Genomic DNA, 55626 nt, shown 5'->3' with positions numbered 1-55626 from the left:
GCAGGCGGCCGTCTCGCACACCCCCGTCCCGGAGGAGCCACTTCCCTGCCTCGATCCGCCCCCGGTTCGGAACGCCCTCGTCCCCGCCGAACCCCCGGACGACCATGTGCGGCAACCGCGACCCGGCCACACTGGAGAAGCACGGGCCACTGCCCCCGACGAGCCGGTACCGCTCGTGGCGGTCTCGCGCGACGGGACCACCTGTTCCGGGCCCTGGCGGAGTACGGCCCCGGAGAACTACCCGGCGCTTGGCGCAGGGCCTGAGCAGCGGGGCCCGCGGCGACGATGTCTGCGCTCTCCGCGGTGCTCAGCCGGGGCGGTCGCTGTCGCGTGCCTTCGTATCGCGGTTCTCCTGTGCCGACCGTTCGCGGCGTCTGGCTTCGGCGGCCTCGGTGATCAGGTGGGCCGCGTCGGCGGGGAGGCCCAGGTTCTTCTCCAGCCAGACGGCGTCCGTGCCCTGGGTGTGCGTGGCGAGGACCCAGGCGGCGTAGAGGCGTTCGCGGGACGGGGCCGCCGGGGTCCTCAGGGTGGCGCGGACCGCCTCCTCGGGGAAGCCGTCCAGGGTGTGGGCGGTGAACCACGACGTGTCGACCGGCTCGGCGGGCCGGCGGGCCCGTGGGCTTCTGAACGGACGGGAACGGCCCCGCCGTACCCTCGTCCCCACGATGAGGACGACGAGCGCCGCGCCCATCACGGCCGCGGCCACGCCCATGCGGTCGGCGGCGGGGAGCCTCGTCCACACCGGCAGCAGGTATGCCACCACACGATCTCCGTGGTGCGGGTAGGGCGGGATCACATCAGGGCCTCCCCTCACCTCTCATGTCTCCATCCTCACCCCGCGTTCCGGTCCTCGGCCAGGTACCCGATCCCGGGTCAGCCGATCTGGATGGCCTTGACCACCAGCAGCAGCGCGGCGATCACCAGGTAGCCGCGCAGCAGCCCCATGCCGAGTCTGAGTCCGGGGGACCAGACGACCGGCTCCAGCAGGGCGAGGGGAGGCATGCGCCAGCTCTCGCGTTCCGCGCGGGGGATCCGCGGAGGCGGAGGCAGTGCCGGGCCTCGGCGGGCGCGGATGACACGCAGTCCCACGGCCGCGCCCAGCAGCCCCACGACCAGCACACCGGCGAGCCACAGCGCGATCCGGGTGGTGTCCAGCGACGGGAACAGGGTCGTCGCGACGAGGATTCCGGACAGCGTCAGGAGCACCGCGATGACGCTCGACGCCACCATGTTGAGCCAGCGCGGATTGACCCAGGGACCGAGGACCGCCCGGTCGTTGCACAGCAGCAGCAGGAACACCGACGCGGAGGGCAGGAGCAGTCCCGCCAGCGCCTGAACGGCGGTCGTGATCAGGCCGAGGGGCGCATCGGGGATCAGCACGACGGCGGCGGCGAGCAGGACCATCCCGGCGTAGGTCCCGTAGAACGCCTTGGCCTCGCGGAAGCTGCGGTGCAGGGAGTGGCGCAGGTTGAACACGTCACCGAAGGCGTAGCTGGTGGCCAGGGTGACCGCCGCGGCGCCGATGATCGACGCGTCCAGGAGCACCACCGCGAACATCACCCCCAGGACGTGGCTGTGCCCGCCCAGGGCCTCGGCGACTCCCAGCGCGTCGGTGAAGTTCCCGGCCGCGCCCGTACCGCTCACGGCGTAGTCGGCGACGACGACGATCGCGACGGCGCCGCCGATCACGACGAGGGAGCCCAGCACGGTGTCCGCGCGCTCATGGCCGACGAACCGCGGTGTGATGCGCTTGTCGATGATGTTGGACTGCTGGAAGAACAGCTGCCAGGGGGCGACGGTCGTACCGACGATCGCGATGATCAGCAGAACGGCCTCCGAGGTGACCCCGCCTCGCACACCCGGGACGACCAGGTGGTGCACGGCCGCTCCGTAGCGCGGGTGGGACATCAGCGCCAGTGGCACCAGCAGCAGGCTGACGGCGATGAAGGCGAACATCGCGCGTTCCCAGCGCCGGAAGCTGCCCGAGGCGGTGATCGCCACCAGGGCGACGGCGGCGACGGGCACGGCGATGTACTTGTCGACGCCGAGGTAGCTCAGCGCGAGCGAGACACCGATGAACTCGGTGACGATCGTCAGGAAGTTCAGCACGAACAGGTCGCCGACGCTGAACCAGCCCCAGAACCTGCCGAAGCGCTCGTTGATCAGCCGGGCGTGCCCGACACCGGTGACGGCGCCGAGGCGGACCACCATCTCCTGGTTGACGATGAGGACGGGGATGAGCAGCAGGAGCACCCACAGCAGGCTGTAGCCGTAGTTCTGGCCCGCCTGGGCGTACGTGGAGATCCCGCCGGCGTCGTTGTCGCCCACCATCACGATCAGGCCGGGGCCGACGATCGCCAGGAAGGTCAGCAGCCGCCGCTTGAGACTCCGGCTGGCGTCCGCCTCCTCCAGCCGGATACGTCCCAGCGCGCCCTCGATGTCACCGAGGTGGGCCTCGTCCAATACCGCCGTGGGGCGGGAGCAGGGGCCCGCTGGTGGCGTGGTGGGGGTGGTGTCGGCATCCGGGAGGGGGGATGGGGATGGGGATGGGGATGGGAGCGTTGGTGGGGGGCTCTTGTCAGTGGGGGTGCCGTCGTGTGCCGGCGTCGCGGCGCGCCCTCGGGCGTCGGGGGTGACCGGTGGGACCGGTGGGCTCGATGGGACCGATGAGCCTGATGGCCCGTCCGGGGCTGCGGGGTGCGCATCGGCGCCGTGCGCCTGTGGGCGCGGGGCGGGATCGGGCGTGGGCTCGAACCCGGCCGGGGGTGGGCCGGGCTCAGTGGGCGAGCCGGGGGACGGGGCGGGCCTAGCGGGCGGGCCACCGGCCGGGCCGGGCCTAGTGGGCGGGCCAAGGGGCGGGCCGGGCTCGGGGGACGCGTCCGAGAGCGGACTGCCGGACTTCCGCGCGTCCGGGGACGGACTGCCGGACTTCCGCGCGTCCGGGCGCGCGCCCGGCGTACGTGGAAGATCTTCCGGCCGCGCGCCGGGCCGGGGCGTACGGCCCTTCGGACGGGCGCCAGACCTGGGCGGACCGTCCTCCGGGCGAACCCCCGCCTCGGGCCGACCATCCTCCCGGCAAGTCCCCGACTCAGGCCCACCATCCCCCGGGCCGGTGCCGGGCGGCGGCTGCTGCGGCGGGCGCCGGGCGGGGTGCCGGTCGGGCCGGGACTGCCGGGGTCCCCTCATGGTGAGGACTCCTCATGCCCCTCCAGGCCCTCGGCGCCGCCGGCACCAGGGGCCCCAGGAATGCTTCCGGCCTCGACGGCCCGGTGGGCGTCGGGTGGCGGGGCCACTTCCCGGCGCCGCCAGTCCTCCGGCAGCGTCGCCTCCAGCACGTCGTCGACCGTGATCACGCCGAGCAGGACCCCTTCGTCGTCCACGACCGGCAGGGTGATGAGGTTGTAGTCCGTCATCAGCAGGGCGACGTCCACCAGGTCCGTGTCCGGGCCGACGCGCACGGGATCGGCCTCGCTCACCTCGGCCAGCCGGAGTCCGGGATCGCTCTGCAGGACGGTGACCAGCCGGGCCCAGCCGAGCAGCCGGCCCTCCTCGTCGGCGGTGTAGACGCTGGTCAGCGCCTCCGGTTGGAGCCGGTTCGCGCGCCTGACCGCCGCCTCGGCCTCGCTCACCGGCGTATCCGGGGGCAGGGCCAGGAAGTCCATCCCCATCAGCCCCCCGGCGCTGGCGGGGTTGAACCCCATCAGGGTCAGCACCTTCGCCCGCTGTCCGGCGGGCAGCAGCTCCAGCACGGTACGCCGACGGCCCTGGCGCAGATCGTCGATGGCGTCGGCCGCGTCGTCCGCCCGCATCCGCGCCAGGACGGCGGCGATCTCCTCGTCGGTGCGGGCGTTGAGCAGCCGGGAGGCCCGGTCCTCCTCCAGCTCCTCGAAGACGTCGGCCTCCAGCTCCGGATCCTGCCGGACGTCGCCGAGGATCTCGCGTTCCTCGTCCCGGGAGGCGTCCTCGAGCAGGTCGGCGATCTCCGCGGGCCGCAGGCGCCGGATCCGGGCCGAGGGACGGCGGACCAGCGCGCTGCGGCTGTGTCCGATCAGCGGCTCGAACGCCTTCCAGTCGCGGCAAGCGTGCCCCGTCGCACGGTCCCCGAAGACCCCGAGCAGCCGGTGCGGGCGGTGCGTGTCCACGCCCGACAGCAGCCACTGCCCGTCGCGGTCGGCCAGTTCCAGGTCCTGCGCGCGGACCAGGCGGGCCTCGCCCACGTCGATCAGCCGGTGACCCAGCACGTCCGCCCGCAGCAGCACCTCACCCTCGCGCCGCCCGAACGGCCGCAGATCGAGCCGTGCGCTCTCCAGCTCCACCAGGCCCTCGGCGTCCAGAGCGGCCACCTGCTCGACCGGGACGAACAGCTCACGGCCGCCGCCCACGCCGACCACGAGCCCGGTCACCACCGGATAGTCGGCGCCGCGCAGCCGGACGATCACGTCGGAGAGCCGGCCGAGCGACCGGTCCCCCGGGTCCACCACGGGGCGCTTCACCAGCGACGACAGATGCACAGGCGCTCGCTCGCGGTGTGCGGCCGGCCGCGGCGAAGACGGACTCACGGTCATCGCTCTGCCCTGCCCGAACGTCGGCTGCCCCCGCGACCAACGGTATGAATCACTACAGACAACCGCAAACGCCCCACCGGCGGTGAGGCGGTATCCCGACCGGCATCTCAACCGGTGCCTTGAACGGCGTCTCGAACGATGTCTCGAACGACGTCAGGAACCGTCGTCCAACTGCCCCAGTTGTTCGGCGAGTTGGAAGAGGGCCGGCAGGGCGGTGGCGATGGCGGAGCGGGTCGTGTCGTCCAGGGAGGCCAGGGCGGCGTCCATGCGGCGTTCGTGGGCGGTGGTCCACGCGGTGAGCTGGTCGCGGCCGGCGTCGGTGAGGGTGACGACGGAGGCGCGGCGGTCGGCGGGGTCGACCTCGCGCGCGACCAGGCCCGTGTTGATCATCTGGCCGATCAGTCCGCTGACGGTGCTCGGTGCGAGCCGCTGGCGGGCCGCGAGGTCGCTGATCCGGGCGGGCGAGTGCTCGCCGAGCACCTGGAGCAGTTCGACCTGGGCCATGGGCAGCTTCTCCCACGGATAGTCGGTGCGGATCGAGGCCCGCAGGGCGCGGCGCAGACGGGTGACAGCCTCGGTCAGCAGACGGGCGTCCGGCGCCTCGGCGGCGGAGCCGGGCAGGGGAAGCTCGGAACGGGGCTGCGCGGACATGCGGAAAGGGTAGCCGGGTCCGCGCAGGCGCCCTCCGGCTCGCGGCGGCACCGGATCGTTCGCCGTCTCACGCGGGTGATTCGCGGTCTCACGCGGGTGGTTCACCGATTTCACTCACTTCCTCACGCCCCCAGTCCCGGCTGGGTACGCCGGTGGTCGCCCCGCTCCGGTCCCAGCCGGGCCGAGACCACGGCGACGGCGGACACCGCCACCAGGATCGCCGCGGACCACCGGGCGCCGGCCTCGGTTCCGCCGCCGGCCGCCAGGTGCAGGGCGAGGGTCACCAGCGCCACCCCCAGGGCGGTGCCCAGACCGCGGGTCATGTTGACCAGGCCGCCGCCGGTGCCGGAGGAACGGGCCGGGATCGCGCCCATGATCAGCGCGTTGTTGGCCGGGGTGAAGGTCCCCAGCCCCACGCCGACCAGGGCCAGCAGCGGCACCAGCCAGGCGATGGTCAGCGGAACGGCCAGGAGCGCGGCCGTGGCGAGGAGGAACACGCCGGCTCCGGTCAGGCACCGGCCGCGGTCGCTGAGGGAGCGTGGCAGCAGCCGGTCACCGCCCGTGGCGCCGAGGGCGAACCCGGCGGGCAGCGCGGTCAGTACCAGCCCCGCGGTCAGCTCCGAGGCCCCCCGCGCGGTCAGCACGACCGGCACCAGCACCAGCGGGCCGAACAGCACCAGGTATCCGCTGAGCGCCCCGACCAGCCCGAACGTCACCGCGCGCACCCGCAGCAGCGCGAGATCGAGCAGGGGCGCGGCGATCCGCCGCTGTCGGCGGGCGAAGCCCCAGCCGGCCGGCGCCGCCACGCCGAACAGCAGGACCACGCTCCAGCCGGGCACCGGCAGACCGGAGGCCGCGGACACGCCGAGCAGAGCGCAGGTCGTCGCCACGGCCAGCAGCGCCAGCCCGGCCCAGTCGAAGCGGGTCACCCTCGTACGGGCCCTGGTGCGCGGCAGCAGATAGTGCCCGCTCACCAGCGCGACCACTCCGACCGGCACGTTCACCCAGAACACCCAGCGCCAGCCCAGGGTGGAGACCAGCGCGCCGCCCACCGTGGGCCCCAGGGCGAGCCCCAGCGCCTGTGCGGCGGCCTGCACGCCGAGGGCGCTGCGCATCCGCCCGCGGGGTGCGCTGGTGGTCACCAGGGCGACGCTGTTGGCCTGCATCAACGCCGCTCCGGCCGCCTGCACCACCCGGAAGGCCACCAGCGCCGGCAGGGAGGGCGCCAGTCCGCAGGCGGCGGACGCCAGGGTGAAGACGGCGAACCCGTACAGGTACAGCAGCTTGCGGCCATGGGCGTCCGCCAGCCGTCCGGCCGGCACCAGCAGCGCCACCAGGGCCAGCAGATACGCCAGCGACACCCATTCCACCGCGGCGAGCGAGGCGTGGAACTCGGTGCGCAGGCTGCCGTATGTCAGCGTCACGATGCTCGCGTCCAGCTGGCCCATGAACGCCCCGAAGCACACCGTGGCCACGGCCAGCTTCCAGGCGTTCGGCCGCGACCGGATCCCCTCCGGGCGGGCCCGCTCCGCGGTGAGCACGGAGGGCCAGCGCGGGCGGGGCGGGGTACGCGTCGTATCCGGAGCCATGACCTCAGATTACATCGGTCACCGAACTATTCGGGCTCCGTCCGATCGGGCCTCCCGCGACGGCACCCCCTTGGCCTCATGAGTCCTCTCGGCCTCATGAGTTCCTTCAGTCCTCCATCACCGCGACCGCGTCGAACCCCGCCTGGCGCAGGGTCCTGTGCACGGAGCGCCGGGCTCCGCGGATGGTGAGCGAGGTCGCCGGCCACCGTGTGGCGGGCCGCAGCAGGGCGTAGGCGCAGGCGAGGTCGAGGTGGGTGGCCCCGCTCATGTCCACGACCCACTCGTCGGTCTCGCTCAGCGGCGGTGCCGCGAGTCGTTCCTCCAGTGGCCGCAATATCTGGGCACCGATGTCCCCGGTGAGGGCCAGCTCGGCCCGCCGGCCGTCGGTCGCCCTGATCATCAAGGGCGACGCGGGGAGATGCGCTGCTGTCATGGCGGCCTCCTTCGCGTCCGCCACATCCCGTCCACCTCCATGGTGACCCCGGCGCCGGGTCCGTGGGGGGTCCGGCACGGGGGAACGTCCGGCTCAGAGCCCCTTGCGCGCCGCGCCTCCGGCCGGTCGCGCCGGTCGTGCCGTCGTCGTGGTGCGGCGAGTGTCGCGGGCGGCGGACGTGGACATGGGCGGGTTCTCGGTGTGCGGGGTGCGGGGCTGACGGTGGCGGGGCGTGGTCCGCCGGGGTGGGCGGGTCAGGGTGACCTGGCGTACGAGCTGCTGGAAGCAGGCCAGCGAGGCCAGGCCAGGCAAGGCCGCCGCCGAGATGTCGACGATCGTCCTGGGCGCCTGCAACACGCACAGGAGCATGGCGATGGACGAGAAGATCAGCACCACGCTCCAGGAGTGGACGGCGCGGCGCTGGTGCAGCGCGGCCCGCAGCACGGACAGCGAGGCGACCAGCCAGGGACCGTAGACGAGCAGGGGCCACCAGGAGGCGATGCCGCCCTCCACACGGGCCACGGCCACGACACGGAGGGGATCGTAGGCAACCATTCCGCCGAAGACGCTCACCGAGGAAGCGATCACCGCGGTCAGCGCGGCGATGACGTGACTGGCGGCCCGCAGGACGTCCGGGCGCTTGCGTTCCCGGACCTTTCGATGGCGTCGGGCGACCGCCTTCAGGGGAGGCAGTTCCTCCGTGATCGCCTGGAGGTTCTCCAGGGACGCGTTCGGGGCGGGCTCGGCGACCGGTGCCTCGTCGAGTGCGACGGGGATGTCGGGGGTGTCGGGGATGTCCGGCCGGCGCTCCTCCATGGCGTCCTGGAGCATGAAGGCCAGTTCCTCGGCCGGGTCCCAGGTCGCGTCCGGCGGCTCCAGGGGAGAGGTGAAGAACTCCGCCGGACCCCGGTGCCGGCCGGTGCCCGCCCCCTGATATCCGCCGGGGTAGCCGGGATAGTCCGGGTAGCCCGAATAATCTGTCGAATGGCCGGAACGGTGACCGATACGTTCGTCGTACATGACGCGGCCGGTTATTCCGCTCCCGGGAAACGGGACCGTCCCACCGGTCCGAGCCAGCGGCGGGCGAGGTCGGCTTCCAGCATGCTCATCGCGTCCAGGAAATCCCGCAGCAGGGGCTCCGTCACCTTCAGGGCGACGGGGAAACCGCCTCTGGTCAGGGTGCCGTTGACGGTGGCCGACGAGTGCACCGGGGCGGGAAGGTAGGTGTAGGGGCCCAACGCCACCGCGTGCGCGGCCACCGGGTCCTCTCGTTCCTGCCCCCCGAACAGACCCCAGTACCCTTCCCTGGTTGCCTTAGTCATATCTCGACTAACGCCGTCCGACTTTCCCCGGATGCGCGGCAAATGGGTGAAGGAATTCCCTGATTAGCTCTATATGTGCGATGGGATGTCTCATCCGCACAAATGAAGAGACGGGCGTGGGGCGGTGCGCCGCCGTTCGGCGTCCCCCGGCCGCTAGCTAGTGCCGCACCGGACGCCGCTCCTTCACGGGCAAACGTTGCCTGCCGCGGCACTAGCGCGGGATGTGGACCTTCCGCTCCTCGCTCGCCTGGTCGATCTCCGACACCCTTACGGTCGCCTTCATGGTCCAGGTGCCGGGGATGGGGAGGTTGAGGGAGTCGGTGCCCCAGTAGCCGCCCCTGTTGATCAGCGCGGCGTCGATGGGGCCGATGTTCCGTGCGGGCAGGGACAGGGACAGGCGCAGTTCGGGGACGATGGTCAGGCCGCCGTCCGGGCCGTAGACGACGGCCTCCACCGCGTTCTGGCCGACGCGGCCCGGTTCCAGGGTGATCTGCACCTTGCCGTGACCGCCGGGGGTGCCGACGTCGAACGGGATGAACGTGACGGAGGCGCCCGGGACCCCGGACTCGGGCGTGGCCCGGGCCGCCTCGGCGGCCGCGCGGCCCGGCAGGGTGCCGGCCAGCACCGTGGTGAAGACCAGGACCGCGATGCCCACGGCGACCTCGGCGAGCACCGAGCGGCGCAGGGCGCGGCGGCAGACGTCGGGGGCGGACGCGGACGTCTTCGTACCGGGGTCCTCCGCCGGTGCCTTCCCGTCGGACGCGGCCGGGTCCGACGCGGCCGGGTCCGTGTCCGGCGCGTCCGCCGTCACCAGCCGTGCCGTCCAGCGCCGGGAGCGCGCCGCCACGGCCAGCAGCAGTGCCACCGCCACGAGTTTGACCAGCAGCAGCCGGCCGTACTCCGTGCCGGTGAGCGCGGTCCAGGAACCGAGGCCGCGCCAGGACTGGTAGACACCGGTGACCACGAGGACGACGACGGCGCCGAAGGCGATCCGCGAGAAGCGCACCACCGCGGCGGTCAGCGCGGGACCGTCGACGGACGGCGCCGTGGCATCGGCTGCCGCGCTGTCCAGGACCCCCGTGGCGCCGTCCGAGGCCGCCGCAGCCGCAGTGCCCTCCAGGGCCGCGACCGTCGTACGGCCGCCGCTGCCCTCGGAAGCGACCGTGACCGCCGCCTTCGCCCTTGGCGGCGCGTCGCCGTGCGAAGAAGTCCGTCCTGTCTCCGGCTCGTCCGGTGTGGCGTGCTGAAGGGTGGTCAGGAGGGCCGTCAGGCCGCCCAGCCAGACCGCCATCGCCAGCAGGTGCAGCACCGACGACGTCATCGCCACCGGTACCTGGATACCGGCCGAGGCGTGCTCGGATCCCGCCCACGTCAGCGCCAGGGCGAGGGCCAGCGCGGCGCCCGCCGCCAGGATCGCGCGCGAGGGCTTCGCCTCCGGCCGGCGTCGGGACAGCCGTACGAGGAGAAGGGCCACCGGTGCGAGCAGGGCCAGGCGGGTCAGCAGCACCAGGCCGGGGCGGCCGGTCAGCGTGCGGGCGAAGGCCGCGGGGTCGACGGCCGACGCCGGACCGGTCCCGGTCTCGTAGGGCGCCCGCAGCACCAGCAGGGCGAGCGTGGAGGCCAGCAGCGCCCACCAGCCGGCCACCAGCGGCTTGCGCAGCGGGCCCGTGTGCGGCGGGCGGCACAGCAGCGCGAAGGCCGCCGTGCCGATGAGCAGGGCGGCGGCGCCGTAGGAGGTGTAGCGGGCGAGGTCGTAGAGGCCGCGGGTCGTGGGGTTCTCGGCCGGGCCGGTGTCGATCGCGGCCATCGTCGGGGACGGCTTTCCCACGGAGAAGGTGAAGGCGCCGGAGACGGGGTGGCTGTCCGCAGACACCACCCGCCACGCCACGGTGAACGTGCCTTCGCCGAGCCCTCCGGGGAACGCCACCCGGGCCGTGTCCGGACGCCCCGGCGCGTGCTGCGGCTCGCCCGTGCGTACCCGCCGCCCCTCGGGGTCGAAGAGACGGAAGGAGTCGTCGAGCAGGCTGACGGACTCGGTGAAGGACAGAGTGACCCTGCCGGGCGCCGACTTGAGGACGGTTCCGTCGGCGGGGTCCGTGCCCCGCAGGGCGGCGTGGGCCGAGGCGGGTCCGGCGCCGCCGAGGAGGAGCAGGACCAGTACCGCGCCGAGCAGGGTCAGCTTCCCGAGTCGCCGCCGTCGTACGCGTCCACGGCGCCCAGCACCGTCCCGACCCTCGCCCCGCCGTCCGGTCACGTCACTTCTCCGTCTTGGCACTCGCCGGCTTCTGGATGGGTACGGACGAAGGCGGCGTTCTGCTCACCGAGTCTTGCCCACCGGGGATCCCCCGCGTCCTCCGGGGTCCTCCGGCTGCGTCCCGCCGTCCGGCGGGCGACCATCGGGACATGGACGTCACCCTTCACCTCGCCCAGGACCCCGAGGCCGACGCGCTCCTCGGCCGCAGTCCGCTCGCCGCCCTAGTCGGCATGCTGCTGGACCAGCAGATCCCCATGGAGTGGGCGTTCACCGGGCCGGCGACGATCGCCAGGCGCATGGGCACCGACGACCTGGACGCCCACGAGATCGTGGCCTTCGAGCCGGAGACCTTCGCCCGGCTCCTGTCGGACAAACCGGCCGTGCACCGCTACCCGGCGTCGATGGCCTTGGGGGTCCCCCCTGCTCCTGAAGAGCTTGGGGGAGGATCCAGCAGTTGTGCCAGTACCTCGTCGAGCACTACGACAGCGACCCCGAGGCCATCTGGCGGGACGTCGACAGCGGACGGGAACTGCTGCGACGGCTGGAGGAGCTGCCCGGGTTCGGCAAGCAGAAGGCGTCGATCTTCCTGGCACTGCTCGGCAAGCAGCTCGGTGTGCGGCCCACGGGGTGGCGGGAGGCGGCGGGGGCGTACGGCGAGCCGGACTCCCACCGGTCCGTCGCCGACATCACCGGGCCCGAGTCCCTGGCCTGAGTGCGGGCGCACAAGCAGGAACTGAAGGCGGCGGCCAAAGCGGCCAAATCAGCCAAGACGGCCAAGACAGCCGGGGCCGGCAAGGCGGGCAGGACGGCCAAGGGGACGAAGTCCTCCGGGAAGTGACCGGGTGGCGGTGCCCCTGGGTGGGGCCACACCGGACGTCAGCCGACCGGCCGCTCCCAAGTGGCTCTGGACACAGGCCCGTTCGCAGCATGGACCATGACCGAGCCACCGAGCAGCGGCGCTTGGCGGCCTCGGATGGCGCCACGGCGCCGCCGAGGAGGAACCAGGCGAGCGATCTCCGACACCCCTTCATCGCCGGGATCGTGCTGATCGACTCCCCGCCGGCGTCGGCCGCGGTGCTCGGCTGGTGGTGGTCGGCGTCTTCGAGATCGTCACCGCCTTCCGCATCCGCGGGCACGCCGAGCGCGTTCCCCGTACCGCGTGAACTGTTGTCCACAGCCTGTGCACAACCTCCGAGCGGCGCGGGCTCCCGATCCGAGCGCTCCCGGCATGATCTCCGCCGTCGCTCATCTCCGGCATCTTCAGCAGCTCAGGCAACTCCGTCACCGGCTCCGCCCCCCGTTCCCGGTTCGCCCGGTTTTGCCGCGGCATTTCCAGCGCCGCACTCCGGTGGCCGGGCTGCGCCCGGAAGGTCTGGGCCGGTAGGCTCTCCGTGTGATCTTCAAGCGCATCGGAAACGGCCGGCCGTACCCCGACCACGGCCGGGAGAGCACCCGGCAGTGGGCGGACGTCGCGCCGCGCCCGGTCCGCCTCGATCAGCTCGTGACCACCAAGCAGCAGCTCGACCTGGAGACCCTCCTCGCGGAGGACTCGACGTTCTACGGCGACCTCTTCGCGCACGTCGTGAAGTGGCAGGGCGACCTGTATCTGGAGGACGGCCTCCACCGCGCGGTGCGGGCGGCGCTCCAGCAGCGGCAGGTGCTGCACGCGCGCGTACTGGAGCTGGACTGAGCCTTCGGGCTTCCGGGCTTCCGGGCCACCCTCCGGGCCGCCGTCCGACGACGGTTTGGACCTTTTGGGTTCTGCTGAGCGGTCACGAATGATCATCTAGTAGGAATCACCGCTCACGCGCACTACGCTGCGCCCATGAGCATGCTGACTCCCCCCGGCATGGGCGGGAAGTACCGGATCACGGGGAACAGATACCCGCGGATGCGCAAGCCCCGGCGGCGCGGCAGGCTCGTGTTCCTGGCCGCCGCCTCCGTCGCGGTGGTGGGCGTGATCGGCTGGGGCACGTGGCAGCTCATCGACGTCTTCACCGGCGGCAGCAAGGCCTCGGCGGCCGAAGCCGGCGGCGACTGCTCGACCAAGGCGTCGCCCGCGGCGAGCCCGTCGCCGACGAACGCGGCCCGGGCGCTGCCCAAGCCGGGCCAGATCACGGTCAACGTCCTGAACGCCACGCCCCGCAGCGGCCTGGCCAAGCAGACGGCGGACGAGCTGAAGAAGCGCGGCTTCCGCATCGGCCAGGTGGGCAACGCGAGCGAGGAGTTCGACAAGAAGGTCAAGGGCGCCGGACTGCTCCTCGGCCCGGCGTCCTCGCTGAACACCTCGCTGCCCGTCCTCGCCACCCAGCTCGCCGGGGCGGAGAGCCGCGCCGACACCCGCAAGGGCACCGACGTGGACCTGATCATCGGCACCGGTTTCAAGGCGCTGACGCAGCCGGCGGCCGCCGACGAGGCCCTGACCGCCCTGACCGCCCCGCGGCCGGAGCCGACCACGCCGAAGAGCGGCTGCTGAGTTCCGCGGCCTGCCGGTGGCGGGCGGCCGCCGGCAGGCCGACCGGACGTGCCCCGGCTGAGGGGCTTCGGACGGTGAGCCGGGGCTACTCGGCGGCGCCGTACATCCGGTCGCCCGCGTCTCCGAGGCCCGGGACGATGTAGCCGTGCTCGTTGAGGTGTTCGTCGACCGAGGCCGTCACCACGGTCACCGGGGTGCCCGCCAGGTCGCGCTCCATGACGGCGACGCCCTCGGGGGCGGCCAGCAGGACGACCGCGGTCACGTCGTCGGCGCCGCGCTTGATCAGTTCCTGGATGGCCGCGACCAGCGTGCCGCCGGTGGCGAGCATCGGGTCGAGGACGTAGACCTGACGGCCGGAGAGGTCCTCCGGCATGCGCGTGGCGTACGTCGAGGCCTGGAGCGTCTCCTCGTTGCGGATCATGCCCAGGAAGCCCACCTCGGCGGTCGGCAGCAGCCGCACCATGCCGTCCAGCATGCCGAGGCCGGCCCGCAGGATCGGAACCACCAGGGGCCGCGGGTGGGAGAGCTTGACGCCGGTGGTCGCGGCGACCGGCGTGTTGATGTCGACCTGTTCGGTGCGCACGTCGCGGGTCGCCTCGTAGGCGAGCAGGGTGACCAGTTCGTCGGCGAGCCGCCGGAAGGTCGGGGAGTCGGTGCGGCGGTCGCGCAGCGTGGTGAGCTTGTGAGCGACCAGCGGGTGGTCGACGACGTGGAGACGCATGGGCCAAGAGTAATCGGGCCCCGATCCGGCCCGCCCGCCCGCTTCCCCCTGGGCGGCGGCCCGGCCGCACCCCCCGCCACCGTGCGCCGGCGTGGCATCAAACCCGCCGTCGGGGGGAAAGTGGGAGGGACGGACTGGGGTGGTGAGCCGATGCCTGAACGGGAACGGGAACCTGGCAAGGACCCGTCGCGGCGCGCGCGGCGGGAGACGGCGGATCTCCCGGAGACGGCCGGCGCCGTGGACGCCGACGCCGAACGGCGCCGCCGCCGGGCCCGGTTCCTGCGCGACCTCGCCGAGGCGCGGGCCCTGCGCGACCGTGTCCAGCCCCGCCGCGCCAGGACCGCCCGGCTGCGGCACGCCATGCGCATGCGCACGTTCCGCTGGTAGGACGCCACCTGCACCCGCACGGACGCCTCCGACGGTGGGTGTGCGTGGCCGCCGGGGGAAAGCCGCGTACGATCCGCTGGTGGCGGCAACGAGTGCGCTGGTGAGTCCTTTACCGGTGTGCGGTCAAAACTGCTGGACACAGGGAGCCGAAGACGTCCCCTGAAGGCCTTGTTTCTGCCACGATTCCGAGTGGGTGGGGCTCGGAGCCCAGCTCCCCCGCCCACAACCTCCGCCGGGGGGACCCCCAACCGGCACGCCTATGACCAGTGGGAGAGTCACGGTGTACTTCGCCGCACTGCTCGCGCGCACCGAAGACGGGTGGGAAGCGAGCGACACAGAGCTCGACGATGTGGAGACGCTGGCCGACCTGGCCGAGCTGGCCCGGGAAGCCTCGACCGACGACGACACGGTGCTCGTCCTGATCGAGCAGGAGGACGCCTGGTTCGGCGTGGTCCGCGTGGACGGCGAGGACGACCCTCGTATCTACGTCTCGGACGCCGCCGCAGCAGCCCGCAGCTCGTACGGCGAGATCCTGCTCACCGACGAACTGCTCGGCCGGGAGCCGGGCGACGACGGCCCCGACCTGGACTCCCTCGACCTCGACGGCACGGAGGAGGGTGAACCGGCGTCCGCCGAGGACGAGGAGGAGGAGGAGTCCGGCGAGGCCATCACGCACAGCCCGCTGGGCGACGGCGCGATCCTCGACGATCTGGGAGTCGGCCCCAGGGAGCTGCGCACCCTGGACCCGGACGACGCCCTGAACTCCATCGCCGAGGCCCTGGGTGCCTCGGAGGTCCTGGAGACCGTCCGCTGACCGGGCCGGACGCGCTGCGCACGAACGGGACCCCGGACCCGGCCGAGGTCCCGGACCCCGTGCGGGACCCCTGGCGGGCCGCGATGCGGCTCGCGCTGGACGAGGCCGGGCGGGCCGTCCCCGGCGGGGACGTGCCCGTCGGCGCGGTCCTGCTGGCCGGCGACGACACGACCGTGCTCGGCGTCGGCCACAACGAGCGGGAGGCCACCGGCGACCCGACCGCCCACGCGGAGGTGCTCGCCATCCGGCGGGCCGCCGCGAGGACCGGGCAGTGGCGGCTGTCGGGCTGCACGCTGGTGGTCACGCTGGAGCCGTGCACGATGTGCGCCGGAGCCATCGTGCTGTCCCGGGTGGACCGGGTGGTCTACGGCGCCCGCGACGAGAAGGCCGGCGCCGCCGGCTCCCTGTGGGACGTCGTACGGGACCGGCGGCTCAACCACCGACCCGAGGTGATCGAGGGCGTGCTCGCCGAGGAGTGCGCCACGCTGCTGACCGACTTCTTCCGAGGCCGCTGAACCCCGGCCGCCGGACGGGACGGAAACGGATTTCGGACCACGGCCCGGTGTGCTGTAAGGTCTCCCTCGGTAGCGTGTCCGAGCGGCCGAAGGAGCTCGCCTCGAAAGCGAGTGTGGCGCAAGTCACCGAGGGTTCAAATCCCTCCGCTACCGCTTCAGAAGGGCCCCGTCCGACAGGACGGGGCCCTTTGTGCGATCATCTACAGCGCTCGGGCCGGACGGTACCGGTCTACAGGCAACTCAGCGACCGGGAAATCGCCGACAGGGGGAGGCCGCGATGGCGATGAACGCCAAGAGGATCGTCGTCTATGTGGTCGTGGTCTTCGTGCTGTACGTGATCATCACGGACCCGAAGGGGGCCGCGGGCTACGTCGAGATAGGGTTCGAGGGCATCTCGGACGCCGCCAAGGCCATAGGCGAATTCATGACGTGGGCCGCCAACGGAGGAAAATGATGATCCGCCACCTGGTCCTCTTCAAGCTGAACGAGGGCGTCGAGCGGGACGACCCGCGCGTCGTCGCCGGGGCCGAGGCCTTCCGTGCCCTCGGCGGGCAGATCGAGGACCTGCGCTTCTGGGAGTGCGGCTGGAACGTCAGCGACCGGCCCATCGCGTACGACTTCGCGATCAACTCGGCGGTCGAGGACGCGGACGCGCTGCGCCGGTATCTGGAGCATCCGGCCCATCAGGCGGGCGTGGCCCAGTGGCGCGAGTTCGCCACGTGGGTGATCGCCGACTACGAGTTCTGACGGCCCGTACCTTCTCAGCCTTACGGCCGTACGGCTGCACGCTCGGCCCCGCATCGGAACGGTGCGGGGCTTTTCGACGTCTTATGCCCTATTCCATCCCTCAACACGTGCATATGCGGTGCTTGAACACGATGCACCTGTCTTGTGATGCTATGACCGCTTTTGACGGATGAGTTGATCGACGAAGAGGTGGCGTTGACCGTGTCGGCCAGGACTGCGCCGCCCCAGGATCCCGTCTCGGCCCCGGCCCCGGCCGCCCCGACTCCGGCCACCCCGACCCCCGCCGCGGCCGCCACCACGGCCACGGACCCGACTGCGACCCCCGCCCCCACCCCCACTTCGACTCCGGATCCGGCCCCGGCTCCCGAGAAGCGGCGCGGTGCCGACACCCGCGCCCTCACGCAGGTGCTCTTCACCCAGTTGAAGGAGCTCGAACCCGGTACGTCCGAGCACTCCCGCGTGCGCGGGGCGCTCATCGAAGCGAACCTTCCGCTCGTGCGCTACGCGGCCGCCCGCTTCCGCTCCCGCAACGAGCCGATGGAGGACGTCGTCCAGGTCGGCACCATCGGGCTCATCAACGCCATCGACCGCTTCGACCCGGACCGGGGCGTGCAGTTCCCGACCTTCGCGATGCCGACGGTCGTCGGCGAGATCAAGCGCTACTTCCGCGACAACGTCCGCACGGTCCATGTCCCGCGCCGGCTGCACGAGTTGTGGGTGCAGGTGAACAGCGCCACCGAGGACCTGACGACCGCCTTCGGACGCTCCCCCACGACCGCCGAGATCGCCGAGCGGCTGCGCATCAGCGAGGAGGAGGTGCTGTCCTGCATCGAGGCCGGACGCTCGTACCACGCGACCTCCCTGGAGGCGGCCCAGGAGGGCGACGGGCTGCCCGGGCTGCTCGACCGGCTCGGCTACGAGGACCCGGCCCTGGACGGCGTCGAGCACCGCGACCTCGTCCGCCATCTCCTCGTCCAGCTCCCCGAACGGGAACAGCGGATCCTCCTGCTGCGCTACTACAGCAATCTGACCCAGTCACAGATCAGCGCGGAGCTCGGCGTCTCCCAGATGCACGTGTCCCGGCTACTCGCCCGTAGCTTCCAGCGATTGCGATCCGCAAACAGGATCGAGGCGTAACCGGCACGAGCGAATCGCCCATCAGGGCGGTTCCCGACATCTTCGGGCAGAAAAGCCGTCAGACCCCTTCTTTCCAGGGCTGATTCGGATCTGACTTGTCGACAAGTCCCTACAGCGCGTTGCCGACATGTGACATTCTGCGGGAAGCGCGTTTGCCGTGGCTTCGGCTCCGGTATTCAGGTGAGGGCTGCGTTCTCCTCGTCAGAGAGCGTGGCCGCGACCGTCCCGCGACCCAGAGGGGGTGGCATGTCCGCAGACCAGGGCAGCTCCAAGGTGCTGACGCTCACGAAGAGCGAGACGCCCTCCCCGGCGCTCGAGCCGCTCGACGCCCTCGACGACGTGGCGGCCCTGGAGGCCGCTCCCGCCCCGGCTGTTCCGGCCGCGTCGGCCCTGCCGGCCTCGGAGACCATCGACACCCGCACCCTGTCCCGCTCCCTGTTCCTGCGGCTCGCCGCACTCGACGAGGACAGCCCGGAGCGCGCCTACGTCCGGGACACCCTGATCGAGCTCAACCTCCCGCTGGTCCGTTACGCGGCGGCCCGCTTCCGCTCGCGCAACGAGCCGATGGAGGACATCGTCCAGGTCGGCACCATCGGCCTGATCAAGGCGATCGACCGCTTCGACTGCGAGCGGGGCGTGGAGTTCCCGACCTTCGCGATGCCGACGGTCGTGGGCGAGATCAAGCGCTTCTTCCGCGACACCTCGTGGTCGGTGCGCGTGCCCAGGCGCCTTCAGGAGCTGCGTCTGGCGCTCACCAAGGCCAGCGACGAGCTCTCCCAGAAGCTGGACCGCTCCCCGACCGTCACGGAACTGGCCACCGTGCTGGGCGTGTCGGAGGAGGACGTGGTCGACGGCCTCGCGGTCGGCAACGCGTACACCGCCTCCTCGCTGGACTCCCCGACCCCGGAGGACGACGGCGGCGAGGGCTCCCTGGCCGACCGCCTCGGCTACGAGGACACGGCGCTGGAGGGCGTGGAGTACCGCGAGTCGCTCAAGCCGCTGCTGGCCAAGCTGCCGCCCCGGGAGCGCCGGATCATCATGCTGCGCTTCTTCGCCAACATGACCCAGTCGCAGATCGGCGAGGAGGTCGGCATCTCGCAGATGCACGTCTCCCGGCTGCTGACCCGGACGCTGGCGCAGCTGCGGGAGGGGCTGATCAACGACTGATCCGCACGGTCCGGCGCGTCCCGCCCGGCGGGGCGCCGGACGTGCGTCGGGCAGCACGGCGCGAAGCCGTGGTGATGTCGACTCCTGGCCGCCGAGGCGCCCTTGCGGGCGTGTCGGCGGCCGCGGTCCGTCCGGGAGCCGTTTCCCGGCCGCGCACGGGGCGGCGGGGCCGGCGGAGTCGTACGGGAGGAGTGGTTCGCCCTACTTGAGTGCGAGCCAGGCGACGGCCGCGACGACCGCGACCAGGACGACGACACCGACGATCAGGCCGGTGCGCGGGCCGGAGGAGGCCTGCTGCTGGGTGCTCTGAGGGGGCGCATCGTCGACGAACGCGCGGAACATCTGGGTGCTGCCGGCGGGGTCGTAGTTGCCCTGCGGGCCCTGGGTGTTAGCCATGGCCCGAGACCCTAGCGAAGACGCTGCCGCCGCCCAAGCGCGGGGCCCCGCACCTGACTTGACGGGAGCCCCCGAGAAGGACGGCCGAAGGGCTCCCGGACGCCGCCGGGGACGCTTCGCGGTCACGGACCTGCGGACCGCACCTCACCTGCGGATTTACATTAGCCAATACTTGCCTTTGCCAACTTTTTGCGCCGCCAGGCCCTGATTTGTTTGCCTGCGGCAACCAACCACCTCTACGGTTGCCCAGAGCAACGAATTCGGGGAGGTGTGATGGCCGAGCAGGCGCAGTACGAAGAACTCGCGCGTCAGCTCAGTGCCGTCGGAGCCGTGAAACGGGACATGGGGCGGATACTGCCACCCCACTGCCCGGCCGGCTCGGCCGCCGTGCTGACCCTGCTCGGCCGCCACGGGGACATGCGCATGAGCAGGCTCGCCGAGCTGCTCGCCGTGGACATGTCGGTGACCAGCCGGCATGTCGCGCACGTCGCCGCGCGCGGCTGGATCGAGCGGATCCCGGACCCCGCGGACAAGCGTTCGCGCATCCTGCGCCTGACGCCCGCGGGGCTCGACCAGCTCGACGAGCTGACCCGGCGCAGCACCCGCCTGCTCAGCGAGCGGCTGAGCGACTGGACCGACGACGAGGTCGGCCAGCTGATCCGGCTGATGACGCGCCTGCGCGACAGCTTCGGCGACTGCCGTTCCGCTCCGGCCCGGCTCCCCGCGCCCGTTGCCCCCGACACCACCCGTACACCCGCAAGCACGTAAGAAAAAGGAAGCCCATGGCAACGACCACACCAGCCGGTGTGCGGGCTCACGCCAAGCACGGGGGAGGCTCCTCCGGCAGCGCTCCGATGACGCACCGGCAGATCATGGAGGCGCTCTCCGGGCTGCTGCTCGGCATGTTCGTGGCGATCCTGTCGTCCACGATCGTCTCCAACGCGCTGCCGCACATCATCGGTGACCTCGGCGGCGGCCAGTCCGCCTACACCTGGGTGGTCACGGCCGCCCTGCTGTCGATGACCGCGGCCACTCCCCTGTGGGGCAAGCTCGCCGACCTCTACAGCAAGAAGGCGCTCGTCCAGATAGCGCTCGTCATCTTCGTCCTGGCGTCGGCCTGCGCGGGCCTGTCGCAGAACCCGGCCATGCTGATCGCCTGCCGTGTGGTGCAGGGCATAGGCACCGGCGGTCTGTCCGCCCTCGCCCAGATCGTCATGGCCGCGATGATCTCGCCCCGCGAGCGCGGCCGTTACTCCGGCTACCTCGGCGCCACCTTCGCCGTGGCCACCGTCGGCGGCCCGCTGCTCGGCGGTGTCATCACCGACACCTCCTGGCTGGGCTGGCGCTGGTGCTTCTACGTCGGCGTGCCCTTCGCGGTGATCGCGCTGATCGTCCTGCAGAAGACCCTGCACCTGCCCGTGGTGAAGCGGGAGGTCAAGGTCGACTGGGGCGGCGCGTTCCTGATCTCCGCCGCCGTGTCGCTGCTGCTGATCTGGGTCACCTTCGCCGGTGACAAGTACGCCTGGCTGTCCTGGCAGACGTACGCGATGGTCGCCGGTTCGATCGCCCTCGGCCTGCTGTTCGTGCTGGTCGAGTCCAAGGCCAGCCAGCCGATCATCCCGCTGCGGCTGTTCCGCAACCGCACCATCACGCTGGCGTCGCTCGCCTCGCTGTTCGTCGGTATCGCGATGTTCAGCGGCACCGTCTTCTTCAGCCAGTACTTCCAGCTCGCCCGGGACAAGTCCCCGACGATGTCGGGCGTCATGACCATCCCGATGATCGGCGGTCTGTTCGTCTCCTCCACCGTCTCCGGGCAGTTCATCACCCGGACAGGCCGGTGGAAGGGCTGGCTGGTCAGCGGTGGCGTGCTGGTGACGGCGGGTCTCGGCCTGCTCGGCACCATCCGCTACGACACGGAGTACTGGAAGACGGCCGTCTTCATGGCCCTGCTGGGTCTCGGCATCGGCATGATGATGCAGAACCTGGTGCTGTGCACGCAGAACCAGGTCGCCCCGAGCGACCTCGGCTCGGCCAGCTCCACGGTCACCTTCTTCCGCTCCCTCGGCGGTGCGGTCGGCGTCTCCGCGCTCGGCGCGGTGATGGCCCACCGGATCACCGACTACGTCAAGGACGGCCTGGCCGATCTCAGCCCGAAGTACGCGGCCGCCCTGTCCGCCTCCGGTTCGAGCGACAGCATCCCGGACATGAACGCGCTGCCGAAGCCGCTGCGCACGGTCATGGAGAGCGCCTACGGGCACGGCATCGCCGACATCTTCCTGATCGCCGCGGCGCTGGCGGCGGTGGCCTTCCTGATCTCGCTGTTCATCAAGGAGGTCCCGCTGCGGACCAAGGGCGGGCTGGCGCAGAACGCCGAGGCCGAGTCGGCGCCGGTGGACCCGGCCGCCGCCCCCGTCGTCGCCGAGGCCCTGCCCTCCGAGGCCGCGGGCGGCTCCGCCGGGGAGCAGGTGCCGAGCTGGGCGACGGCCGCCTCCCCCGCCGGGGACGCCGGGACCGGTCCCGAGGGCACGCAGCAGCCGGCCGCCGTCGCCACGGCGACCCCCGGTGAGCCGGGTGCGGGTGCCGGCGGCGGGATCCCGGTGCACGGCTTCGTCCGAGGCGCGGAGAGCGCGCCGGTGCCGCGGGCCGCGGTCACGCTGATCTCGCTGGCGGGCCGCCAGCTCGGCCGGTCGGTCGCGCAGGCCGACGGCGCCTACACGGTGGACGCGCCGGGTGCGGGCTCCTACGTCCTGATCGCCTCCGCCGACGGCTTCCAGCCGCAGGCGTCCACGGTGGTCGTGGGCGGCGAGCCGGTGGCGTACGACATCCTGCTCAGCGGCACCAGCGGGCTGGGCGGCGTGGTCCGCGCCGCCGGGTCCGGGCTGCCGGTGAAGGACGCCATGGTGATCGTCACCGATGTCCGCGGCGACCTGCTGGCCACCGGGACCACCGGGGACAGCGGCGAGTTCTCCTTCGCCGAACTGGTGCCGGGCGCGGTGACCGTCGCGGTGAACGCCGCCGGGTACCGGCCGCGCGCGCTGCCGGTCGAGGTCGGCGGCACCGGGGTCACCCGGGTCGAGATCGACCTGGAGGCCGGGGCGCAGCTCCAGGGCGTGGTCCGCGCTCCGCACGGTCCCCTCGCGGACGCCAGGGTGACCCTGGTCGACGCGGCGGGCAACGTGGTCGGCACGTCCACCACCGGCGCGGACGGGGCGTACGCCTTCACCGACCTGAACGGCGGTGACTACACCGTCATCGCGACGGGCTACCCGCCCGTGGCGACCGCCCTGACCGTCACCGGACGCGGTGTCGACGACCACGACATCGAGCTCGCCCACCCCGGCGAGTAGCCCCGGGCCAGGGTGCCCATGAGGCCCGGGCGGGATCCCGGGTCACGGTCCGGCCCGTGGCGGGGCGCGCTCCGAGGGGAGTCGCGCCGCGCCGCGGGCCGGTCGCTTTCCGACCATTTGGCAAGGCTGTGCAGGGAGAAAACGGGATGGGACTGACCGCGAGGATCCGCACCCGCGACGGATGGGCCGTGTCGCACGCGGTCGTCACGATGACCGACATGACGGGCTCGCAGGTGCTGCGGGCCGAGGCCGACGCGGAGGGCGCCGTACGGGAGACGACGGCGCTGGCACCGGGCGCGTACACGGTGATCGTCACGGCGGTCGGGTACGCGCCCGCGGCCTCCAGCGCGATCGTCACCGCGAGCGGCCGGGCCGAGGTCGGCACGGTGACGCTGGCCCGGCAGGGCGGCACCGAACTGCCCCCGCCGGGACCGTGGACCATCGACCCGGCGCACTCCTCGGTCGCCGCGGTCGCCCAGCACCTGGGGATCTCCAGCGTGCACGGCCGGTTCACGGACTTCGCCGGCACCGTCGAGATCGCCCCCGACGACGTCACCAAGTCCCGGGTGGAGGCGGTCATCCGTGCCGGCTCCATCGACACCGGCAACGGCATGCGCGACAGCCACCTGAAGTCCGCGGACTTCCTGGACGTCGAGCGGCATCCGCAGATCACCTACCGCTCCACCGGTGTGACCGCCGCCGGCTCCGACCGCTGGACCGTCCACGGCGAGCTGGGCATGCGCGGCGTGGTCCGCCCGGTCGACCTCGACCTCGCCTACCTCGGCACCGGCGCCGACCCCTGGGGCGGCACCCGCGCGGCCTTCCGCGCGACGACCGAACTGCGCCGCGAGGACTTCGCCATGAACTACAACCAGGTCCTTCAGGCCGGCATCGCGGCCATCGGCACCACCCTGCGGGTCGAACTGGACATCCAGGCGGTCCAGGGCAGCGCACTCCCCGCGGCGTAGTCGGCGTGATCCACCGCACCCGCGTCCCGCCCTACCGGCCGCCCGCCGGGGGGCGGCCCTGGTCCGTGACGCGGGAGACCAGGTCGGCGGCCAGGTCGCGGAGCTTGGTGTTGCGGTGCTGGGAGACACGGCGCAGCCGCTCCAGGGCCCGGCCCGCGTCGACCCGTTCCCGTGCCATCAGGACGCCGATCGCCTGGTCGATGACGCCGCGGGACAGCAGCGCCGTGCGCACGTCGGGCACGGCGGCCCGGTCGCGTTCGAGGCGCAGGGAGAGGTCGACGGCGTCCGCGGCGCGGGCGGCGAAGGTACGGGCCTCGTGCCGCCCCGCCCCGAGCGCGTCGGGCTCGGCGCCGTAGAAGTTGATCGCGGCGCCCGTCTCGCCGGTCACGACGAGCGGGAGCGCCAGGACGCACCGCACCCCGACGGACAGCGCGTACGGCGTGTACGCGGGCCAGCGGGTCTCGGCGGCCAGGTCGGGCGCGTACTGCTCGACGGCGGTCTCGGCGGCGGTGACACAGGGGCCGTCGCCGTTCTCGTACTGGCGCAGGTCGAGGCCGCCGGGCAGGCCGCCGCTGCCCGCCAGGGTCAGCAGCCGGTCGTCGCGGCGGACGGTGATGCTGCACGCGGCGGCGCCGGGCACGTCCTCGACCGCACGGTCGGTCAGATCACGCAGCAGCGTGTCGAGACCGCCGCTGCGTACGATCGCCCGCTCCAGCGGGTCAGGGGTCGTCTCGGGGCTCATGGGGTTGCGTTTGTCCCCCTGCCGCCGATCAACTCATGGTCGCTCATGTGGCGTTGTTCGCATCGACGATCCGGCGGGCAAGGTCGCGCAGCTTGACGTTCTCCCGCTGCGAGGCGCGCACCAGGCTGTCGAAGGCCTCCGCCGCGTCGATGTTCAGGCGCTCCATGAGGATGCCGGTGGCCTGGCCGATCAGGTCCCTGGTGCGCATCGCCTCGGTGAGCTGCTCGCGCACGGTCACCGAGTCCAGGGCGAGGCTGACATGGGCGGTGAACAGCCGTCCGACGCGTGTGGCGGCGTCGTCGAAGACGCCCGGCTTGCGGGCGTAGACGGTGAGCACGGTCAGCCGCCGCTTGTCGGCGCGCAGCCGCAGCGCGAGCGCGGAGCGCAGGCCCAGGCCGGCCAGCGACGCGCCGCCGTCCTCGGCCTCACTGTCCGTCAGGTGCACGACGGGCGCATGCCACAGGTGATCCCAGTACGGCTCCGGACCACCCCCGTCGGCGTCACCGGACGCCTCGGCGGTGCGCACGACCTCGTCGGTCCAGGCGACCGCGCTGCGGCCGCTGCCGCGCTCCAGCACCGAGATGCCCGCGTGCTCGGCGCCCGGCAGCAGGCCCACGGCGAGCCGTACGGCGGTGCGCATGGTGCTGTGCGGGGTGGCCGTGTCGTGGAGTTGCTGAGCCGCCGTCGTCAGTGCTTCGGCCAGCTCAAGGTCCCCCGGAAAACGGGGCAATTCAGAAAAGTCGGACGCAGGCACCACGAACCTCTTCGGCATGCACGGCCACACGGCCATGCGCAGGAGAGCTCCGCAGCACATTCCCGACTGCGAGCACAGGACGAACAGAACTTTATCTCGTCCCTGACAGCAGGTTCCGCCTGGTTGACGCTCGGCCGCTGTCCCCGAGCCGACGTCGAAGACGCCGTCGGCGCGGGGCAGCGCCTAGGCTGCGGGTATGGCACCGGACATCGCGACCAACACCCGCGTCTCGCTGGATGAGCTGCTGGACTTCGTACGCCCCCGCCACCGCGCCCTGCTGCTGACCCGGCGCTCCGACGGCAGCCCGCAGGCCTCACCGCTGACCTGCGGAGTCGACGACTCGGGGCGGATCGTGGTCTCCACCTACCCGGAGCGGGCCAAGACCCGCAACGCCAAGCGGGACGAGCGGGTCGGCATCGTCGTGCTGAGCGACGAGTGGAACGGGCCGTGGGTGCAGATCGACGGCACGGCCGAGGTGATCGACGCGCCGGACTCCGTGGAACCCCTGGTGGAGTACTACCGCAACATCGCGGGCGAGCACCCGGACTGGGACGAGTACCGGGAGGCGATGGTCCGGCAGGACAAGTCGATCATCCGCATCACTCCGCGGCGCTGGGGTCCGGTGGCGACGGGCGGCTTCCCGCCCCGTCTCGCGCCGCGCGACGCGTAGTCGGCCGCACGCGTAACCGGCGGGCGGGCGCGGTCGGCCGCACGAGTAGGGGGCGGCGGGCGTGGTCAGCCATGCGGGTGGACAGTCGCGGGCGCGGTCAGCCACACGCGCCGGTCAGCCACGGGCGCGCCTGGCCACCCGTGTGGTCAGCCGCGGGCGACCATCGCCTCGATGCCGGCGACCAGCAGGTCCAGGGCGAAGGCGAAGTCGCGGTCCAGCATCTCCCCGACCGTGTCGCCGCCGCGGGCCGCCATGAGGATCGCGGACTCCCGGAGCACCTCCGCGGCGTCCGGGGCGCGGGTCGCCGCGCTCATCGCGTGCCGGAAGTAGTCGTCCGGGGCCATGCCCGCCTCGGCGCAGCGGGCCACGAAGTGGCCCTCGATCGTGCCGTAGCCGTACACGAACTGGAGGACGGCGGAGATCGCCCCCGCGAGCCGCTGCTCGGGCAGCCCGGTACGGCGGATGATCCGCTGCACCGTGCCCGAGAAGGCGAGCGAGTTCGGGCCGATGTTGAGGAACGTCCCGGCGAGCGGCGACAGCCACGGGTGGCGCACCAGCAGCGCCCGGTACTCGGTGGCGAGCCGGCGCAACTGCTCGCGCCAGTCGGCCTCCTCGTCCGGCTCGGGCAGCCGCAGCTCGCCGAAGGCGGCGTCGAGGGCGAGTTCGAGCAGGTCGTCCTTGGTGTCGACGTACCAGTACACGGACATGGCCGTCACGTTCAGCTCGGTGGCGAGCCGGCGCATCGAGAACTTCGCCAGCCCCTCCGCGTCCAGCAGCCGCACCGTGGCCCCGGTGATCCGCTCCCGGTCGAGACCGGACGGCTGCCCGCCGCGCCCGCCGCGGGGTGCCTTGCCCTCCAGCCAGACGCTGGTCCGCGCCGCGCCCTTGGCCCCCTGGGCTGCCTTCACCATGGCGCACCTTCCTCGAACTCCTGAACCGCCGGCCGTACCGGCGCGCCCGCGGGGCGCGCGGGGCGGTGCCGCACGAGGGGCCCTAGTGGGCCACCACCAACCCCGAGTCTGCCCGCTCGGCCCGGCGGAGCAACGCGGCGGCCAGCAGGCCGCCGAGCAGCACGGCCGCCGCGCCCACCAGCTGGCTGGTCCCGAGCCCGGCGGAGAACGCGTCGGTCACCTGCTTCCGCTCCGCGGCCGACCCCGCCGCGGCCAGGGCAACGGGCAGGGACACCGCCGCGAACCGGGAGTTGAGCACCGCCCCGAGGACGGCCACCCCGAGCCCGTTGCCGAACTCCGCCAGCGTGCCGTTGATGCCCGCCCCGACACCCGCCTTGGCCGGCGGTATCGCGCTCATGATGGCGTGGGCCATGGCCGGGTTGGCGATCGCGCAGCCCGCGCCGATGAGCAGCAGCCCCAGCAGGGTGCCGCCGTACCCGCCGGAGGCGAGCGTGGCGATCGACACCAGCCCGCCGGACATCAGCACCATGCCGAGACCGACCGCCGCCGGGGTGCCCAGCCGCGTGGTCCACCGGGCCGCGAGTCCGGTGAAGTTCAGCGCCACCACCGCCAGGGCCAGCGGCGCGGTGCGCAGTCCGGCCTCCAGGGGGCCGTAGCCGAGGACGAACTGAAGGTGCTGGGTGAGCAGGAACAGCGCGCCGCCCATGCCGAAGGTGATCAGCACCGCCCCGGCGACCGCGCCCGTGAAGCGGCGGTCGCGGAAGAAGTGCATGTCGAGCATGGGGTACGGGATCCGGTTCTCGTAGAACGCGAAGAGGGCCAGGACCACCACCGCCACGGCCGCCGCGACCAGCACCCGCGTCGCCGTCCAGCCGTGCGCGGGGCCCGAGATGATCGCGTACACCAGTGAGGTCATGCCGACCGTGGACAGCAGCGCGCCGAGCAGGTCGGGCCGGTCGCCTCGGGGGTTCCTGGACTCCGGGACGAGGACGAGGACCGCGACCAGGCCCAGCAGGGCGACCGGCAGGTTGATCAGGAAGATCGCGCCCCACCAGAAGTGGTTCAGCATGAAGCCGCCGATCAGCGGGCCGATCGCGAAGCCGAGGGCGTTGACCGCGCTCCAGATGCCGATGGCCTTGGGGTGCTCGTCCGGAGTGAAGATCTGCATCGCCACGGCGAGCGTGGTGGTCAACAGCAGCGCGCCGCCGACGCCCATGCCCGCGCGGGCGGCGATCAACTGCCCGGTGGAGTCGGCGAGCGCGGCGGCCAGTGAACCGAGGCCGAACAGGGCCAGCCCCGCCACCAGCATCTTCTTGCGGCCGTACCGGTCGGCGGCGCTGCCCGCGGTCAGCAGCAGCCCGGACTGCACGAGCGAGTACGCGTTGATCATCCACTGGATGTCGGAGGTGGCCGCGCGCAGCTCACGGGTGAGGGACGGGATCGCGACGTTCAGGACGGTGTTGTCCAGCAGCACGGTGAGCTGGGCGAGGCAGATGACGCCGAGGATCAGCCAGCGCTGGGGGTGGCCCTGGGCGGCCGGGGAGGAGGTCTGCTCCGGCGAGGTCGTCGACATGCTATACACCGTATAGGGCCGTCTGCGCGACGTTCCAGCGGCGCGGGAGGCAACGCACAGACGGCAACGGCGGGGCGGCGAACGGGTCTCTACAGCGCGGCGGAGGGGCCTCAACGACGCGGCGGACGGGCCTCAACGGCGCGGAGCGGGGCGTCCCCTCACGCGGCGGGCTTGATCAGGTAACCGGCCCCCCGCCGGGTGTGGATCATCGGTTCCCGGCCGGCGTCGATCTTGCGCCGCAGGTAGGAGATGTACAGCTCGACGACGTTGGCCTGCCCGCCGAAGTCGTACGACCAGACACGGTCCAGGATCTGCGCCTTGCTGAGCACGCGCCGCGGGTTGCGCATCAGGAAGCGCAGCAGCTCGAACTCGGTGGCGGTGAGGTGGATGTCCTCCCCTCCCCGCGACACCTCGTGGCTGTCCTCGTCGAGGCTGAGGTCGCCGACCACGAGCACGGAGGCGGAACGCCGGTCGGCGGCGCCCGAGCGCCGGATCAGCCCGCGCAGCCGCGCCACGACCTCCTCCACTCCGAACGGCTTGGTGACGCAGTCGTCCCCGCCCGCGGTCAGCCCGGCGACACGGTCCTCGGCGGCGTCCTTGGCGGTCAGGAAGAGGACGGGCACGCCGGGCAGTTCGCCGCGCAGCCGGCCCAGGACGGTGAGCCCGTCCATGTCGGGCAGGGTCATGGACAGGACGACGGCGTCGGGCCTGAACTCGCGCCCGGTCCGGACGGCGCCCTGCCCGTCCCGCGCGCTGCGGATCTGCCAGCCCTCGTAGCGCAGGGCCATGGACAGCAGATCGGTGATCGACTGCTCGTCGTCCACCACAAGCACCCGGACGGGGCTCCCGTCCGGCCTCAGCAGTTCGGTGTGCCCCTGGGGCGAGATCGTGGTCATGGGGACACCCTTCAGGGGGCCTCTGAGAGCAGACTTTCACCTGTCTGTGATTTCTCTGAGAAACCCACAGGCGGCTCTCAGGAAGAGCCTGGGAGACACATGTCCCGACCGCGGCGCCCCCGATGCCCCCGGCGGCCCGGAAGTCCCCTTCGTGGCACGGCACTTCCGTCCCGCAGGCTTCAGAACAAGCCGTCCTGCAGCCCGTTCTCCGCATCTGCCGGATTCCGCAACTCCCGTACGGGCACGGTGAGTGCGACGCTCCGGGCGGGCCGCAGCTCCCAGCCGGCCATCAGCCGGGTGTCGAGCACGACGACCCCGCCGCCGGCGGCCAGGTGCAGATCGGGACCGGCGGCCGCGACCAGCTCGCCGCTCACCACCCCGCCCGCGACGAGTTCGGTCACCACGCCCACGGCGGCCGGCAGACCGTTCAGCCCGAAGATCCCGGCGTGGTCGACGGGCCGGAAGGGCTCCCGCTCCAGCGACTCCGGCCAGCCGCCGAGCGCGGTGGCCCGCGCGTGCAGTTCTTCGACCTCTACGGCCCGCTCCGCCTCGGTCACCGGCAGCGCGGACCGTACGGCCCGCTTCTCGGCGTACGGAATCCGGTCCGGGACCCCGAGCGCGGCGCGCAGCAGCTCCTCGGTTCGCCGCGCCGCCATGAGCGGACCCGCGCCGAGCCAGCTGAAGCAGACGGCCCCCTGCTCGAGCAGCCGCGCCGAGCCGCGCTCGACGGCCGTGATCCCGGCCTTGACCATGCCGGGCCCGAACCACGCCAGATATACGTGGTAGGGCCGGGGGTCGTCCGCGAACGTGTCCGCGGCCACGGAGTGCGCCCGGTCCAGCCGAGCACATTCCTCGCACCGCGCTCCCGCGCTCCGCCCCGGCACCGCCGCCCGGAGCGGACACGCGTGCCCTCGTGCTCCCACGCATGTCCGTACTCCCCCTTCCACGACCTCGAAGGCCACCCGCTTTCCCCAGGGCAGCGCACTCGGCCGGCCGCCGTCCCACACCAGCACAGGACCGTCCGCGGACCACCGCAGCCCCGAGCACTTCCACACCCGCGTCATCCCTCACGAGATTACGGCGCCCCACTGACAACGCCCCGGCTGCGGGCGCGGACCGCCCGGCGGTCCTCGCGACGGACGTCCCGCGGTCAGTCGCCTGCCGGTCAGCCGTCGTCGGACGGTCAGTCGTCATCGGACGGTCAGTCGTCGTCGGACGGTCAGTCGTCGTCGGACGGCCCACGGCGGCCGTAGAAGTCCTCCCATGCCTGCCGCTGGATCTCGTCGGCGTCCGCGAGGAGCTTGTCCAGGGGTTGCGCGGCCTCCGCGGGGGCGGGGGGAATCCGCGTGAGCTTGTCGTAGAGGTACTCGCAGGCTTCGGCTTCGGTGCCGAAGCGCCGCAAGACACTGTCCTGGGAGCGTTGGCGCAGGCCGACGATCCAGGCATCCGCCTCACGGCGCAGGAAGTAGTAGGCGTCCGGCTGCACGGGGACGTCGTGGACGCCGGCGATGTCGTAGAACGCCTCGGGCACGTCCGCTTCGCGGAGTCTTTCGACGAGCTCTGCGCTGTCCATGGGGTTCGTGCGGGTCAGGTCACCGGCAAGGCGTCCAGGTACTTCGCGTTGACGAGGTCGGAGACCGACGTTTTCGTCACGTACTGGAGACCGAGGCCGGGCTGGCCGAACCAGGGCCTGATCGGGCCCGCCTCGACGGTGAACGGCCTGCGGACCCTGTACAGGTGGTAACTGTACGGATAGCTGTTGACGTAGGTGTCGAGGTTGCTCGGCGGAATCGCGCGCTTGGCGAACGGCGTGCCAGCCGGCGCGAGGAAGTTGCCGAAACCGCTGCCGAAGAGGTCGACCAACTGGCCCTTGCGAAGCGTCAGGGGACGCTCGTCCGGCTTGCCGTTCTTCAACACGAAACCGTTGTTGTCGGGATACCACCAACCCGACTTGCCCGACTGGGGATCCGTCTGCCAGTAGCAGCCGAGGAACCAGTACGCCGAGGTGTGGTCGGTGCGCTGATAGCCCCTCAGCATCCGGCCGAGGGCCCCGCTCTGGGGGAGGTACTTCGGTCCCAGGCGCCAGTCGCCGAGGTAGTAGCGCTGGAATTCCGTCTGCGGGGCGGTGTTGGTTCCACGGCTGCGATGCGTGGTCGGGCAGTGCGCGGCGTTCCTGCCACGGACTTGGTCGGCCTGGGCCGTGGCAGGTGAGATGCCGATCAGCAGGAGGAGCGATGCGAGGGCGCTCCCCACCAGAGCGCGCAGTACGCGCATGCGGTGTCCCTTCTCTGCCGGCGCCGACGAGGCGCCGTGTGAGGGCAGGCAGCCGATACGGTGACCGGCCACCGGCGTCATCGTGATGCGGGGCTCATTTCATGCGCGGCACGCGCTTCCCGGGGCGAAGGCATCGCGAACGGTCACCCGAACCGACGAGCACAATCCCTCGGACAGCCGAACACCGGAGACGGCCGAGGTGGTGCGATCATGCCGACGACGCGCACTGCGAGTGGCTAGGCTCCGGCCATGGGAGCAGCGCGGTCGGGTGAGCCCGCGGGCAGACGGAGCTTCGGGAGCCGATGGCAGGCGGTCCGCGGCGGACTGGTCGTACGGCCGTGGGTGTTCTTCAGCTGGCTCGTCCTCGCCGCCTTGGTGCCGGCGGCGCAGCACTGGGTGCCCCAGCCGTGGTCGGCGGCCGCCTATCCGATCGCCTTGATCGTCGCCCTGTGGCTCCTCAACCGGTCAGCGCCCAGGAACTGAGCCCACCGGTTGCGGTCGGGCATACGGTCCAGACAAACGCCAGAGGCCCTGTGGATCACTCCACAGGGCCTCTGATCAACTGTGCACTCGGCAGGATTCGAACCTGCAACCTTCTGATCCGTAGGCGGGTGCGCCGCTCCGATGGACCATGCGGAGACCTCGCTCCGCACGAGGTGAGCGACGCGGGGGACGCGCCATCGGTACGCCGTCGTGCGTTGTTGTACGCCGGTGTTGATGTCAGCGGTTGATGTCAGCCCACATGCTCGGGAGCTGCGGTTTCGTCCGTGAATCCGTGCGCCGCGGGTCCCGTTGCCCGCTGAGCGAGCCACCCTGACACCCTCGGTCCACCGTTCACGGCGACCCCCTGCTGAACCGTCCGAACATGCCGGAAACCGTGGCGCAGGTAGTACGTCTGCAAGCCGGTGTTCGTCGTCCAGGCGTCCAGTCGGAGCCACTCGGCACCCGCCCGATAGCCACGGTCCCCAGCCCAGTCGAGCAACCGGCCGCCAAGGTCCTGACCGGCATGCGTCCGCGCCACGGTCAGCTTGTTGATGAACAGAGAGGGGGCCCGTAGCTCGTCTGCGGTCCACAGTCCCTCTTCCGCCACCGGGGTCAACGTGATCGTGGCCGCCGTGGCGTCGCCATCGCGCACCATGAATACCTCTCCCGCCTCGATGGTGGCGAGCAGCTTGTCAGCCGGGTAAGGGCGCTGCCACTGGTCTGTGCCGAGACGAGACAGCCAAGCTGCCGCCTCCTGACGGAAGGTGAGCAGCTTGGCCAGGTCGCGCGGTTGCGCTGAGCAGATTCTCACTGAGGCTCGTTCTCTTCCCGGCCGGACAGGGTGCCGATCTCGTAGTTCATTTGGTTCAGGTCTCCCCGGAAGGTGGTGACCGTGCACCGGATCGGCTGTTCCTCCGAGTAGCCGGTACGCGTCCAGAGCAGCACGGGCACTCCGGCGCCGATCTCCAAGAGGCGTGCCTCTTCGGGTGTCGGCATTCGTGCCGCGATCTCATCGAAGTAGCCCACCTGCTCGATCCCGTGCGAGGCGAGATACCGGGTGGTCCCCTCTTCGATGTCGCCCGGCTCAGCGAGCCGTGGGGACCGCTCTACAAGCCACCCCGGATACCAGGTGGCTTGAGTCGACCACGGCACGTCATCGACGTACCGGTGGCAGAACCGCAGAACCGTGGTGGACCCCGCGTCGACCTTCAGCCGCTCCGCGACATCCGCGGATGCCGGGGTCATCTCGACTCGGAACGTCTGATGCGGTCGACGGCCGGCGTTCGTCACGTCCGTGCGGTACGCGTCACCGTTCTGCGGGAAGTCCAGGTTCTCGAACCGGGACGCGTTGAGCTTGAACACCTCGTGCGACCGGACCTCGTAGCCCAACCCCTGGCTAGACGAAACGAGACCCTGGCTGACCAGGAGACTTAGCCCGTTTCGCACAGTGTTCCTCGAAGCGTCAAAGCGCTTCATCAGGTCGCTCTCAGACGGCAACCGCGCGCCAGGCGCGTACGTGCCGCTGTCGATCTCTCGGCGCAGGGCATCGGCCACCTGCCGGTACTTCGGCTGCTTGCTCATGCCCCCATCATGACTCACTCGCTCAACTTGTTGGTACATGTGGGCCCCAATCCCTTGACGACTCACTGTCCGTCGGTGCAGCATCACTACATCAGCTTGTACCAACAAGTTGAGCAAGCGGAGCAATTCCCTTGAGTTGCTTTCGCTTGCGCTGATGCATAGGGCGGGGACGCTGCAATCCCGCTAAAGGCCAGGTGGAACAGGGCTTCGGCCCGTACTGGCGAGGTGGCCCGGTGACCGCGAGCAACGGCCGGAGGGTGGGGCTTAAGGCCCCCTTGCAGCCGTCCTGTCCCTCTGACCTCCAGGAGACCTGATGCATCAACGAAGACCTTGGGCGCCGCCGGTAAGGACTGGCCGGCGGCGCCGTGCGGTAGCTCGGTCCGTTCCGGTTCGCAGCACGGTTGCTGCGCCGACTGCCTCTCTCGCCCGTCCGTTTCCGCGCGCTGCGTGAGGACGTACGGGCGAGAGCGCGGGGAGTCGGAACCGACTTCAACGGCGCGCGGCTCCCGGGTGGCACCCCGGGAGCCGCTGTTCGGGCCGTTCCTATGCGAGAGGAACACGACCCAATGGAACACATCGTCACTGTTCAGGACGCTGTTACCGCGTTCGCCGACTTCATGGAGCCGACGGCCGCGGAGCTGGACGCGATCGAGCTGGAGATGCCCGTGATCCTCGCGGACGTCGACCTGCTGGACGCGCAGATCATCACGTTGGACCGCACGCCGTCCGAGCTGGACGCCCGCCGCATCCGCCGCGCCCGCCGCCGGGCGCTCGCCGCCCGCGTGGCCCTGCTCAACCGCACGGCCGGCGCGAGCCTGCCCGGGGGTGCCGCGTGAGCGACACCGACCGGAACCTGACCGCGGCGCACGCCGAGGTGAAGGCGGAGATCGCGCGGACCGACAGCAAGACCGGGCTGCTTTTGGCGTTCGTCGGCGCGGTGCTGGCCGGCGCCTGGACGGTCGCCCGCGACCTGCCCCTGACCCTGTCGGCCGCCATCGTCGGCGGGGGCGGCCTGGCGGTGCTGGTCGCCGCGGCCGGGATGCTGCTGCGCTCGGTGCGCCCGAACCTGGGAGGCCGGCACGGTTTCCCGCTGTGGGCCACCCTCACCCCCGACGAGATCACCACCAACCTCAACGACGGGGATCTCGCGGCAGACGTTGCCGGCCTGTCGCGGCTGGCCGTCGCCAAGTTCACCTGCCTGCGCCGCGCGGTCGACCTCACCTACACCGGCGGGGCCCTGCTCATCCTCGCCGTCCTGCTCACCGCGGGGGGTGCGCTGTGAGGGAGCAGGAGAAGCCGCGGGAGTTCACCGCGCAGATGTCCGTGCGGGACGGCCGCTGGTGCCTGTACGTCGTGCTGCTCGGCACGACGGAGCCGTGGCCCGAGTTCGCGTTCAGCCGGCGCCGGCCGGTGCCGACGCTCACGGAGCGTTCACGGGCGCTCAGCGTCCTCGGGTTCGAACCGGTCGCGGGCGGTGAGTGGGCGTGGTCGGAGGACAGCAAGATTCCCGACGACCCCGCCACTGCGGTCATTCTGATTGCTGCGATCCGGGTGCGTTCACGGGCGGAGGTGGCCGCGTGAACGCCGCTCATATCCGTTCAGCCGAGCGCGCCCTGTCCGTCGGCACGTGGCTCATCGTGGCCGGGGCGGTGCTCTACTCGGTGCTCACCGTGACGCCGCTCGCGGCCGCTCACACCCCGGCGAAGTGGTCGTGGACCGCGCCGATTCTCCCGCTGGTCGTGGACGCGGCGGTCGTCATCGTGGTCCGCCTGGACGCCGTTCTCGCCCGGCTGGGCGGCCACGGCGGCCGGTGGCCCGTCGTGCTGCGGTGGATGACCGGCTGTATGACCCTCGCCCTGAACGTCGCTGACTCCGCGCTGAAGAACGACCTGGTAGGCGTGGCTGTCCATGCCGTGGCGCCGCTCCTGCTGATCGTGACGGCAGAGACCGGGCTCGCCTACCGGCGTGCCATCGCCGCGGCGGTGAACGCGCTGGAGGAGAAGCAGCGGGCCGAGCGAGAGCAGCGCGAGCGCGCTGTGGCTGAGCGGCGTGAGGACGCCGCGCGGCGGGCGCGGGAGGAGCGCGAGCACGCCGCCGCTTTGGCCCGTGAACAGCGTGAGCATGAAGCCCGCATGGCCCGTGAACAGGCCGAGCGGGAAGACCGCGCACGCCGTGAGGAACGCGAACGTGAGCAGGCGCGCGAGCGCGCGGAGCAGGAGGAGCGTGAACGCCGCGAGCGCGAGCGTGAACAGCTCCAGCGCGAGCGTGAACGCCGTGAGCGGGAGGCCGCCGAACGCGTCGCGCGGGAGCAGCGGCAGCGGGAGGAGCGGGCCGCGCGTGAACGCGCCGCTCTGCTGTCCGCCGGCCCCGCCACGGAGAAGCTGACCGAGGACCGGGCCCGGGCCGTCGTGCACGCCGCCTACGTCGAGGGTCTGCCGGTGCGGGCTGCGGCGGAGCTGTGCGGCTGGTCGGTGGGCTGGGTCAACGCCCGCTACGCCGAACACCGCTCCCCGGCCACCGGTGGGGCTGAACTGACCGTCGTAGGCCGCTGATGGCCGCGATACCCGTCTATCCCTGGCGGCTCGCCCCGGACGGCCTGGCCACCCTGCGCCAACTGCGCGCGCCGGCGACGCGGCCCGCTCGTCGCGCACCTCTACCGGGTCGACCTGGCCAAGCCGGTCCGGCCCATGACGGACGCGAAGCGGGCGGCGCTGGCAAAGGCCAACGCCGCCCGCCGCGTCTGCCCTGCCTGCCGGCGCGATGCGGGCTACGTGATCCCCGCCTCGCTCGGCATGTGCGTGACCTGTGCCTTCCCCGACACCTCTACCTGTTCGCTCGATGACACCCCGAGGAGGGGCTGACGTGGGTAAGCCCGACACCCGCCGTCTGGACCGCGCCATTCAGGAGACCAACCGCAAGCTGGACGCCGTGCGCGAGCGGGAGATGTGGCCGCTCGACGGCCGCGAGCGGCGCGCGATCCTCGCGGCCATGGCCGGCGGCTCCTACCGCGTCGCCAGGGGCCGTAGCACCGGCCGCGCCGACCGCCGGTTGGAGACCACGTGGAACGCGGCTGAGACGCGGCTGACCGCCGAGATCACCGCGCTGGAGACCGAGCGGCAGCGGGTCGTGAACGAGGCCGCCGCCGCCAAGGCCGCCAAGAAGTCCTCCGGTTGGTGGTGAGCGTGGGCCGTACCGGTCCTGCTACCTCCCCGGACGACCCGTCCCAGCTCAGCCGTGCGAAGCGCGCCCGGCGCGCCCCCGGCCTCTCCTTCCCTTCTCTGCCCCCGTCGGGGCAGTCAGGAGACCTTCCCTCATGACCGAACTCGCAACGGAGACCATCGACGTGGGAACCATCCACCACCTCGACGACCACCGGGCCACCCGCACCACCGGGGCACCGGTCGACCTCACCAAGCCGTCCCTCGTGTCCGTCCCCACGGGTCCGGACACGCCCGCGAACGGTGAGGCCGTCGACCGGCCGGACAACCCCCTGGTGGACTGGCTCACCGTCCCGGACGCGCCCGTGCTGCCCATGTGGGCGCGCTCGCGTACGTCTGTGATCGCCCACGTCCACGCGTTCGGACGCCTCACCTGGTGGCACGCCCGCTACCACGGCTTCCGTACCCCGAAGTACCTGGTGAAGACGGTTCTGTTGGCCGCGCGCGGCTTCTACCGGGCCGCGGCCGGTCTGTGGCCGACGCTGGCCGCGCACGACCACACCGCGACGGTCAAGGCCCTGCGCGCGCAGGTCAAGGCCCGGCCCGAAGACGTTGACCTGGCCGTTCGGTTGCAGGTCGCGCACTACGCCCGCACCCAGACGAGGCGCTGGCGGTTCGGAGCCGCCGCCGCCGGTGTCACCGCCGCGGCCGTGGGCGTCGCGCTGGCGCCCCCGCTGCTTCAAGCGGGTATCGCTGCCGCCGTGGTCACGCCGCTGGCCTACCTGGGCCGCGGCAAGGAGACCCGTCTTCTGGACCAGGCGGCGCCGCCGCTGAAGGTGGACATGTCCGCGCAGCAGCTCAACGACGCGCTCAGGGCCGCCGGCCTCCTCAAAAGCGGCAGCGGCAAGGACGAAAAGGACCTTCCGAAGGTTCACTGCACGATGGGTCCGGTCCGGGACGGCCGCGGCTGGGCCGTGATCTTCGACCTGCCCCGCGGTGGCGGCAAGACCGCCTCCGACGTGCTCGCCAAGCGTGAAGTCATCGCGCAGGAACTCGGGGTGGATGAGATCCAGGTCATCATGTCCCGCGTCCGCGCGGCCAAGGGCGGCAACGCCGGCCGCGTCTCGATGTGGGTCGCCGACGACGACCCCTATCTCGGCACGCCGAACCCGTCCCCGCTGGAGAAGGCAGAGAAGTTCTCCATCTGGGATGCGGTGCCCTTCGGGCAGGACGCGCGCGGCAACCGCATCGACGTGCCGGTCATGTGGCAGTCGATGTTCTTCGGCGGCCTGCCCCGGCGGGGCAAGACGTTCACACAGCGGCTGCTCACCGCGGCCGGCCTGCTGGACGCCTACGTGCGCCACTACATCGCCGACGGCAAGGGCGGCGCCGACTGGATGCCCACGAAGGCCGTCGCCCACCGCCTGATCATGGGCGCGGAGGACGACGCGATCGAAGCGCTGAAGGCCATGCTGCAAGAGCTGCTGGCAGAGATGGAACGCCGGTTCGCGCTGCTGCGGGACCTGCCGACGTCGGTGTGCCCGGAAGGCAAGCTCACCCCGGACATCATGGTCAAGTACAACCTGCCGGTCATCTTCGTGACCATCGACGAGTTGCAGGAGTACTTCACCGCCATGGAGCGGGACGACCGGGAGCAGGTCATCAACGACCTGTGCCGGATCGCCCGCCGCGGTCCGGCCGCCGGGTTCATCTCCAACTTCGCCTCCCAGCGCCCCGACGCGGAGTCCGTGCCGCCGAAGCTGCGGGAGATCATCACCATCCGCTACTCCACGCAGGTCGTCGACCGCACCAGCTCCGACATGGTGCTGGGCAAGGGCAAGGCCGCGCAGGGCGCCGACGCGTCCGTGCTGTCCGAGGACCACAAGGGCGTCGGCGTGCTGGTCACCGGGCCCGCCTCCTACGTGACCGTGCGCGCCGACTACCTCGACGGGCCCACGTTCGCCGCCCTGTGCCGCAAGGGCCGCGCCCTGCGCGAAGCCGCCGGACAGCTCACCGGAGACGCCGCCGGGGACGTGACCGCCGCCGCGGACGCCGCCGGGCTGACCGTGCCCGCGATCGTCTCCGACGTGCTGGAGGTCATGCGGCACTCCCCGCGCATGTTCACCACCGACCTGCTCGCCGGTCTCGTCAACCTCGACGAGGACGTCTACGGCGACTTCAACGCCGAACGCCTCGCCTCCGAACTGGAGGCCGCCGGCGTGAAGCGGACCAGCAAGCAGGTCAAGATCAGCGGCGCGAACGGAGCCGGATACCAGCGGCGCGACATCGAAGCCGCCGTGCCCGCCGAGATCCTCCTCAGCGCCGGCAGGTAAAGGGCCCCCCTACCTCACCCCCTCCCGGCGCCCCCTCCACCCCGCCGCGAACGGCGTTCCGCGAGGGCTGCGGAGTAGAGGGGGATCTTTACCCCGGTAAGGGGGGAGGTAGAGGGCCCTGACCTGCAAGGTAAGGCCGGTAAAGGGGGCCGCCGCCCCCTCGCCGGACCACTCCATAGCCCCCTTTCAGGGGGTGCCCCTGCCTCCCCGACCGAGCACCGGAAGGGATCCCGCATGTCCCCCGAGATCACCCCCAGCACGAGCCAGCCGGACGCCCGGATGACCGACGACCAGGCCGCGGCCGAGGCACGGCGGATCATCGCCGACGCGTACCGGCCCGCACCCGAGGTGCCGACCTCGTACCGCGACACCAGCCCCCTGCCCGCCTACGGCAGCACGCCCCCGGTCCCTCAGCCGGACAACCGGATCGTCCCCGCCTGGGCCGCCGGGACCGCCGTCGCCGGGATCGGCGTCGGTGCCGCGTGCGTCGGCGTCGGGTGCGGTGTCTGGCTCGCCTGCCAGGGATTCGCTGCCGTGTCCCTGGCAAGCGTCCTGTTCGTCACCCTGCCCATCGCCGCCGTGGCCGCCATCGTGGCGGCCGTCGGGTCGGCCGTGCGGTCCCTCAAGGCCGCCCACACCGAGCACCACCACCACTACGCCGGACCGGTCCGGCAGGAGAACACCACCACCCACACCCGCGGACTGGTCGCCCGCACCACCAACCACTAGCTACGCCAAGGGCGGCCCCCTCGTCTCGCCAAAGTCGCGGGGCCGCCCTTGCCCAACCAGTCCTCAACAGACCTGTTGGAGGTCTCCAGCATGACCCATGACGACCGTTTAGCGCTGCTGTCCGCAGCGCTGGACGCCGCCGCCCGCGGCTGGCACGTCTTCCCCCTGCGGCCCGGCAGCAAGGTCCCCGCCCTGCACGGCGAGAAGACCTGTCCCGGTACCGGGCCGTGCGCCGGTGGGCACGTGAAGTGGGAGCAGCGCGCCACCATCGACCCGGCTCGCATCCGCGCCGCGTGGTCGCGGGCGCCGTTCAACGTCGGCATTGCCACCGGCCCTTCCGGGCTGGTGGTCGTCGACCTGGATACGCCAGAGCACAAGGGCAGTTCGGACGCGCCTGACGGCGCGGCGACCTTCGGGGCGCTCTGCGAGCGCGCCGGGCACGCCGTCCCCACGACCTACCGCACCCGGACCCCGAGCGGCGGACAGCACCTGTACTTCACCGCCCCGTCCGGCGTCCGGCTGGCCAACACCGCGGGGACGGTTGCCGATTCGGTCGACACCCGCGCGTGGGGTGGCTACGTCGTCGCCGCCGGCAGCCTCACGCCCACCGGACCGTACGAGGCTCTGTGCGGCCCTGAGACGGCCGCACTGCCCGCCTGGCTGCAAGCCATCCTGCAACCGGCCCCTAAGCCCTCTCAGGCACCCTCGACGGCCATCACGGGGCAATCCCGCCGATACGCGGACGTAGCGCTCGCCAACGAGGTGAGGAACGTGGCTGCGGCTCAAGTCGGCGAGCGGGAAGCGAAGTTGTTTCGCGCGGCGCGCGCTCTTGGGCGGTTCGTCGCGTGGGGCGACCTCCCCCGGTCGGTGGTCGAGCAGGCTCTTCAGGGAGGGGGCGAGGCGGCCGGACTGTCCGCGTCCGAGTGCCGCTCCACCCTCCGCAGCGCCCTGGACTGGTCCATCGCCCACAACCAGGCAAGGCGGGATGCGGCATGAGCACCCCTCCCCGCCCCCGCCTGAAGAGCATCACCACCACCCCGGACGGCCCGCGCGCCGCTCAACCGGCCACGTCCCCGGCGGCTGTGGGCGAGCCGAAGGGCGCCGCCCGTAAGGGCGTCCGAACTGCTCTTCGTTCTGGCCGGTACCGGACCGACGAGGCACGCCACGGCACGCAAGATCCGACGCCGGATCAGCCCGGTATCCGCATCTACGCCCCACCGGTCTACCGCGATCACTGGGACGGCGCCCGCTGGTCCAAGCGCCACGGTGACACCCCCACCGCCGCCTACGCCTGTGCCTGCGGGCAGACCGGCACCGCCACCGGCCCCCGCGCCGTGGCCGCGCTGGTCTCCGAGTACGCCGCCCACAAGTCCGCCTGCGCGGGAGCTCCCACGACCACCCGAGAAAGGAGGGCCGCCGCATGAACGCCATCGACGGGGCCGCGCTGCTCAACGAGGTGGAAGCCTTCCACCGCCGCTTCAACGTCTTCCCGCACGAGGCCGCCTACGTCGCCGTGGCGCTGTGGGACGCGCACGCCCACCTGCTCGACTGCTTCGACTCCACGCCGCGGATCGCCTTCCTGTCCCCGGAGCCGGGGTCGGGCAAGTCGCGGGCGCTGGAGGTCGTGGAAACCCTCGTTCCGCAGCCCATGACGGCCGTGAACGCGTCCGCCGCGGCCCTGTTCCGGTCCGTGTCCAACCCCAACGGTCGGCCCACGATCCTGTTCGACGAGATCGACACGATCTTTGGTCCCAAGGCGGGGGACAACGAGGAGCTGCGCGGGTTCCTCAACGCCGGCCACCGCCGTACCGGCGTGACGTACCGGTGTATCGGCGACGGCGGCAACCAGACCGTGCAAGCCTTCCCCTCGTACTGTGCGGTCGCGGTCGCCGGACTCGGAGCCTTGCCGGACACGATCATGACTCGCTCGGTCGTGATCCGGATGCGGCGCCGGGCCCGCAATGAACGCGTGGAAGCCTTCCGTGCCCGCCTCCACGAAGCAGAGGGCCACAAGCTCCGTGACCGACTCGCGCAGTGGACGGAGCAGGCGCGCGACTCGGTCATGGGGGCGTGGCCCGAGATGCCCGACGGCGTGACCGACCGGCCGGCGGACGTCTGGGAACCCCTGCTCGCCATCGCCGACGCGGCCGGCGGCGCCTGGCCCACCAGGGCCCGCGAAGCCTGCGTGACCCTGGTGACCGCGTCCAAGGCCAACGACAAAGGCAGTCTGGGGGTCCGGCTGCTGACCGACCTGCGTGATCACGTCATGGTCGGTATCGACCGCCTGCCCACGGTCGCCATCCTGGATCGGCTCAACGCCCTGGACGATGCCCCGTGGGCGGACCTGCACGGCAAGCCGCTCGACAACCGGCGCCTGTCCAAGATGCTCGCGGAGTACATGACGGCGGACAACGAGCCGATCGCGTCCCGCAACATCAAGGCCGCCGGGAGCGTCCTGAAGGGCTACTACACCGCCGATCTGTGGGACGCGTGGGCCCGCTACTGCCCCCCACCCCCGGAAAGTCCGCTACCTCCGCTACCCGGCACCGAAAACGCGGCCTGACCAGCCCTAACGCGGTAGCGGCAACCGGCCCCGGTTGCCGCTACCCATCCGCTACCGCTACCCCTTCCCGCTACCTCCAACAGGCCCCTGACCTGCACGGTAGCGGCGGTAGCGGAAGTAGCGGACTTCCCGGAAGGGGGCCGCGGGCCCCGCCTGCCTACGGAGGTTCGACGTGCTCACCGCCGTACCCACGACGCCTGAAGCCTTGACCGTTCCGGAGGTCATGGAGGCTCTGCGGATCAGCCGCTTCAAGGTCTACGACCTGATCCGCTCCAACGAACTCCCCAGCATCAAGATCGGACGGGCCCGCCGCGTCCCGGTCGACAGCGTTCGCGCGTACCTGCGCGACCGATTGGAGGAAGCTGCCTGATGGCCAAGCGACGCGCCAACGGCGAAGGAACGATCACCAAGCGCTCCGACGGGCGCTACCAAGCCGCCGCCTACGTCTACCGGCCGGACGGGACGCGAACGCGGAAGTTCGCCTACGGCAAGACCCGCGAGGAAGTGGCCGACAAGCTCACTGAGTTGCAGGAAAAGACTCGCCAGGGCATCCCGGCCGCGTCCTCAACGATGGTGTTCGGCGACTACCTGACCTACTGGCTCGCCACCATCGCCCCGGAACGGCTCAAGCCGGCCACGCTCAACAGCTACGAGGGGTTGACCCGGCTCTACATTCGACCGGCGCTCGGCAAAAAGCGGCTCAACCGGCTCTCCCCGGCAGACGTGCGCCGATTCCTGACGGAGTTCAAGGGCGCTTGCCTCTGCTGCTTGCGCGGCGCCGACCATGAGCGTCCGGAGGGAAAGCGCGGATGCTGCGCTGTGGGCAAGTGCTGCAAGCGACTCCCGTCCGCTCGAACCGTCCAGTACGTACACGCCGTGCTGCGGTCGGCCCTACAGCAAGCGATGCGCGAGGAACTGATCGCTCGGAACGTCGCGCGCATCGTCGAGACCCCGACCGTCACGCCCAAGGAGGTGCGTCCCCTGGACGGCGCCGAAGCGCGAATCCTGCTCAAGACCGCCCGCGTCCACCGGCTGTACGCCTTGTGGCTGCTGCTCGTGTCGACCGGGCTACGGCGCGGGGAAGCGCTCGCCCTCACCTGGTCGGATGTCGACCTCACTAACCGACAGCTCCGGGTGCGTCGGAACGTGCAGCGCATCCGGCGGGAAGTCCTCTTCGGGACGCCGAAGACCACACGGTCAATCCGTACGGTGTCCCTGCCACAGCACCTCGTACGAGCCCTCACCCACCACCGCGAGCAGCAAGAGCGCGAACGCAAGATCGCGGGTAAGAAGTGGCAGTCAGCGCCGGGCCAGCCTGAGGGACTGATCTTCACCACGCAGACAGGACGGGTCATCGACCCTCGCAGTCTCAACAGGATGCTGACGATCCTGTGCAGGGACGCGAACGTGCGGCGCGTCAGGGTTCACGACCTACGGCACACCTGCGCCTCCCTCCTGCTCTCACGAGGGGTGGACGCTCGCACGATCATGGAGACGCTCGGCCACAGCACCATCACGATGACGCTCGACACCTACGCGCACGTGATGGACACGACGCTGCGGGCGGCTGCGGAGCGCATGGATGACGCGCTGAATCTCGATGATCCCGACGAGGGACCGGAGGGGGAGGCGTCGGGCGACTGAGCGCGGCTTTCCGGCCGCACTGATGTCACCCGCTGATGTCAAAGGCCCCGTCCGGAGAACCGGCGGGGCCTTTGACCTGTGTGCACTCGGCAGGATTCGAACCTGCAACCTTCTGATCCGTAGTCAGATGCTCTATCCGTTAAGCTACGAGTGCTCGTTCTGTTTTTCGTCTTCGCTTCGGTCCCTTCCGGGCCTCTCGCGGCGACAGGAAGAACATTACATGACTGCCGCCGCCATGTGAAATCCATTCCCCCCACCCCTTGTGACCTGTGGAAACAAGGTTGAGAGCGGGTCGGAGCCGGTAACGCCGAAGCCCCGGTCGGGAGAGACCGGGGCTTCGGTGATCATGCGCGGAGGCGGAGGGATTTGAACCCTCGATGGGCTTTAAGGCCCAAACCGCATTAGCAGTGCGGCGCCATAGACCGGACTAGGCGACGCCTCCAGCACTACCGCTCACGCGAGCGCGCGAGTGGTGCGTGCAGATGATGACACAGCCGAGTGGGGTGTCACCAATCGCCCCCTACGGTACTAGGCCGGTGGGGCCCAGGGCAAAGCCGTTCTCCCGGCGGCACCCCGGTCGGCGGCCGGGGTGCCGGACGGGGCGCAACGTCCCGGGGCGCGAGGCGTTAGTCCAGGCATGACGCAGACCCGATCTTTCCCCGCGCGGCGTTCCGCGGTCGCGCGGACGCTGGCCCTCGGCGCCTCCGCCGTACTCGCCGGGCTCGCCTCGGTCTCGGCCGTACCCGCCGCCTCCGCCGCCGCGGCGCCGCCGCCCGTCCGGGCCGAGGACCGGGCCGGCGACCACCTCACCGTCACCGTGCGGCACGCGGGCGTGGGGCGCGACGGGACGTACAGGCTGTTCTGCCACCCGGCCGGGGGCAGTCACCCGGAGGCCCGGCGGGCCTGCGACGTGCTCGACCGGAACACGCGCTGGGGGCAGGAGCCCTTCGCACCGGTGCCCGACGGCAGCATGTGCACCATGCAGTACGGCGGGCCGGCCACCGCCCGCATCACCGGGACCTGGGCCGGGCGCCGTGTCGATGCGACCTACGACCGCGGCGACGGCTGCCGGATCGACCGCTGGAACCGGCTCGTGCCGCTGCTGCCCGACCTCAGCGCCCCGAGGCCGACGGCGGTGTCCGGCGCCGGCGTGTAAGAGGGGACGGAGGCGGAGTCCCGCCACCGGCGCGTGGGCGGGGACTGCGAAGGATCTCCCGCCGGTTGGCCAGGAAGGATCTCCCGCCGGTCGGCCAGGAACGGGTGCGGCGCCCCGTATCGGCCGGTGGACGGTGGACGGGCGCGACGTCCCGTGCCGGCGCGGCGGCCGGGGCGGGCGCGTACTGGCGCGTAGGCCTCTACCGCGGGTGTCGTGGGCCGGGAGTGCGTAAAGGTCTCGCGAAGGTCGTGCGAAGCGGATCGACCGATCACAGGTTCGACGTCAACTCCGCGTGCGACCTCCCTCTCATCCGCGTCGCGGCAGCAACCGCTGCGCATAGACTCCCCGGCGTGACACGCCGCGGGACGGTTGGCAAGATGGCCTCCGCGGTCGGCAAGGTGCGGTGACAGGGAGGAAGCGTCTCGTGAGCAGCAGGCCATCCCGAGGCGCTGCTCGCCTCGCTGCCATACTCGACGCGCTGCCCGATGCCCTGGTGCTGGTCAACGCCAACGGCACCGTCGTCAACGCCAACACCATCGCGCTGGAGGCGTTCGAGACGCCGGGGACCGCCCTCGTCGGGCGGGGACTGCTCGATCTGCTGCCGGAGTTCGACTCCAAGCTGATCCCCGGTTCCATGCGGCGGCCCGACCACACCGACCCGCGCGGGCGGACCAGGCCGACCCGGATGACGGCGCGGCGCACCGACGGCTCGGAATTCCCGGTCGAGGTCACGAGCGCGAATCTGGAGAACAGCCAGCAGGCCTACGACGGCAACGGCTACAGCGGCGACGAGCTGCTGATGCTGGTCGTCCGCGATCTGTCCGGCACCGTCGACACCGAGGCCGAACTGGCCCGTTCGCAACGGCAGACCGAGATGATCCTGCGGGCCGCCGCCGAGGGTGTCGTGGGCACCGACACCGACGGGCGGATCGTGCTCGTCAACCCCGCCGCCGCCCAGATACTCGGCTACCGGGCCGGTGAACTCGGCGGCCGCGAGCTGCACACCCTCGTCCTGCACTCCCGCGCCGACGGCTCCCCCTTCCCTTACGGGGAGTCCCCGCTCGCCGACACCCTGCGCTCCGGGCGCAAGCACCGGGTGCGCGGGCAGGTGCTGTGGTCCAAGGCCGGCGACAAGGTCTCGGTCGATCTGACCACCGCGCCGGTGCGCGACGGCGACCAGCTCGTCGGCGCCGTCATGACCTTCACCGACCGGCGCCCCTACGACGCGCTCGCCGACGAGAAGGCCGCCGACGAGCAGCGCCACGAGGAGCGGCTCGACGAGCTCGTCGAGGAGCACGCCTCCGAGCTCACCGCCCTGCGCCAGAAGCACGTCGCAGAGATCGAGGAGCTCACCGAGCGGCACGAGGAGCAACTCGCCGCGAACGAGGAGCGCTACGCCGCCCTCGGCGAGCGGGAGAAGGACCGCTACGAGGCGCTGGCCGCGCGCCACGAGCAGTTGCTGACCCTCCTCGGCGGCTCCCTGCGCGGCCCCCTGGACGAACTGCGCCGTGAGTTGGCCGCCCTCGCCGCCGACGACGCCGGGCAGCTCTGGCCCGAGGCCAACCAGGTGCTGCACCACCTGTCGGCCGGGTACGCCCGGATCACGACGCTGATCGACAACGTCCTCGGCTACCAGCGTCTCGACGCCGGCAGCGAGGAGATCGTGCGGACGAACGTGATGCTGGACGCGGTCGTCGCCGCCGGTGTCGACGGCGCCGTCGAGCTGATCGGCCCCGGGCGGGTGCAGTTCGCCGTGCACGCGCCGCCCATCGAGGCCGAGGTCGACCCGCGGCGTCTGGCCACCGCGCTCGCGCACCTCGTCGCGGACGTCGCCGGCGTGGACGCCACCGGGAACTCGCCCGTCTCGGCGGGCGGTTACATGGACAACACCGTCGTGGTGGCGGCGGCGCAGCGCGGTGAGGTCGTCCGGATCGAGGTGCGCGGGCCGTACGCCGGGGGAGACCCGGTGCACGAGCCGATCGTGCGCGGGATCGTCCGGGCGCACGGCGGTGTCCTCCAGACCCACGAAGTGCCGGGCATGAGCGGCAGCGCCTACGTCCTGGAGGTGCCCCTCGGCGGCGGGGCCGGCGTCGTCCCGGCACCGGCCCCGGCACCGGTTCACGCCCTGGAGCCGGCCGCGGTTCCGGCGGAGCCCGCCCCGGCGGAGCCCGCCGTGCCCGAGCAGCCTGCGGGCGGCGGGCGGCGGAGGGCCCGGCGGTCCTCGACGGACGCGTTCCTCGACAGCGACGGCGACGCGGAGACCAACACCGGGGCCCCGGCGGCTCCGACCGGTCGGCGCAGGCGTCGGGCGGCCGAGCCGCCCCAGGAGACCGAGCAGGTTCCGGCCCAGGCCGCGGACGGCTCCGGCGGTACGGGACGGCGGCGCGGACGGTCCGCCGACGGTGCGGCGGGCGTGTCCGAGGGTGCCGTGGTCATGGCCGGAGAGCACGCGGCGGGAACGGCCGCCTCCGGTACGGGACTCGGCGGTACGGTGCCGCCGCAGGGCGTGCCCGCGCCCGCCGCGTCCACCGGGCAGCGGCAGACGAGGCAGCCCGAGGCACTGCCGGCGGCGCTGCCCGCGGCCGGCGATGCCCAGTCCGAGGCCGCACAGGCTGAGGCGGCGGACGGCGAGGGCGCGGCGGCTGCGGCCCAGCAGCCGACCGGGCGCCGTCGGCGGGCCCTGGCCGCGGCGACCGAGCGTGCGGCCGCGCAGGAGGCGGCCCCCCGTCCGGTGTTCGCCCTGCCGCCCGCGGCGGCGGACCGGCCCGCCGCAGGCCCGGAGGCGGCGCAGGGCGCTGTTGCCATGGCTCCCCTGGGGAGCGACGGGCAGCACGACGCCGTGTCCCACGACCAGGCCGACGACCACACGCCGCCGCAGCCGCACCCCACGAGCGCGCCGACGGGACGGCGGCGGCGGGCCGTGGCCCAGCCGCAGGAGGGCGCGGCGGCCGACGTGGCCGGTGCGACCGGCGCGACTCCCGCGCAAGGTGCACAGGGCGTGCAAGGGGGGCCTGGTGCAGGCGGTGCCGCCGGTGCGCCCGGGGTGACCGGTGCGCCTGTCGGGGCCGTTCCCGTGCCCTTGCCGGGCGCGCCCGCGCAGGGTGCGGCGGGGGCGGGCGTTCCGGTGCAGGCCCTGCCGGGGGGCGTCCAGGCGCTCGCGCAGGCCGTTCCGCAGGTGAGTGCGGGTCAGCCTGCCGTGCCGGCGGGCGTGCCTCAGGGGGTACCGGTGCAGCCCGTACCGCAGCAGGTGACTCCCGGTCAGCCGGTCGCTCCCCAGGGGATGCCCGGCCAGCCCGCCGTACCGCAGGGTGTGCCCGGGCAGCCCGCCGTACCGCAGGGCGTCCCTGGCCAGCCCGCGGCACCGCAGGGTGTTCCTGCTCAGTCCGCCGCGCCGCAGGGGGCGCCGGGACAGCCCGTACCGCAACAGGTGGCTCCCGGCCAGCCGGTCACGCCACAAGCCCTGCCCGGCCAACCCGCCGCGATTCAGGGGCTGCCCGGTCAGCCGGTCGCTCCCCAGGGGATGCCCGGCCAGCCCGCCGTACCGCAGGGTGCGCCTGGCCAGCCCGCAGCACCGCAAGGCCTCCCCGGCCAGCCCGCCATGCCGCCGGGTGCGCCTGGGCAACTCGCGGCACCGCAAGGCGTTCCGGGCCAGCCCGTAACGCCGCAGGGCGTTCCCGGCCAGCTCGCAGCGCCGCAAGGCGTTCCCGGCCAACCCGTAACGCCGCAAGGCGTTCCCGGCCAACCCGTAGCACCGCAGAGCCTGCCTGCTCAGACGGTCGAGCCGCAGGCGGTGCCGGGGCACCCCGCTCCGCAGGGGGCCCCGGGGCAGCCCGTCGCCGCGCAAGTGACCCCCGGTCAGCCCGTCACGCCGCAAGGCATGCCCGGCCAACCCGCCGCGTCTCAGGCTCTGTCCGGTCAGCCAGCCATGCCTCAGGGCGCGCCTGTGCCTGGGCAGCCCCCCGCACCGCAGATGGCTCCCGGTCAGCCCGTCACGCCTCAGGGGCTGCCCGGACAGCCGGTCACGCCCCAGGGGCTGCCCGGACAGCCCGCCATGCCGTCGGCGGCCCCCGTGCAGCCAGGTGCGGCGCCGCAGGTTCCGGGGCAGCAGCCCGTTCCCGGGCAGGCGCTGCCCGCGCCGCACCTGCCCGGACAGGTGCCGTCGCCGGAGCACGCGGTCGCGGGCACGGTGCCCGCTCCCGCGCTCGGCATCGCCGGTCAGCCGCTCCCCGCGCAGCCTCCCCCACTCGCGGGCCTGCAGAACCCCGGGGCCCAGGCCCCGGCCCCGCAGCCCCCCGCCGCGCCCCTCCCCGGACAGCCCGTTCCCGCGCAGGGCGTCCCGGCTCAGCCGGTCCCCGCCGCGCAGCCGGTCCCCGGCGTGGCCGGCAGCCCCGTACCGCCGAACGCCACCGGTGCTCCCCTGCCCCCGGCCCAAGCCGTTCCCCAGCCGGCAGCTCCCGCTGCCCCCGGCGTCCCGGCCGGCACCGCCCTTCCGCCCGAGCAGGCGGCGGGACAGGCTGCCGTGCAGCAGCCCGGCCCCGGTGCCGCGGTTCCGCGTGCGGCCCAGCCGTTGCCCGCCGAGGCCGCCGCGCCCGTCGATCCCCACTCGACACAGGGGCGGGCGATCAGCGTGCGCACGCTGGGACAGGGCGTGCCGTTCGTCCGGCAGGCGGCACAGGCGCAGGCACCCCAGCCGCCGTCCGCCACACCGCCCCCGCAGGCGAGCAGCGGTTCCGGCCGCCGCCGCAAGCTGGGCACTCGGCCCGACGCGGCCGCCGCACCCCAGCAGGCCCAGACGACACCGGCGCCGATGCAGGCACAGCGGCCGGAGCAGACGGCCCGCCCGCACCCGTCGGCCGAGCAGCCCCCCGCGCAGCCCTCCCTGGGCGGACCCGTCGTGGCCCCCGCCACCGAGGGCGGCGGGCGGTCGTACGCCATCGGCGCCCCGGACGAGAACGCCGCCGAGGGTCCCGAGCCGCTGGACGGTCCCGGCGGTGCGGTGGAGGTCGCGGACACCCCGCGGCCGCAGCCGATGGACGACGAACTGCCCCCGGAACCCCTGGACAACCCCCGTCGGCTGCTGGTCTGGCCGGCCCCCGACGTCACCACCCAGCAGGCGCTGAGCGACCGCGGCTACCGGCCGGTCATCGTGAACTCCCGTGAGGAGGTGGACGCGCAGATCGCGGCCTTCCCCGCCGCCCTGTTCGTCGACCCGCTGACCGGGCCGATCACGCGCACGGCGCTGCAGTCGCTGCGGCAGGCGGCGGTCGCCGCCGAGGTTCCGGTGCTGGTCACGGCCGGACTCGGGCAGGCGACGCGTGAGGCGGCCTACGGCGCCGACCCGGCCGTACTGCTGAAGGCGCTCGCGCCGCGCGACAGCGAGCAGCATCCGCCGCGGGTGCTGCTGATCGAGGAGCACGCGGAGATCGCGCTGGCGCTGACGGCGACGCTGGAGCGGCGCGGGATGCAGGTGGCGCGGGCCGCGAGCGACAACGACGCGGTGACGCTCGCCGGGCAGTTCCGGCCGAACCTGGTCGTGATGGACCTGATGCAGGTGCACCGGCGCCGGGCCGGGATCCTGGACTGGCTGCGGGCGAACGGGCAGCTCAACCGCACCCCGCTGGTCGTCTACACGGCCACCGTCGACCAGGCCGACCTGCCGCGGCTGGCCTCGGGCGAGACGGTGCTGTTCCTCGCGGAGCGGTCCACCAGCGACGAGGTGCAGAGCCGGCTCGTCGATCTGCTGGCCCGCGTCGGCACCAACTGACCAGCCGCCCGGCCCACATCGCGTACGTACGACGCCGGGCGGGGAGCACTCCCGCTCCCCGCCCGGCGTCGTACGCGTACGCGCGCGTGTGCCGTCCCCTCCGCGGTCAGAGCCGGGTGACGTCCAGCTCCCCGGCCGCGTACTGCCTGCGCAGTACCTTCTTGTCGAACTTGCCCACGCTGGTCTTCGGAACGGCCCCGATGACCGTCCAGCGTTCCGGGAGCTGCCACTTGGCGATCCCGCGCTCCTCCTGGAGGAAGGCGCGCAGTGCCTCGAAGCCCGCGGTGGCGCCCTCCCCGAGGACGACGGTCGCCAGCGGGCGCTCGCCCCACTTGTCGTCGGGTACGGCGACGACGGCGGCCTCGGTGACGTCCGGGTGGGACATCAGGGCGTTCTCCAGCTCGACGGAGGAGATCCACTCGCCGCCCGACTTGATGACGTCCTTGGCCCGGTCGGTGAGGGTGAGGAAGCCGTCGGGGCTGATGGTGCCGACGTCGCCGGTCTTCAGCCAGCCGTCCTCGCTGAACTTGTCGGCCGGGCGCAGCGGTTCGGCGCCGGGGCCGTTGTAGTAGGCGCCGGCGATCCACGGTCCGCGGACCTCCAGCTCGCCCGCGGACTCGCCGTCCCAGGGGAGGCGTTCGCCGTCGGGGCCGGTCAGGCGGGCCTCGACTCCGGCGGGGAAGCGGCCCTGGGTGAGGCGGTAGCCGAACTCCTCGTCCGCGCCGATCGCGTGGGCCGGCGGGCGGGCCACCGTGCCGAGCGGGGAGGTCTCGGTCATGCCCCAGGCGTGGCAGACGCGCATGCCAAGACGGTCGAAGGCCTCCATGAGGGAGGGCGGGCAGGCCGAGCCGCCGATGGTGACCTGGGTGAGGGAGGACAGGTCGCGGGGGCGGGCGGTCAGTTCGGCGAGCAGTCCCTGCCAGATGGTGGGCACGGCGGCCGCGTGGGTCGGCTTCTCCCGCTCGATCATCTCGGCGAGGGGGCCCGGCTGGAGGAAGCGGTCGGGCATCAGCATGTGGACGCCGGACAGGAAGGTGGCGTGCGGCAGGCCCCAGGCGTTGACGTGGAACTGCGGGACCACCACGAGCGTGGTGTCCCGGTCGGTCAGGCCCATGGACTCGCTCATGTTGACCTGCATGGAGTGCAGGTAGACCGAACGGTGGCTGTAGACCACGCCCTTGGGGTCGCCCGTGGTGCCGGAGGTGTAGCACATGGCGGCGGCCTGGCGTTCGTCCAGCTCGGGCCAGTCGTAGGTGACCGGCTTGGCCGCGATCAGGTCCTCGTACTCGTGCACACGGGCGTGGGAGCCGTCGAGCGGCGTGCGGTCGCCGGGACCCGAGACGATGACGTGCTCGACCGTCTTCAGGTGCGGCAGCAGCGGACCGAGCAGCGGGATCAGGGAGCCGTTGACGATGATGACGCGGTCGGCGGCGTGGTTGACGATCCAGGCCAACTGCTCCGCAGGCAGGCGCAGGTTGAGGGTGTGAAGGACCGCGCCCATGCAGGGGATCGCGAAGTACGCCTCCACGTGCTCGGCGTTGTTCCACATGAGGGTGGCGACACGGTCGTCGGCCGCGACCCCGAGGTCCTCGCCCAGGGCGTGCGCCAGCTGGGCCGCGCGCTCGCCGATCTCTGCGAAGGTACGGCGTTGGGGCTCGCTGTCACCGGTCCAGCTGATCACCTGCGACGCCCCGTGGATCGTCGACCCGTGGGCCAGGATCCTCGAGATCAGCAGCGGTACGTCCTGCATGGTGCTCAGCACGGCGTCCTCCCGGGGCAGCGTCGCTACGCGGTGGTAGGGGATGCGCCGATTCTGCTCACATACCGCTCGGTATGTCACTAGCCAGGGACGATCGATCACACAACGTTCCCACGGGGGTCAGCGCGCGCGGCCCAGTTCCGGGTCCTCCCGCAGCTTGCCCAGCGCCCGCGACACCGCCGACTTCACCGTCCCCACGGACACTCCGAGCACCTCCGCCGTCTGCACCTCGGAGAGGTCCTCGTAATACCTGAGGACGACCATCGCCCGCTGCCGGGTGGGCAGCTTCATGATCGCCCGCCACATGGCGTCGCGCAGCGCCTGCTGCTCCGCCGGATCGGCCGCGCCGGGCGCCGTCTCCGGTTCCGGCAGCTCGTCGCAGGCGAACTCGTCGACCTTCCGCTTGCGCCACTGCGAGGTGCGGGTGTTCAGCAGCGCGCGCCGCACATAGCCGTCGAGCGCCCGGTGGTCCTCGATCCGCTCCCACGCCACGTACGTCTTGGTGAGCGCGGTCTGCAACAGGTCCTCCGCGTCGCTCGGGTTCGCGGTGAGCGACCGTGCGGCGCGCAGCAGCAGCGGCTGCCGGTCCCGCACGTACGACGCGAAGGACGGATACGCCGCGGACCCGGTCGCCGGAACGGCGGCTTTCGAGACGCTGGTGCAGACGGGTGTGGTCATGGCTCCACGCTAGGAGCGGCACCCGCTCCCGCGGATCGCCCGCAGGTCCCGCAGCCGCGTCCGCCTCAGGTTGTAGGGGTGGGGCCGGCCGCACCTCCTGTAGGTGGAGAAACGGGGCGCGTGTACTGCGGGTTCACCCCTGGGGGACGTCCTGGCCGACGCTCCGTGCGGCCGGGCCGCTCTGCCGCGGCCGCGCGGAACACGACTGCGCGGCGGTACCGAAGTACCGCCGCGCAGAGGTGTGTTACGTCCCCACGAGCACACCCGCCAGGAGGTCAGGGCCGGCAGGTCCCCAGATCACGCGCCGGCCCGCCCGCGGCTCACCACAGCCGGGTGAAGTGGACGACGACGTTCTTGTTGCCCTGCTGGATGGCCGTGAAGGCGGAGCGGTTGACCTGTGCGGTGTTGCTCTGGTTCGTGGCGCCCGAGCCGACCGCCTGCTGCTGCGTCGTGGACGAGTTGCCGCTGTTGTCGCGGCCGACCCCGCTGCCGACGACGCCCGCGACGCCTGCGTTCGATCCGTCGCCCGCGACTGCTCCCGTGTCCGCGACGGCGACGCCGGTGAAGAGCGCCGCGGCGAGGGGGATGGCCGCGGCTGCGGCGAGAACACGGGCGGTACGGATGCTTGCCATGTTGCTCCTCCAGTACGAGGTACGCGCCGGCTGCCTTGCCGGGAGTACATGAAGTACGGCTTTCACCTGGGCAGTTGGCCGACCGCCCGGGCCTTCTCACGACGTCGCGAGATCAGAGTTGCCCACTGGGACCCGGCGAACCACCCCGGAGCGCCCGATTCGCACGCAAGCGTGAGGACAAGTCGATAAACCCCTTTCGCCACCTTTCTTGCCGCCACTCGTCGCCACGGACTACAACGGGGAGGGCGCGGACCGCTACTCCCCAAGCGCCGCAAGGGCCGAGGCACCTCTCGGGAAGCCGCCCGAATTTCCCGGCCCCCCGGCGCACCGCACCCGCCCCCCTTCCCTTTTTCGAACGCACGTACGAACATAGAAGCATGGCCACCATCGACCGGCAGGCCACGACGCTGGCCCTCGCGCACGCCCTGTCAGCCGCCGAACGCGGACTGGCCGTCATCCCCCTCTCCCGGACGAAACTCCCGGCCCTGCGCTCCCCGCACCGCGACGGCCCCGACCCGACGAACCCGCCCGGTACGCCGACTCCGCCCTGCCACGGCGAGTGCGGCCGCTTCGGTCACGGGGTCCACGACGCCTCCACCGACCCGGCCCGCATCCGGCAACTGTTCGCCGCCGCGCCCTGGGCCACCGGCTACGGCATCGCCTGCGGACTGCCCCCGCACCATCTGATCGGCGTCGACCTGGACACCAAGAACGGCACGGACGCCTCGACGGCCCTGCGGGAGCTCGCCCTGCGCCATCTGTTCACCATCCCCGCCACGGTGGTCGTGCTGACACCCAGCGGCGGCCGCCATCTGTGGCTGACCGGGCCGCCCGAGGTCGCCGTCCCCAACTCGGCCGGCCGCCTGGCCCCCGGCATCGACATCCGCGGCGCCGGCGGCTACCTGGTCGGCCCCGGCTCCCGCACCGGACACGGCGTCTACGCCACCGCCCCCGGCACCGCGCACCTCGCCCCGGCCCCCTGCCCACGCGCCCTGCTGCGCCTGCTGCTTCCCCCGCCCCGGACCTCCCGCCACTCCGCACCGCCCTCGGCGGGCCGGCACGGCCAGGGCCTGGTGCGGTTCGTCCTGGACGCCCACGAGGGCCAGCGCAACACCCGCCTGTTCTGGGCCGCCTGCCGCGCCTACGAGCACGGCATGGGCCCCTCCCTCGTCGACGCCCTGGTCGACGCGGCGCTCCACACCGGCCTGCCCGAACACGAGGCCCGCGCGACCACAGCCTCCGCGGCCCGCCTGACGGGCCACCACCCGTAACCCCGCACAAGAACGGCCCCTGACCGGTTCACACCCGGTCAGGGGCCGTTCATATGCGCGGTGGGTGTGGGATTTGAACCCACGGTGACTCGCGCCACGACGGTTTTCAAGACCGGCCACCGATCGCGCCCGACTAGGCCCGTGACCTGGGCGTTTACAAACAGCGCCAGACTAGCTAGTGGCGTCCTGGCCAGAGGATGGCCAGGACGCCACTCAACTACTTGCTCCCGAAGCTTTTGATCCGTAGCTCTATGTGGACCGGTCGTGGGAGGTCATACCGGTCGGGCTACGGCCCTACAAGGACGCTGTCGGTCGGGGCCGGTTGCTGTGGGTGCTGTACTTCCGTGCTGTACGAGGACGAGCCAGTCACCCGGGCCGTCACATCGTCCAGGGTCCCTGCCCCAACCTGGGCAAGGACGTTGCGCGGATGAGGGGCGTCTTGAGCACGCTGGCCCGGAACGAAGTTCCTAGCGACTTCGCCACCTCCTCGCCCAGCGACGGGATGCGCGGCGCCTTGATGGCGGCGCTGATCCGAGACGTAGATCCCAGCGACTTCGCCACCTCCT

Annotated in this window: 53 protein-coding genes, 4 tRNA genes and 2 pseudogenes; 32 read left to right on the top strand and 27 right to left on the bottom strand. The window is 72.2% G+C overall.

Translation table 11 applies throughout. From position 1 onward, the window contains the following. Positions 1-307: 307 nt before the first annotated feature. The 9 genes from ACIP4X_RS27130 to ACIP4X_RS27090 all read right to left on the bottom strand — a co-directional run bounded on the left by ACIP4X_RS27130 (position 308) and on the right by ACIP4X_RS27090 (position 10739). Complete coding sequence (locus ACIP4X_RS27130; protein ID WP_358731972.1) at positions 308-763, bottom strand: hypothetical protein; 456 nt, start codon at positions 761-763, stop codon at positions 308-310. 110 nt (positions 764-873) lie between these two features. Then, the gene (locus ACIP4X_RS27125; RefSeq protein ID WP_358732138.1) at positions 874-2463 is read right to left on the bottom strand and encodes an Nramp family divalent metal transporter; all 1590 of its coding nucleotides are present in this window, start codon (positions 2461-2463) and stop codon (positions 874-876) included. A 719-nt stretch (positions 2464-3182) separates the two neighbouring features. After that, positions 3183-4481, bottom strand: a complete 1299-nt coding sequence (locus ACIP4X_RS27120; protein ID WP_401351048.1) for a magnesium transporter MgtE N-terminal domain-containing protein — start codon at positions 4479-4481, stop codon at positions 3183-3185. A gap of 237 nt (positions 4482-4718) precedes the next feature. Continuing rightward, a complete protein-coding gene (locus tag ACIP4X_RS27115) occupies positions 4719-5216 on the bottom strand; it encodes a MarR family transcriptional regulator (protein WP_358731976.1) in 498 nt (165 codons plus the stop codon). Between the two features lie 122 nt (positions 5217-5338). Further along, on the bottom strand, positions 5339-6805 hold the full coding sequence (locus tag ACIP4X_RS27110; RefSeq protein ID WP_401351046.1) for an MFS transporter: 1467 nt from the start codon (positions 6803-6805) through the stop codon (positions 5339-5341). Between the two features lie 106 nt (positions 6806-6911). Then, positions 6912-7238 carry an STAS domain-containing protein gene (locus tag ACIP4X_RS27105; protein WP_358731980.1) on the bottom strand — a complete coding sequence of 109 codons (327 nt, stop codon included), beginning with the start codon at positions 7236-7238 and terminating at the stop codon, positions 6912-6914. Positions 7239-7331: 93 nt separating this feature from the next. Then, entirely contained in the window at positions 7332-8258 is a 927-nt protein-coding gene (locus ACIP4X_RS27100; protein WP_391458913.1) for a hypothetical protein, read from the bottom strand. Between the two features lie 11 nt (positions 8259-8269). Further along, positions 8270-8560 carry a hypothetical protein gene (locus ACIP4X_RS27095; protein ID WP_358731982.1) on the bottom strand — a complete coding sequence of 97 codons (291 nt, stop codon included), beginning with the start codon at positions 8558-8560 and terminating at the stop codon, positions 8270-8272. A gap of 211 nt (positions 8561-8771) precedes the next feature. Next, entirely contained in the window at positions 8772-10739 is a 1968-nt protein-coding gene (locus ACIP4X_RS27090) for a copper resistance protein CopC (RefSeq protein ID WP_391459037.1), read from the bottom strand. Between the two features lie 224 nt (positions 10740-10963). On the opposite strand from ACIP4X_RS27090, the pseudogene ACIP4X_RS27085 reads away from it, so the two are divergent. From ACIP4X_RS27085 to ACIP4X_RS27075, 3 genes and pseudogenes are all read left to right on the top strand, one after another. Further along, a pseudogene (locus ACIP4X_RS27085) lies at positions 10964-11652 on the top strand (HhH-GPD-type base excision DNA repair protein). Between the two features lie 555 nt (positions 11653-12207). Beyond that, complete coding sequence (locus ACIP4X_RS27080; protein WP_004943146.1) at positions 12208-12504, top strand: type II toxin-antitoxin system VapB family antitoxin; 297 nt, start codon at positions 12208-12210, stop codon at positions 12502-12504. Between the two features lie 159 nt (positions 12505-12663). After that, positions 12664-13290 carry a LytR C-terminal domain-containing protein gene (locus tag ACIP4X_RS27075; RefSeq protein WP_391459039.1) on the top strand — a complete coding sequence of 209 codons (627 nt, stop codon included), beginning with the start codon at positions 12664-12666 and terminating at the stop codon, positions 13288-13290. An 85-nt stretch (positions 13291-13375) separates the two neighbouring features. On the opposite strand, the gene upp is transcribed toward ACIP4X_RS27075, so the two are convergent. Beyond that, a complete protein-coding gene (gene upp / locus ACIP4X_RS27070; RefSeq protein ID WP_358731984.1) occupies positions 13376-14011 on the bottom strand; it encodes a uracil phosphoribosyltransferase in 636 nt (211 codons plus the stop codon). Between the two features lie 150 nt (positions 14012-14161). Between upp and ACIP4X_RS27065 the strand changes: the two genes are divergently transcribed. The 8 genes from ACIP4X_RS27065 to ACIP4X_RS27030 all read left to right on the top strand — a co-directional run bounded on the left by ACIP4X_RS27065 (position 14162) and on the right by ACIP4X_RS27030 (position 18778). After that, positions 14162-14398 (top strand): hypothetical protein, encoded by a 237-nt coding sequence (locus ACIP4X_RS27065; protein ID WP_326803178.1) that lies wholly within the window; start codon positions 14162-14164, stop codon positions 14396-14398. A gap of 280 nt (positions 14399-14678) precedes the next feature. Continuing rightward, a complete protein-coding gene (locus tag ACIP4X_RS27060; RefSeq protein WP_401351072.1) occupies positions 14679-15212 on the top strand; it encodes a hypothetical protein in 534 nt (177 codons plus the stop codon). Positions 15213-15295: 83 nt separating this feature from the next. Then, positions 15296-15727 (top strand): tRNA adenosine(34) deaminase TadA, encoded by a 432-nt coding sequence (tadA, locus tag ACIP4X_RS27055; protein ID WP_401351070.1) that lies wholly within the window; start codon positions 15296-15298, stop codon positions 15725-15727. A 68-nt stretch (positions 15728-15795) separates the two neighbouring features. Continuing rightward, positions 15796-15880, top strand: a tRNA-Ser gene (locus ACIP4X_RS27050). Positions 15881-16004: 124 nt separating this feature from the next. Next, positions 16005-16181, top strand: a complete 177-nt coding sequence (locus ACIP4X_RS27045) for a hypothetical protein (RefSeq protein ID WP_141359968.1) — start codon at positions 16005-16007, stop codon at positions 16179-16181. Beyond that, positions 16181-16474 (top strand): Dabb family protein, encoded by a 294-nt coding sequence (locus ACIP4X_RS27040; RefSeq protein ID WP_401351068.1) that lies wholly within the window; start codon positions 16181-16183, stop codon positions 16472-16474. The genes ACIP4X_RS27045 and ACIP4X_RS27040 overlap by 1 nt, the downstream gene beginning before the upstream one ends. Before the next feature lie 201 nt (positions 16475-16675). After that, entirely contained in the window at positions 16676-17611 is a 936-nt protein-coding gene (locus tag ACIP4X_RS27035; protein ID WP_391458918.1) for a SigB/SigF/SigG family RNA polymerase sigma factor, read from the top strand. A 246-nt stretch (positions 17612-17857) separates the two neighbouring features. Further along, positions 17858-18778, top strand: coding sequence for an RNA polymerase sigma factor SigF (locus ACIP4X_RS27030; RefSeq protein ID WP_358731988.1), 921 nt, complete (start codon positions 17858-17860; stop codon positions 18776-18778). Positions 18779-18979: 201 nt separating this feature from the next. Here ACIP4X_RS27030 and ACIP4X_RS27025 read toward each other — a convergent pair whose 3' ends face one another. Next, positions 18980-19174 (bottom strand): hypothetical protein, encoded by a 195-nt coding sequence (locus ACIP4X_RS27025; protein ID WP_199836732.1) that lies wholly within the window; start codon positions 19172-19174, stop codon positions 18980-18982. A gap of 273 nt (positions 19175-19447) precedes the next feature. Between ACIP4X_RS27025 and ACIP4X_RS27020 the strand changes: the two genes are divergently transcribed. The 3 genes from ACIP4X_RS27020 (at position 19448) to ACIP4X_RS27010 (ending at position 23489) form a co-directional block, all read left to right on the top strand. Then, positions 19448-19942, top strand: coding sequence for a MarR family transcriptional regulator (locus ACIP4X_RS27020; protein ID WP_358731990.1), 495 nt, complete (start codon positions 19448-19450; stop codon positions 19940-19942). A gap of 14 nt (positions 19943-19956) precedes the next feature. Continuing rightward, positions 19957-22521, top strand: coding sequence for an MFS transporter (locus ACIP4X_RS27015; protein ID WP_401351041.1), 2565 nt, complete (start codon positions 19957-19959; stop codon positions 22519-22521). Between the two features lie 146 nt (positions 22522-22667). Next, positions 22668-23489, top strand: coding sequence for a YceI family protein (locus tag ACIP4X_RS27010; protein ID WP_391458927.1), 822 nt, complete (start codon positions 22668-22670; stop codon positions 23487-23489). A 31-nt stretch (positions 23490-23520) separates the two neighbouring features. Here ACIP4X_RS27010 and ACIP4X_RS27005 read toward each other — a convergent pair whose 3' ends face one another. Next, positions 23521-24231, bottom strand: a complete 711-nt coding sequence (locus ACIP4X_RS27005) for a GAF and ANTAR domain-containing protein (RefSeq protein ID WP_401351039.1) — start codon at positions 24229-24231, stop codon at positions 23521-23523. Between the two features lie 43 nt (positions 24232-24274). After that, a complete protein-coding gene (locus ACIP4X_RS27000) occupies positions 24275-25003 on the bottom strand; it encodes a GAF and ANTAR domain-containing protein (protein ID WP_358732149.1) in 729 nt (242 codons plus the stop codon). 178 nt (positions 25004-25181) lie between these two features. Between ACIP4X_RS27000 and ACIP4X_RS26995 the strand changes: the two genes are divergently transcribed. Next, entirely contained in the window at positions 25182-25655 is a 474-nt protein-coding gene (locus ACIP4X_RS26995) for a PPOX class F420-dependent oxidoreductase (protein WP_358731998.1), read from the top strand. Positions 25656-25801: 146 nt separating this feature from the next. On the opposite strand, the gene ACIP4X_RS26990 is transcribed toward ACIP4X_RS26995, so the two are convergent. The 6 genes from ACIP4X_RS26990 to ACIP4X_RS26965 all read right to left on the bottom strand — a co-directional run bounded on the left by ACIP4X_RS26990 (position 25802) and on the right by ACIP4X_RS26965 (position 31309). Further along, positions 25802-26566, bottom strand: coding sequence for a TetR/AcrR family transcriptional regulator (locus ACIP4X_RS26990; RefSeq protein WP_358732000.1), 765 nt, complete (start codon positions 26564-26566; stop codon positions 25802-25804). A gap of 82 nt (positions 26567-26648) precedes the next feature. Next, entirely contained in the window at positions 26649-28139 is a 1491-nt protein-coding gene (locus ACIP4X_RS26985; RefSeq protein WP_358732002.1) for an MFS transporter, read from the bottom strand. Between the two features lie 158 nt (positions 28140-28297). Beyond that, positions 28298-29035 (bottom strand): response regulator transcription factor, encoded by a 738-nt coding sequence (locus ACIP4X_RS26980; protein ID WP_358732003.1) that lies wholly within the window; start codon positions 29033-29035, stop codon positions 28298-28300. A gap of 179 nt (positions 29036-29214) precedes the next feature. Further along, positions 29215-30099, bottom strand: coding sequence for a DUF2797 domain-containing protein (locus ACIP4X_RS26975; RefSeq protein WP_391458935.1), 885 nt, complete (start codon positions 30097-30099; stop codon positions 29215-29217). A gap of 155 nt (positions 30100-30254) precedes the next feature. After that, the gene (locus ACIP4X_RS26970) at positions 30255-30608 is read right to left on the bottom strand and encodes a hypothetical protein (protein WP_391458937.1); all 354 of its coding nucleotides are present in this window, start codon (positions 30606-30608) and stop codon (positions 30255-30257) included. Between the two features lie 14 nt (positions 30609-30622). Further along, positions 30623-31309: a glycohydrolase toxin TNT-related protein gene (locus ACIP4X_RS26965; protein ID WP_391458939.1), complete on the bottom strand. Its 687-nt coding sequence runs from the start codon at positions 31307-31309 to the stop codon at positions 30623-30625. A 249-nt stretch (positions 31310-31558) separates the two neighbouring features. Here ACIP4X_RS26965 and ACIP4X_RS26960 point away from each other — a divergent pair, with 249 nt between their 5' ends. Next, positions 31559-31792: a hypothetical protein gene (locus ACIP4X_RS26960; RefSeq protein ID WP_391458941.1), complete on the top strand. Its 234-nt coding sequence runs from the start codon at positions 31559-31561 to the stop codon at positions 31790-31792. Between the two features lie 250 nt (positions 31793-32042). Here the strand turns inward: ACIP4X_RS26960 and ACIP4X_RS26955 are convergent, their stop codons facing one another. Both ACIP4X_RS26955 and ACIP4X_RS26950 read right to left on the bottom strand, forming a co-directional pair. Beyond that, positions 32043-32603 (bottom strand): GNAT family N-acetyltransferase, encoded by a 561-nt coding sequence (locus ACIP4X_RS26955; RefSeq protein WP_401351035.1) that lies wholly within the window; start codon positions 32601-32603, stop codon positions 32043-32045. Beyond that, positions 32600-33373, bottom strand: a complete 774-nt coding sequence (locus ACIP4X_RS26950; RefSeq protein ID WP_401351033.1) for a GntR family transcriptional regulator — start codon at positions 33371-33373, stop codon at positions 32600-32602. The genes ACIP4X_RS26955 and ACIP4X_RS26950 overlap by 4 nt, the downstream gene beginning before the upstream one ends. A 566-nt stretch (positions 33374-33939) precedes the next feature. Here ACIP4X_RS26950 and ACIP4X_RS26945 point away from each other — a divergent pair. The 13 genes and pseudogenes from ACIP4X_RS26945 (at position 33940) to ACIP4X_RS26885 (ending at position 43800) form a co-directional block, all read left to right on the top strand. Then, complete coding sequence (locus tag ACIP4X_RS26945) at positions 33940-34209, top strand: DUF6284 family protein (protein ID WP_401351031.1); 270 nt, start codon at positions 33940-33942, stop codon at positions 34207-34209. Beyond that, positions 34206-34655, top strand: a complete 450-nt coding sequence (locus ACIP4X_RS26940) for a Pycsar system effector family protein (protein ID WP_401351029.1) — start codon at positions 34206-34208, stop codon at positions 34653-34655. Before ACIP4X_RS26945 ends, ACIP4X_RS26940 begins: the two co-directional genes overlap by 4 nt. Continuing rightward, complete coding sequence (locus ACIP4X_RS26935; RefSeq protein WP_401351027.1) at positions 34652-34954, top strand: DUF6303 family protein; 303 nt, start codon at positions 34652-34654, stop codon at positions 34952-34954. The genes ACIP4X_RS26940 and ACIP4X_RS26935 overlap by 4 nt, the downstream gene beginning before the upstream one ends. Continuing rightward, positions 34951-35925, top strand: a complete 975-nt coding sequence (locus ACIP4X_RS26930) for a DUF2637 domain-containing protein (RefSeq protein WP_401351025.1) — start codon at positions 34951-34953, stop codon at positions 35923-35925. Before ACIP4X_RS26935 ends, ACIP4X_RS26930 begins: the two co-directional genes overlap by 4 nt. Continuing rightward, a pseudogene (locus ACIP4X_RS26925) lies at positions 35925-36234 on the top strand (RRQRL motif-containing zinc-binding protein). The gene ACIP4X_RS26930 and the pseudogene ACIP4X_RS26925 overlap by 1 nt, the downstream one beginning before the upstream one ends. A 1-nt stretch (position 36235) precedes the next feature. Further along, positions 36236-36553: a hypothetical protein gene (locus ACIP4X_RS26920; protein ID WP_401351023.1), complete on the top strand. Its 318-nt coding sequence runs from the start codon at positions 36236-36238 to the stop codon at positions 36551-36553. A gap of 133 nt (positions 36554-36686) precedes the next feature. After that, positions 36687-38864 carry an FtsK/SpoIIIE domain-containing protein gene (locus ACIP4X_RS26915; RefSeq protein ID WP_401351021.1) on the top strand — a complete coding sequence of 726 codons (2178 nt, stop codon included), beginning with the start codon at positions 36687-36689 and terminating at the stop codon, positions 38862-38864. A 234-nt stretch (positions 38865-39098) separates the two neighbouring features. Further along, complete coding sequence (locus tag ACIP4X_RS26910) at positions 39099-39593, top strand: hypothetical protein (RefSeq protein WP_401351019.1); 495 nt, start codon at positions 39099-39101, stop codon at positions 39591-39593. Between the two features lie 90 nt (positions 39594-39683). Then, entirely contained in the window at positions 39684-40589 is a 906-nt protein-coding gene (locus ACIP4X_RS26905) for a bifunctional DNA primase/polymerase (protein WP_401351017.1), read from the top strand. After that, positions 40586-41017 carry a hypothetical protein gene (locus ACIP4X_RS26900; RefSeq protein ID WP_401351015.1) on the top strand — a complete coding sequence of 144 codons (432 nt, stop codon included), beginning with the start codon at positions 40586-40588 and terminating at the stop codon, positions 41015-41017. Before ACIP4X_RS26905 ends, ACIP4X_RS26900 begins: the two co-directional genes overlap by 4 nt. Further along, positions 41014-42156, top strand: coding sequence for a DUF3631 domain-containing protein (locus ACIP4X_RS26895; RefSeq protein WP_401351013.1), 1143 nt, complete (start codon positions 41014-41016; stop codon positions 42154-42156). Before ACIP4X_RS26900 ends, ACIP4X_RS26895 begins: the two co-directional genes overlap by 4 nt. A 172-nt stretch (positions 42157-42328) precedes the next feature. After that, entirely contained in the window at positions 42329-42526 is a 198-nt protein-coding gene (locus tag ACIP4X_RS26890; protein ID WP_040251532.1) for a helix-turn-helix domain-containing protein, read from the top strand. Next, positions 42526-43800, top strand: a complete 1275-nt coding sequence (locus tag ACIP4X_RS26885; protein ID WP_401351011.1) for a tyrosine-type recombinase/integrase — start codon at positions 42526-42528, stop codon at positions 43798-43800. The genes ACIP4X_RS26890 and ACIP4X_RS26885 overlap by 1 nt, the downstream gene beginning before the upstream one ends. 81 nt (positions 43801-43881) lie before the next feature. Here ACIP4X_RS26885 and ACIP4X_RS26880 read toward each other — a convergent pair. Further along, positions 43882-43954, bottom strand: a tRNA-Arg gene (locus tag ACIP4X_RS26880). A 197-nt stretch (positions 43955-44151) separates the two neighbouring features. Then, a tRNA-Ser gene (locus ACIP4X_RS26875) sits at positions 44152-44242 on the bottom strand. 195 nt (positions 44243-44437) lie between these two features. On the opposite strand from ACIP4X_RS26875, the gene ACIP4X_RS26870 reads away from it, so the two are divergent. After that, positions 44438-44956, top strand: coding sequence for an SSI family serine proteinase inhibitor (locus tag ACIP4X_RS26870; RefSeq protein WP_401351009.1), 519 nt, complete (start codon positions 44438-44440; stop codon positions 44954-44956). A 424-nt stretch (positions 44957-45380) separates the two neighbouring features. Continuing rightward, positions 45381-50720 (top strand): PAS domain-containing protein, encoded by a 5340-nt coding sequence (locus tag ACIP4X_RS26865; RefSeq protein WP_401351007.1) that lies wholly within the window; start codon positions 45381-45383, stop codon positions 50718-50720. 106 nt (positions 50721-50826) lie between these two features. Here ACIP4X_RS26865 and ACIP4X_RS26860 read toward each other — a convergent pair whose 3' ends face one another. From ACIP4X_RS26860 to ACIP4X_RS26850, 3 genes are all read right to left on the bottom strand, one after another. Beyond that, entirely contained in the window at positions 50827-52482 is a 1656-nt protein-coding gene (locus ACIP4X_RS26860) for a long-chain fatty acid--CoA ligase (protein WP_358732017.1), read from the bottom strand. A 117-nt stretch (positions 52483-52599) separates the two neighbouring features. Then, on the bottom strand, positions 52600-53157 hold the full coding sequence (locus tag ACIP4X_RS26855) for a SigE family RNA polymerase sigma factor (RefSeq protein ID WP_358732018.1): 558 nt from the start codon (positions 53155-53157) through the stop codon (positions 52600-52602). A gap of 320 nt (positions 53158-53477) precedes the next feature. Next, entirely contained in the window at positions 53478-53789 is a 312-nt protein-coding gene (locus ACIP4X_RS26850; RefSeq protein WP_358732020.1) for a hypothetical protein, read from the bottom strand. 377 nt (positions 53790-54166) lie between these two features. Here ACIP4X_RS26850 and ACIP4X_RS26845 point away from each other — a divergent pair, with 377 nt between their 5' ends. Beyond that, entirely contained in the window at positions 54167-55060 is an 894-nt protein-coding gene (locus ACIP4X_RS26845; RefSeq protein ID WP_401351004.1) for a bifunctional DNA primase/polymerase, read from the top strand. Positions 55061-55121: 61 nt separating this feature from the next. On the opposite strand, the gene ACIP4X_RS26840 is transcribed toward ACIP4X_RS26845, so the two are convergent. Then, positions 55122-55200 (bottom strand) — tRNA-Ser (locus tag ACIP4X_RS26840). Between the last annotated feature and the right edge of the window lie 426 nt (positions 55201-55626).

The organism is Streptomyces sp. NPDC088817, from assembly GCF_044750345.1.
Classification (GTDB): Bacteria; Actinomycetota; Actinomycetes; order Streptomycetales; family Streptomycetaceae; genus Streptomyces.
This window is presented reverse-complemented; position numbering and strand designations above follow the sequence as displayed.

Excerpts from the sequence above, each read along its gene's own strand:
- ACIP4X_RS27115 (WP_358731976.1), bottom strand. The coding sequence starts at position 5,216 with ATGTCCGCGCAGCCCCGTTCCGAGCTTCCCCTGCCCGGCTCCGCCGCC.
- ACIP4X_RS27110 (WP_401351046.1), bottom strand. The coding sequence starts at position 6,805 with ATGGCTCCGGATACGACGCGTACCCCGCCCCGCCCGCGCTGGCCCTCC.
- ACIP4X_RS27105 (WP_358731980.1), bottom strand. The coding sequence starts at position 7,238 with ATGACAGCAGCGCATCTCCCCGCGTCGCCCTTGATGATCAGGGCGACC.
- ACIP4X_RS27100 (WP_391458913.1), bottom strand. The coding sequence starts at position 8,258 with ATGTACGACGAACGTATCGGTCACCGTTCCGGCCATTCGACAGATTAT.
- ACIP4X_RS27095 (WP_358731982.1), bottom strand. The coding sequence starts at position 8,560 with ATGACTAAGGCAACCAGGGAAGGGTACTGGGGTCTGTTCGGGGGGCAG.
- ACIP4X_RS27075 (WP_391459039.1), top strand. The coding sequence starts at position 12,664 with ATGGGCGGGAAGTACCGGATCACGGGGAACAGATACCCGCGGATGCGC.
- upp (WP_358731984.1), bottom strand. The coding sequence starts at position 14,011 with ATGCGTCTCCACGTCGTCGACCACCCGCTGGTCGCTCACAAGCTCACC.
- ACIP4X_RS27065 (WP_326803178.1), top strand. The coding sequence starts at position 14,162 with ATGCCTGAACGGGAACGGGAACCTGGCAAGGACCCGTCGCGGCGCGCG.
- tadA (WP_401351070.1), top strand. The coding sequence starts at position 15,296 with ATGCGGCTCGCGCTGGACGAGGCCGGGCGGGCCGTCCCCGGCGGGGAC.
- ACIP4X_RS27045 (WP_141359968.1), top strand. The coding sequence starts at position 16,005 with ATGGCGATGAACGCCAAGAGGATCGTCGTCTATGTGGTCGTGGTCTTC.
- ACIP4X_RS27040 (WP_401351068.1), top strand. The coding sequence starts at position 16,181 with ATGATCCGCCACCTGGTCCTCTTCAAGCTGAACGAGGGCGTCGAGCGG.
- ACIP4X_RS27030 (WP_358731988.1), top strand. The coding sequence starts at position 17,858 with ATGTCCGCAGACCAGGGCAGCTCCAAGGTGCTGACGCTCACGAAGAGC.
- ACIP4X_RS27025 (WP_199836732.1), bottom strand. The coding sequence starts at position 19,174 with ATGGCTAACACCCAGGGCCCGCAGGGCAACTACGACCCCGCCGGCAGC.
- ACIP4X_RS27020 (WP_358731990.1), top strand. The coding sequence starts at position 19,448 with ATGGCCGAGCAGGCGCAGTACGAAGAACTCGCGCGTCAGCTCAGTGCC.
- ACIP4X_RS27015 (WP_401351041.1), top strand. The coding sequence starts at position 19,957 with ATGGCAACGACCACACCAGCCGGTGTGCGGGCTCACGCCAAGCACGGG.
- ACIP4X_RS27010 (WP_391458927.1), top strand. The coding sequence starts at position 22,668 with ATGGGACTGACCGCGAGGATCCGCACCCGCGACGGATGGGCCGTGTCG.
- ACIP4X_RS27005 (WP_401351039.1), bottom strand. The coding sequence starts at position 24,231 with ATGAGCCCCGAGACGACCCCTGACCCGCTGGAGCGGGCGATCGTACGC.
- ACIP4X_RS27000 (WP_358732149.1), bottom strand. The coding sequence starts at position 25,003 with ATGCCGAAGAGGTTCGTGGTGCCTGCGTCCGACTTTTCTGAATTGCCC.
- ACIP4X_RS26995 (WP_358731998.1), top strand. The coding sequence starts at position 25,182 with ATGGCACCGGACATCGCGACCAACACCCGCGTCTCGCTGGATGAGCTG.
- ACIP4X_RS26990 (WP_358732000.1), bottom strand. The coding sequence starts at position 26,566 with ATGGTGAAGGCAGCCCAGGGGGCCAAGGGCGCGGCGCGGACCAGCGTC.
- ACIP4X_RS26985 (WP_358732002.1), bottom strand. The coding sequence starts at position 28,139 with ATGTCGACGACCTCGCCGGAGCAGACCTCCTCCCCGGCCGCCCAGGGC.
- ACIP4X_RS26980 (WP_358732003.1), bottom strand. The coding sequence starts at position 29,035 with ATGACCACGATCTCGCCCCAGGGGCACACCGAACTGCTGAGGCCGGAC.
- ACIP4X_RS26975 (WP_391458935.1), bottom strand. The coding sequence starts at position 30,099 with ATGACGCGGGTGTGGAAGTGCTCGGGGCTGCGGTGGTCCGCGGACGGT.
- ACIP4X_RS26970 (WP_391458937.1), bottom strand. The coding sequence starts at position 30,608 with ATGGACAGCGCAGAGCTCGTCGAAAGACTCCGCGAAGCGGACGTGCCC.
- ACIP4X_RS26965 (WP_391458939.1), bottom strand. The coding sequence starts at position 31,309 with ATGCGCGTACTGCGCGCTCTGGTGGGGAGCGCCCTCGCATCGCTCCTC.
- ACIP4X_RS26960 (WP_391458941.1), top strand. The coding sequence starts at position 31,559 with ATGGGAGCAGCGCGGTCGGGTGAGCCCGCGGGCAGACGGAGCTTCGGG.
- ACIP4X_RS26950 (WP_401351033.1), bottom strand. The coding sequence starts at position 33,373 with ATGAGCAAGCAGCCGAAGTACCGGCAGGTGGCCGATGCCCTGCGCCGA.
- ACIP4X_RS26945 (WP_401351031.1), top strand. The coding sequence starts at position 33,940 with ATGGAACACATCGTCACTGTTCAGGACGCTGTTACCGCGTTCGCCGAC.
- ACIP4X_RS26915 (WP_401351021.1), top strand. The coding sequence starts at position 36,687 with ATGACCGAACTCGCAACGGAGACCATCGACGTGGGAACCATCCACCAC.
- ACIP4X_RS26910 (WP_401351019.1), top strand. The coding sequence starts at position 39,099 with ATGTCCCCCGAGATCACCCCCAGCACGAGCCAGCCGGACGCCCGGATG.
- ACIP4X_RS26905 (WP_401351017.1), top strand. The coding sequence starts at position 39,684 with ATGACCCATGACGACCGTTTAGCGCTGCTGTCCGCAGCGCTGGACGCC.
- ACIP4X_RS26900 (WP_401351015.1), top strand. The coding sequence starts at position 40,586 with ATGAGCACCCCTCCCCGCCCCCGCCTGAAGAGCATCACCACCACCCCG.
- ACIP4X_RS26895 (WP_401351013.1), top strand. The coding sequence starts at position 41,014 with ATGAACGCCATCGACGGGGCCGCGCTGCTCAACGAGGTGGAAGCCTTC.
- ACIP4X_RS26885 (WP_401351011.1), top strand. The coding sequence starts at position 42,526 with ATGGCCAAGCGACGCGCCAACGGCGAAGGAACGATCACCAAGCGCTCC.
- ACIP4X_RS26870 (WP_401351009.1), top strand. The coding sequence starts at position 44,438 with ATGACGCAGACCCGATCTTTCCCCGCGCGGCGTTCCGCGGTCGCGCGG.
- ACIP4X_RS26855 (WP_358732018.1), bottom strand. The coding sequence starts at position 53,157 with ATGACCACACCCGTCTGCACCAGCGTCTCGAAAGCCGCCGTTCCGGCG.
- ACIP4X_RS26850 (WP_358732020.1), bottom strand. The coding sequence starts at position 53,789 with ATGGCAAGCATCCGTACCGCCCGTGTTCTCGCCGCAGCCGCGGCCATC.
- ACIP4X_RS26845 (WP_401351004.1), top strand. The coding sequence starts at position 54,167 with ATGGCCACCATCGACCGGCAGGCCACGACGCTGGCCCTCGCGCACGCC.